This window comes from Streptomyces sp. PA03-6a (assembly GCF_033792765.1).
Classification (GTDB): Bacteria; Actinomycetota; Actinomycetes; order Streptomycetales; family Streptomycetaceae; genus Actinacidiphila.
The window spans coordinates 1-55178 of sequence record NZ_JARAVK010000019.1 but is presented as its reverse complement, the minus strand read 5'-3'; the positions used below and the strand labels follow the sequence as shown (position 1 = coordinate 55178).

The 55178-nt window shown below is 72.0% G+C and carries 61 protein-coding genes (1 of these 61 running past the window's edge); 21 read left to right on the top strand and 40 right to left on the bottom strand.

Annotation, left to right across the window (positions count from 1 at the left end):
• The 10 genes from PV350_RS07550 to hisI all read right to left on the bottom strand — a co-directional run.
• Window positions 1-344 carry the beginning of a DsbA family protein gene (locus tag PV350_RS07550; RefSeq protein ID WP_500333199.1) on the bottom strand. 553 nt of this gene lie to the left of the window's left edge, so 344 of the gene's 897 nt are visible here — the first part of the coding sequence; it begins with the start codon at window positions 342-344; its stop codon lies off the left edge, out of view.
• 75 nt (window positions 345-419) lie between these two features.
• Window positions 420-1229, bottom strand: a complete 810-nt coding sequence (trpA, locus tag PV350_RS07545; RefSeq protein ID WP_499511306.1) for a tryptophan synthase subunit alpha — start codon at window positions 1227-1229, stop codon at window positions 420-422.
• Window positions 1226-2470, bottom strand: coding sequence for a tryptophan synthase subunit beta (gene trpB, locus PV350_RS07540; RefSeq protein ID WP_499511307.1), 1245 nt, complete (start codon window positions 2468-2470; stop codon window positions 1226-1228). The genes trpA and trpB overlap by 4 nt, the downstream gene beginning before the upstream one ends.
• 192 nt (window positions 2471-2662) lie before the next feature.
• Window positions 2663-2800 (bottom strand): tryptophan biosynthesis modulator TrpM, encoded by a 138-nt coding sequence (gene trpM / locus PV350_RS07535; protein ID WP_431959897.1) that lies wholly within the window; start codon window positions 2798-2800, stop codon window positions 2663-2665.
• Between the two features lie 8 nt (window positions 2801-2808).
• Window positions 2809-3618 carry an indole-3-glycerol phosphate synthase TrpC gene (trpC, locus tag PV350_RS07530; protein ID WP_499511308.1) on the bottom strand — a complete coding sequence of 270 codons (810 nt, stop codon included), beginning with the start codon at window positions 3616-3618 and terminating at the stop codon, window positions 2809-2811.
• 148 nt (window positions 3619-3766) lie between these two features.
• Complete coding sequence (locus PV350_RS07525; protein ID WP_499511309.1) at window positions 3767-4183, bottom strand: DUF2752 domain-containing protein; 417 nt, start codon at window positions 4181-4183, stop codon at window positions 3767-3769.
• Between the two features lie 108 nt (window positions 4184-4291).
• Window positions 4292-4504, bottom strand: coding sequence for an HGxxPAAW family protein (locus PV350_RS07520; protein WP_499511310.1), 213 nt, complete (start codon window positions 4502-4504; stop codon window positions 4292-4294).
• A gap of 121 nt (window positions 4505-4625) precedes the next feature.
• Entirely contained in the window at window positions 4626-5303 is a 678-nt protein-coding gene (locus PV350_RS07515) for a TIGR02234 family membrane protein (RefSeq protein WP_499511311.1), read from the bottom strand.
• Between the two features lie 57 nt (window positions 5304-5360).
• Window positions 5361-6881 (bottom strand): anthranilate synthase component I, encoded by a 1521-nt coding sequence (locus tag PV350_RS07510; RefSeq protein WP_499511312.1) that lies wholly within the window; start codon window positions 6879-6881, stop codon window positions 5361-5363.
• 32 nt (window positions 6882-6913) lie between these two features.
• A complete protein-coding gene (gene hisI / locus PV350_RS07505) occupies window positions 6914-7261 on the bottom strand; it encodes a phosphoribosyl-AMP cyclohydrolase (protein ID WP_499511313.1) in 348 nt (115 codons plus the stop codon).
• Window positions 7262-7342: 81 nt separating this feature from the next.
• Between hisI and PV350_RS07500 the strand changes: the two genes are divergently transcribed.
• Both PV350_RS07500 and PV350_RS07495 read left to right on the top strand, forming a co-directional pair.
• The gene (locus tag PV350_RS07500; protein WP_500333198.1) at window positions 7343-8125 is read left to right on the top strand and encodes a hypothetical protein; all 783 of its coding nucleotides are present in this window, start codon (window positions 7343-7345) and stop codon (window positions 8123-8125) included.
• A 39-nt stretch (window positions 8126-8164) separates the two neighbouring features.
• Window positions 8165-8803 carry a TIGR03085 family protein gene (locus tag PV350_RS07495; RefSeq protein WP_499511315.1) on the top strand — a complete coding sequence of 213 codons (639 nt, stop codon included), beginning with the start codon at window positions 8165-8167 and terminating at the stop codon, window positions 8801-8803.
• 6 nt (window positions 8804-8809) lie between these two features.
• Here PV350_RS07495 and PV350_RS07490 read toward each other — a convergent pair whose 3' ends face one another.
• Both PV350_RS07490 and PV350_RS07485 read right to left on the bottom strand, forming a co-directional pair.
• A complete protein-coding gene (locus PV350_RS07490) occupies window positions 8810-10075 on the bottom strand; it encodes an MFS transporter (protein ID WP_500333197.1) in 1266 nt (421 codons plus the stop codon).
• Between the two features lie 20 nt (window positions 10076-10095).
• Entirely contained in the window at window positions 10096-10707 is a 612-nt protein-coding gene (locus PV350_RS07485; RefSeq protein WP_500333196.1) for a winged helix-turn-helix domain-containing protein, read from the bottom strand.
• Between the two features lie 81 nt (window positions 10708-10788).
• On the opposite strand from PV350_RS07485, the gene PV350_RS07480 reads away from it, so the two are divergent.
• Both PV350_RS07480 and PV350_RS07475 read left to right on the top strand, forming a co-directional pair.
• Entirely contained in the window at window positions 10789-10947 is a 159-nt protein-coding gene (locus PV350_RS07480; protein WP_499511318.1) for a hypothetical protein, read from the top strand.
• A gap of 3 nt (window positions 10948-10950) precedes the next feature.
• Window positions 10951-12189, top strand: coding sequence for an MFS transporter (locus PV350_RS07475; RefSeq protein WP_499511319.1), 1239 nt, complete (start codon window positions 10951-10953; stop codon window positions 12187-12189).
• Here the strand turns inward: PV350_RS07475 and hisF are convergent.
• Genes hisF through hisD form a run of 8 tightly spaced genes read right to left on the bottom strand, consistent with a single transcriptional unit; the run spans window position 12149 to window position 17895 of the window.
• Window positions 12149-12913, bottom strand: a complete 765-nt coding sequence (gene hisF / locus PV350_RS07470; RefSeq protein ID WP_500333195.1) for an imidazole glycerol phosphate synthase subunit HisF — start codon at window positions 12911-12913, stop codon at window positions 12149-12151. The genes PV350_RS07475 and hisF overlap by 41 nt on opposite strands.
• A 5-nt stretch (window positions 12914-12918) precedes the next feature.
• Window positions 12919-13317 (bottom strand): RidA family protein, encoded by a 399-nt coding sequence (locus PV350_RS07465; protein ID WP_499511321.1) that lies wholly within the window; start codon window positions 13315-13317, stop codon window positions 12919-12921.
• Window positions 13314-14048 (bottom strand): bifunctional 1-(5-phosphoribosyl)-5-((5-phosphoribosylamino)methylideneamino)imidazole-4-carboxamide isomerase/phosphoribosylanthranilate isomerase PriA, encoded by a 735-nt coding sequence (gene priA / locus PV350_RS07460; RefSeq protein WP_499511322.1) that lies wholly within the window; start codon window positions 14046-14048, stop codon window positions 13314-13316. The genes PV350_RS07465 and priA overlap by 4 nt, the downstream gene beginning before the upstream one ends.
• 13 nt (window positions 14049-14061) lie before the next feature.
• A complete protein-coding gene (hisH, locus tag PV350_RS07455) occupies window positions 14062-14712 on the bottom strand; it encodes an imidazole glycerol phosphate synthase subunit HisH (protein ID WP_499511323.1) in 651 nt (216 codons plus the stop codon).
• Between the two features lie 13 nt (window positions 14713-14725).
• Window positions 14726-14878 (bottom strand): CG2302 family histidine operon protein, encoded by a 153-nt coding sequence (locus tag PV350_RS07450; RefSeq protein WP_499511324.1) that lies wholly within the window; start codon window positions 14876-14878, stop codon window positions 14726-14728.
• A complete protein-coding gene (gene hisB, locus PV350_RS07445) occupies window positions 14878-15471 on the bottom strand; it encodes an imidazoleglycerol-phosphate dehydratase HisB (RefSeq protein ID WP_319661088.1) in 594 nt (197 codons plus the stop codon). The genes PV350_RS07450 and hisB overlap by 1 nt, the downstream gene beginning before the upstream one ends.
• A 4-nt stretch (window positions 15472-15475) precedes the next feature.
• Window positions 15476-16576: a histidinol-phosphate transaminase gene (locus PV350_RS07440; RefSeq protein WP_499511325.1), complete on the bottom strand. Its 1101-nt coding sequence runs from the start codon at window positions 16574-16576 to the stop codon at window positions 15476-15478.
• Entirely contained in the window at window positions 16573-17895 is a 1323-nt protein-coding gene (gene hisD, locus PV350_RS07435; protein ID WP_499511326.1) for a histidinol dehydrogenase, read from the bottom strand. The genes PV350_RS07440 and hisD overlap by 4 nt, the downstream gene beginning before the upstream one ends.
• 130 nt (window positions 17896-18025) lie before the next feature.
• Between hisD and PV350_RS07430 the strand changes: the two genes are divergently transcribed.
• The 4 genes from PV350_RS07430 (at window position 18026) to PV350_RS07415 (ending at window position 21111) form a co-directional block, all read left to right on the top strand.
• Entirely contained in the window at window positions 18026-19597 is a 1572-nt protein-coding gene (locus tag PV350_RS07430; RefSeq protein ID WP_499511327.1) for an oxidoreductase, read from the top strand.
• A 144-nt stretch (window positions 19598-19741) separates the two neighbouring features.
• Window positions 19742-20449, top strand: a complete 708-nt coding sequence (locus PV350_RS07425; protein ID WP_500333194.1) for an LON peptidase substrate-binding domain-containing protein — start codon at window positions 19742-19744, stop codon at window positions 20447-20449.
• 17 nt (window positions 20450-20466) lie between these two features.
• Window positions 20467-20967, top strand: coding sequence for a Cys-tRNA(Pro) deacylase (gene ybaK, locus PV350_RS07420; protein ID WP_500333193.1), 501 nt, complete (start codon window positions 20467-20469; stop codon window positions 20965-20967).
• A 69-nt stretch (window positions 20968-21036) separates the two neighbouring features.
• Window positions 21037-21111, top strand: a complete 75-nt coding sequence (locus PV350_RS07415; protein ID WP_488180945.1) for a 50S ribosomal protein bL37 — start codon at window positions 21037-21039, stop codon at window positions 21109-21111.
• A 15-nt stretch (window positions 21112-21126) separates the two neighbouring features.
• Here PV350_RS07415 and PV350_RS07410 read toward each other — a convergent pair whose 3' ends face one another.
• From PV350_RS07410 to PV350_RS07395, 4 genes are all read right to left on the bottom strand, one after another.
• Entirely contained in the window at window positions 21127-21735 is a 609-nt protein-coding gene (locus PV350_RS07410; RefSeq protein ID WP_499511330.1) for an ABC transporter permease, read from the bottom strand.
• 67 nt (window positions 21736-21802) lie between these two features.
• On the bottom strand, window positions 21803-22519 hold the full coding sequence (locus PV350_RS07405) for an ABC transporter permease (RefSeq protein ID WP_499516799.1): 717 nt from the start codon (window positions 22517-22519) through the stop codon (window positions 21803-21805).
• A 202-nt stretch (window positions 22520-22721) separates the two neighbouring features.
• Window positions 22722-23693: an ABC transporter ATP-binding protein gene (locus tag PV350_RS07400; protein ID WP_500333202.1), complete on the bottom strand. Its 972-nt coding sequence runs from the start codon at window positions 23691-23693 to the stop codon at window positions 22722-22724.
• 103 nt (window positions 23694-23796) lie between these two features.
• The gene (locus PV350_RS07395) at window positions 23797-25044 is read right to left on the bottom strand and encodes an NYN domain-containing protein (protein ID WP_499511331.1); all 1248 of its coding nucleotides are present in this window, start codon (window positions 25042-25044) and stop codon (window positions 23797-23799) included.
• A 204-nt stretch (window positions 25045-25248) separates the two neighbouring features.
• Here PV350_RS07395 and PV350_RS07390 point away from each other — a divergent pair, with 204 nt between their 5' ends.
• Entirely contained in the window at window positions 25249-25422 is a 174-nt protein-coding gene (locus PV350_RS07390; RefSeq protein WP_499511332.1) for a hypothetical protein, read from the top strand.
• Between the two features lie 92 nt (window positions 25423-25514).
• Here the strand turns inward: PV350_RS07390 and dnaE are convergent, their stop codons facing one another.
• From dnaE to PV350_RS07360, 6 genes are all read right to left on the bottom strand, one after another.
• On the bottom strand, window positions 25515-29093 hold the full coding sequence (dnaE, locus tag PV350_RS07385; protein ID WP_499511333.1) for a DNA polymerase III subunit alpha: 3579 nt from the start codon (window positions 29091-29093) through the stop codon (window positions 25515-25517).
• 125 nt (window positions 29094-29218) lie between these two features.
• Window positions 29219-30193, bottom strand: a complete 975-nt coding sequence (locus tag PV350_RS07380; protein WP_500333192.1) for a zinc metalloprotease — start codon at window positions 30191-30193, stop codon at window positions 29219-29221.
• 289 nt (window positions 30194-30482) lie between these two features.
• Complete coding sequence (locus PV350_RS07375; protein ID WP_500333191.1) at window positions 30483-32147, bottom strand: alkaline phosphatase D family protein; 1665 nt, start codon at window positions 32145-32147, stop codon at window positions 30483-30485.
• 127 nt (window positions 32148-32274) lie between these two features.
• Entirely contained in the window at window positions 32275-33081 is an 807-nt protein-coding gene (locus PV350_RS07370) for a thioredoxin domain-containing protein (protein WP_499511336.1), read from the bottom strand.
• Between the two features lie 53 nt (window positions 33082-33134).
• Window positions 33135-33782 carry a hypothetical protein gene (locus PV350_RS07365; RefSeq protein WP_499511337.1) on the bottom strand — a complete coding sequence of 216 codons (648 nt, stop codon included), beginning with the start codon at window positions 33780-33782 and terminating at the stop codon, window positions 33135-33137.
• A 63-nt stretch (window positions 33783-33845) separates the two neighbouring features.
• Window positions 33846-35162, bottom strand: coding sequence for a DUF2252 domain-containing protein (locus PV350_RS07360; RefSeq protein WP_499511338.1), 1317 nt, complete (start codon window positions 35160-35162; stop codon window positions 33846-33848).
• Window positions 35163-35321: 159 nt separating this feature from the next.
• On the opposite strand from PV350_RS07360, the gene PV350_RS07355 reads away from it, so the two are divergent.
• From PV350_RS07355 to kilB, 5 genes are all read left to right on the top strand, one after another.
• The gene (locus PV350_RS07355; RefSeq protein ID WP_499511339.1) at window positions 35322-35858 is read left to right on the top strand and encodes a VldE C-terminal domain-containing protein; all 537 of its coding nucleotides are present in this window, start codon (window positions 35322-35324) and stop codon (window positions 35856-35858) included.
• A 231-nt stretch (window positions 35859-36089) separates the two neighbouring features.
• Complete coding sequence (locus tag PV350_RS07350; RefSeq protein WP_500333201.1) at window positions 36090-36605, top strand: DUF2716 domain-containing protein; 516 nt, start codon at window positions 36090-36092, stop codon at window positions 36603-36605.
• A 355-nt stretch (window positions 36606-36960) separates the two neighbouring features.
• A complete protein-coding gene (locus PV350_RS07345) occupies window positions 36961-37353 on the top strand; it encodes a hypothetical protein (protein ID WP_500333190.1) in 393 nt (130 codons plus the stop codon).
• 239 nt (window positions 37354-37592) lie between these two features.
• A complete protein-coding gene (locus PV350_RS07340) occupies window positions 37593-38111 on the top strand; it encodes a YfbM family protein (RefSeq protein ID WP_500333189.1) in 519 nt (172 codons plus the stop codon).
• 375 nt (window positions 38112-38486) lie between these two features.
• Window positions 38487-39002 (top strand): plasmid transfer protein KilB, encoded by a 516-nt coding sequence (gene kilB / locus PV350_RS07335; RefSeq protein ID WP_500333188.1) that lies wholly within the window; start codon window positions 38487-38489, stop codon window positions 39000-39002.
• A gap of 446 nt (window positions 39003-39448) precedes the next feature.
• Here the strand turns inward: kilB and PV350_RS07330 are convergent, their stop codons facing one another.
• Both PV350_RS07330 and PV350_RS07325 read right to left on the bottom strand, forming a co-directional pair.
• Window positions 39449-39934, bottom strand: coding sequence for an aldo/keto reductase (locus PV350_RS07330; RefSeq protein WP_500333187.1), 486 nt, complete (start codon window positions 39932-39934; stop codon window positions 39449-39451).
• 262 nt (window positions 39935-40196) lie between these two features.
• Window positions 40197-40604 (bottom strand): hypothetical protein, encoded by a 408-nt coding sequence (locus tag PV350_RS07325; protein WP_500333186.1) that lies wholly within the window; start codon window positions 40602-40604, stop codon window positions 40197-40199.
• Here PV350_RS07325 and PV350_RS07320 point away from each other — a divergent pair.
• Both PV350_RS07320 and PV350_RS07315 read left to right on the top strand, forming a co-directional pair.
• Window positions 40588-41574, top strand: coding sequence for a GNAT family N-acetyltransferase (locus PV350_RS07320; RefSeq protein WP_500333185.1), 987 nt, complete (start codon window positions 40588-40590; stop codon window positions 41572-41574). The two genes, PV350_RS07325 and PV350_RS07320, sit on opposite strands and share 17 nt — an antisense overlap.
• A 71-nt stretch (window positions 41575-41645) precedes the next feature.
• On the top strand, window positions 41646-42077 hold the full coding sequence (locus tag PV350_RS07315) for an SMI1/KNR4 family protein (protein WP_499511342.1): 432 nt from the start codon (window positions 41646-41648) through the stop codon (window positions 42075-42077).
• 160 nt (window positions 42078-42237) lie between these two features.
• Here the strand turns inward: PV350_RS07315 and PV350_RS07310 are convergent, their stop codons facing one another.
• Window positions 42238-42843, bottom strand: coding sequence for a helix-turn-helix domain-containing protein (locus PV350_RS07310; protein WP_499511343.1), 606 nt, complete (start codon window positions 42841-42843; stop codon window positions 42238-42240).
• 203 nt (window positions 42844-43046) lie between these two features.
• Between PV350_RS07310 and PV350_RS07305 the strand changes: the two genes are divergently transcribed.
• Both PV350_RS07305 and PV350_RS07300 read left to right on the top strand, forming a co-directional pair.
• Window positions 43047-43697, top strand: a complete 651-nt coding sequence (locus PV350_RS07305) for a hypothetical protein (RefSeq protein ID WP_499511344.1) — start codon at window positions 43047-43049, stop codon at window positions 43695-43697.
• Window positions 43698-43762: 65 nt separating this feature from the next.
• Window positions 43763-44119 (top strand): hypothetical protein, encoded by a 357-nt coding sequence (locus tag PV350_RS07300; RefSeq protein ID WP_500333184.1) that lies wholly within the window; start codon window positions 43763-43765, stop codon window positions 44117-44119.
• Here PV350_RS07300 and PV350_RS07295 read toward each other — a convergent pair.
• Entirely contained in the window at window positions 44098-44586 is a 489-nt protein-coding gene (locus PV350_RS07295; RefSeq protein WP_499511346.1) for a hypothetical protein, read from the bottom strand. The genes PV350_RS07300 and PV350_RS07295 overlap by 22 nt on opposite strands.
• A 51-nt stretch (window positions 44587-44637) precedes the next feature.
• A complete protein-coding gene (locus tag PV350_RS07290; RefSeq protein WP_499511347.1) occupies window positions 44638-45234 on the bottom strand; it encodes a dienelactone hydrolase family protein in 597 nt (198 codons plus the stop codon).
• Between the two features lie 79 nt (window positions 45235-45313).
• On the opposite strand from PV350_RS07290, the gene PV350_RS07285 reads away from it, so the two are divergent.
• Window positions 45314-46417 carry a mechanosensitive ion channel family protein gene (locus PV350_RS07285; RefSeq protein WP_499511348.1) on the top strand — a complete coding sequence of 368 codons (1104 nt, stop codon included), beginning with the start codon at window positions 45314-45316 and terminating at the stop codon, window positions 46415-46417.
• Window positions 46418-46434: 17 nt separating this feature from the next.
• On the opposite strand, the gene PV350_RS07280 is transcribed toward PV350_RS07285, so the two are convergent.
• From PV350_RS07280 to PV350_RS07260, 5 genes are all read right to left on the bottom strand, one after another.
• A complete protein-coding gene (locus tag PV350_RS07280) occupies window positions 46435-48030 on the bottom strand; it encodes a cation:proton antiporter (RefSeq protein ID WP_499511349.1) in 1596 nt (531 codons plus the stop codon).
• 36 nt (window positions 48031-48066) lie between these two features.
• Entirely contained in the window at window positions 48067-48504 is a 438-nt protein-coding gene (locus tag PV350_RS07275) for a GNAT family N-acetyltransferase (protein WP_499511350.1), read from the bottom strand.
• Window positions 48497-49432 (bottom strand): RluA family pseudouridine synthase, encoded by a 936-nt coding sequence (locus PV350_RS07270; RefSeq protein ID WP_499516802.1) that lies wholly within the window; start codon window positions 49430-49432, stop codon window positions 48497-48499. Before PV350_RS07270 ends, PV350_RS07275 begins: the two co-directional genes overlap by 8 nt.
• 58 nt (window positions 49433-49490) lie before the next feature.
• Window positions 49491-50051 (bottom strand): signal peptidase II, encoded by a 561-nt coding sequence (gene lspA, locus PV350_RS07265; RefSeq protein WP_499511351.1) that lies wholly within the window; start codon window positions 50049-50051, stop codon window positions 49491-49493.
• A gap of 119 nt (window positions 50052-50170) precedes the next feature.
• Entirely contained in the window at window positions 50171-50665 is a 495-nt protein-coding gene (locus PV350_RS07260; RefSeq protein WP_499511352.1) for a TraR/DksA family transcriptional regulator, read from the bottom strand.
• A 4-nt stretch (window positions 50666-50669) separates the two neighbouring features.
• On the opposite strand from PV350_RS07260, the gene PV350_RS07255 reads away from it, so the two are divergent.
• A complete protein-coding gene (locus tag PV350_RS07255) occupies window positions 50670-51410 on the top strand; it encodes a hypothetical protein (protein ID WP_500333183.1) in 741 nt (246 codons plus the stop codon).
• A 527-nt stretch (window positions 51411-51937) separates the two neighbouring features.
• Window positions 51938-55099, top strand: coding sequence for an isoleucine--tRNA ligase (gene ileS, locus PV350_RS07250; RefSeq protein ID WP_500333182.1), 3162 nt, complete (start codon window positions 51938-51940; stop codon window positions 55097-55099).
• Window positions 55100-55178 lie beyond the last annotated feature (79 nt).

Below are 55178 nucleotides of genomic sequence, written 5' to 3'. Positions count from 1 at the left end.
TGGAGGCCGTGGATGGTGTCGCGGAGCTCGTTCTCGTAGGCCGCGCAGGCCGGGCACCGGAAGTCCTCGTACACGGTCAGGGTGGACGGGGCGTCGCTCGCGCCGTTGGGGAGGGCCAGCCTGTCCTTGCCGGTCGCGCCCGCCGGGGTGACGGCCGGGGCGCCGGAACCGCCGCCGCTGCCCGCCACCACGACCCCGATGACGGCGCCGACGGCCAGGACCCCCACCACGGAGCCCGCGACGATCAGCGTCCTCTTGCGCTTGTGCCGGCGCTCGTCCTCCGCGCGCTGCTCCTGCAGCCGGTCCCGGGCACTGCGCTTTCCTTCACGGTTCTTCTCGCTCACACCCAGGCACAACGAACCGGGGGCACGCTCGCGCGTACCCCCGGCCCATGTTTCGCCCGGAAGAGTGAGGCGCCGCTACCGGCGGACGCCCTGGGCGAGGTCCGCCGCCAGCTCGCGCACCCCGGTCAGGCCCTGCTCCAGGTCCGGCGCGTCGAGCAGCCGCTTGACGAACGCCGAGCCGACGATCACCCCGTCCGCGAAGGCCGCCACCTCGGCCGCCTGGGCGGCGTTGGAGACGCCCAGGCCCACGCAGACCGGCAGCTCGGTCTGGGCCCGGGTGCGCCGCACCAGGTCGGCCGCCTCGGCGCCGACGCTCTCGCGGGTGCCGGTGACGCCCATCAGCGAGGCCGCGTAGACGAAGCCGGAGCCCACCGCCGTGATCTTCGCCAGCCGCTCGTCCCGGCTGCTCGGGGCGACCACGAAGACGGTGGCCAGTCCGTGCTGCTCGGCGGCCTTCCGCCACACCTCGGACTCCTCCACCGGCAGGTCCGGCAGGATGCAGCCCGCGCCGCCCGCCTCGGCCAGCTCGGCCGCGAAGCGCTCGGTGCCGTAGCGGTCCACCGGATTCCAGTACGTCATGACCAGGATCGGCTTCCCGGTCGCGGCGTGCGCCTCCCGCACCGTGCGCAGCACGTCCTTGATCCGCACGCCGCCGCGCAGCGCGATGTCGTCCGCGGTCTGGATGACCGGGCCGTCCAGCACGGGGTCGCTGTGCGGCAGGCCGATCTCGACGACGTCGGCACCGCCGTCCAGGGCCGCCTTCGCCGCCTCGATGCCGCCCTCCACGGTCGGGAAACCGGCCGGGAGGTAGGCCACCAGGGCGGCGCGCCCCTCGGCCCTGGCGCCGGCCAGGGTCCGGTCCAGCAGCTCGATCTGCCCGCTCACCGCTGTGCTCCTTCAGCCTCGTCGTACAGCCCGAAGTAGCGGGCGGCCGTGTCCATGTCCTTGTCGCCGCGGCCGGAGAGGTTGACCAGGACCAGGCCCTCCTCGCCCAGCTCCCGGCCGACCCCCAGCGCGCCGGCGAGGGCGTGCGCGCTCTCGATGGCCGGGATGATGCCCTCGGTGCGGGACAGCAGGCGCAGCGCCTGCATCGCCTCGTCGTCGGTGACCGGGCGGTACTCGGCGCGGCCGGTCTCCTTGAGGTAGGCGTGCTCGGGGCCGATGCCGGGGTAGTCCAGGCCGGCCGAGATCGAGTACGGCTCGGTGATCTGGCCCTCGTCGTCCTGCAGGACGTAGGAGCGGGAGCCGTGCAGGATGCCGGGCTCGCCGACGGTGAGCGTCGCCGCGTGCTCGCCGGAGTCCACGCCGTGTCCCGCCGCCTCCAGGCCGACCAGGCGTACGCCCTCGTCCGGGATGAAGGCGTGGAACAGGCCGATCGCGTTGGACCCGCCGCCCACGCAGGCGGCGACCACGTCCGGCAGCCGGCCCGCGCGCTCCAGGATCTGGCGGCGGGCCTCGACGCCGATGACGCGGTGGAAGTCGCGCACCATCGCCGGGAAGGGGTGCGGGCCCGCGACCGTGCCGAAGAGGTAGTGGGTGCGGTCCACGTTGGCGACCCAGTCGCGGAACGCCTCGTTGATCGCGTCCTTCAGCGTGCGGCTGCCCGACTTCACGGGGATCACCTCGGCGCCGAGGATGCGCATGCGGGCGACGTTGAGCGCCTGGCGCTCGGTGTCGACCTCGCCCATGTAGATGGTGCACTCCAGGCCGAACAGGGCGCAGGCGGTGGCCGTCGCCACACCGTGCTGGCCCGCGCCGGTCTCGGCGATGACCCGGGTCTTGCCCATGCGCTTGGTGAGCAGCGCCTGGCCCAGCACGTTGTTGATCTTGTGCGAGCCGGTGTGGTTGAGGTCCTCCCGCTTGAGGAAGACCCGTGCCCCGCCGGCGTGCTCCGCGAACCGCGGCACCTCGGTGAGCGGGCTCGGGCGGCCGGTGTAGTGCACCAGCAGGTCGTTCAGTTCCGCGGCGAAGGCCGGATCGGACTTCGCCTTGTCGTACTCCACGGCGACCTCGTCCACGGCGGCGACCAGCGCCTCCGGGATGAACTTGCCGCCGAACCTGCCGAAGTAGCCCTCGGCACTGGGCACCCGGCCCTCGGGGTCGGGGATGAAGAAGTCTTCGGACATGACGTTCTCGGCTCCTTCGGGGGCGCGCGTCGGCAGCCCCCAGGGTTTCGCGTACCAATGGTCACGTTACGGCGCGTTCGGCGCCGTCGGCGGCATGCGCACGCCCGCGGCCGGGGAGCACGGCGGGACGCTCACCGGCGGGACGCCGGTGGGCACACCCGTGCCCCGGTCATCAGGAGGACGGCGCTGCCGTCAGCGCCATCGGCGCCCGTTGATCTGACCCGGCTCGCAGCCGATGTGGTAGCGCACGCGGCGGCCGAGGACGCGCCGCGCGGGCGCGCGGCAGCCACGGGGACGGCAGCCCCGGGCCAGTCGCGCGTAGGTCGTCATGGGGCCGGTCAGCCCCGTCCGTGGCGCAGCGCGGGGTGCGCGCCGGCGGCCACGAGGTCGGCCACGGCGGACTTGGGGTCGCGGCCGGTCACCAGCGACTCGCCGACGAGGACGGCGTCGGCGCCGTCGTTGGCGTAGGCGATGAGGTCGTGCGGGCCGCGGACGCCGGACTCGGCCACCTTGACGATGTGGTCCGGGATCTCCGGGGCGACGCGGGCGAAGGTGCCGCGGTCGACCTCGAGGGTCTTGAGGTTGCGCGCGTTGACGCCGATGATGCGGGCGCCCGCGTCGACGGCGCGCTCGACCTCCTCCTCGTCGTGCACCTCGACCAGCGGGGTGAGCCCGATGGACCCGGCCCGCTCGATCAGGGAGACCAGCGCGTCCTGCTCCAGCGCCGCGACGATCAGCAGCGCCAGGTCGGCACCGTAGGCGCGGGCCTCCCAGAGCTGGTAGGCGGTGACGATGAAGTCCTTGCGGAGCACGGGGATGTCGACCTTGGCCCGGACGGCCTCGAGGTCGGCCAGCGAGCCGCCGAAGCGGCGCTGCTCGGTGAGGACCGAGATGACGGCGGCGCCGCCCGCCTCGTAGTCCGCGGCCAGGCCCGCGGGGTCGGCGATGGCGGCCAGAGCGCCCTTGGAGGGGCTGGACCGCTTGACCTCGCAGATGACCTTGACGCTGTCCCCGCGCAGGGCCGCCACGCCGTCCTTGGCGTCGCGCGCCTTCGCCGCCCGCTCCTTGAGCTCGTCGAGGGAGACCCGGGCCTGCCGCTCGGCGAGGTCCTCGCGGACTCCGTCGATGATCTCGTCGAGCACACTCACGCGAGAGGACCCCTTCCGAAAGCGAAACGATCAAGCCAGTGAGATGTTCCACCAGCACTGCGATGGTAACCGCCGGTGGGCGGAGGACCCGCATCCGGCGGGGCGGGGGCCCACCGGACGGACGGTCCGGGCGCCCCTTCGTCGCTGGTCAGGGCGCCAGCGCGGTGCCGAACGGAAGGTTCCGGACGACGGTGAAGAGCAGCACGACACCCGTGATCGCCCACCAGTGGACGGCCCGCAGCGCGAGCGAGAAGGGGCGGCCGCGCAGCGTCCGGGTGAGCCAGACCGTCCACACCACGGCGAAGAGCAGGTAGCCCGCCACGGCCAGCGCGTTGAGGCCGAACGCCGCGCCGAAGTCGCCGTGCACGACCGCGTACGCGCTGCGCAGCCCGCCGCAGCCGGGGCAGTACAGGCCCGTGTAGTGCAGCAGGGGGCAGACCGGGTAGTGCCCGGCCTCGTTCGGGTCGAAGGTGCCGACGTACGCGAAGGCGGCGGCGACACCGCCGAGCACGCCCAGCGGGGCGGCGAGGGCAATCGGCTTCGGCCTGGCGGCGGTCTCGGTCACGCGGTGATTGTCCCGCGCCGCGCCCGCCGGGGACACCCGGGGTGGCCGGAAAGGACGCAACCGCCGCCGGCGGATGCGCCGGCGGCGGCTGCGGGGTCCGTGCCCGGGTCAGCCGTGCTGCTTCTCCGGCACCGGCTTGCCGAGGCCCGCGGCGCGCATACCGAGACCGATCAGACCGCCCAGGGCGGCGACCGCCAGGCCGGCGAACATACCGATCGGCTCCGCCAGGACGACGAAGGCAGCCGCGACGCAGAAGCCGATGAAGGCGATGGTCACGCCGGTCCAGGCGGCAGGGGTGTGTCCGTGGCTGTTGCCCGCCATGAGTGCTCCCAAGTCGTTCTACAAAAGGGTCGTCAGTTGCTCCGCCCGCGCGATGGCGCGCGTCACGCGCCATTGTCCCCCGTTGCGCTCACGCTCCGCGCGCGGGGGGTGGCCCGGCGCGTCAGGGCGCCTCGGTGGGGTCCTCGCCGCGGTCCAGCGCCTTCCACAGGTCCTCGGGGCGCTCCTCGCCGGCGGCGGGTGCGGCGGTACGTGCGGGCTGCGACGCCTTCGGGGTGTCGCGGTCGTACCGGTTCGACATCCCCGGCCAGGTCCGGGCGCGGAGCAGGGCGACGACGCCTGCGGACAGCAGCAGCACGCCACCGGCCGCGGACAAGCCCGGCCAGGCACTGGTGGTGGCCCCGGTGACGGTCGTACGGCTGAGGCCGCTGGCGGTCGCCGCGGCGGCGTCCAGGGCCGCGGTGTCGCCGAGCGCGAGCAGCGCCGCCGCGAGGGCCCCGGCCCCGCACAGCGCGAGCAGCCCGCCGACGAGCAGCCGGGCCGCTCCCCGTACGGCGAAGACCGCCACGAGGGCGGCGAGTCCCACCAGCGCGAGCGCGCCCGGCACCCCGGTGACCTGGTGGCCGGAGACGCTGACCGGCATCCCGCCGCCGGCGAACGGGGCGCTGCCCTTCTGCCAGGTCTTGCCCGAGGCCAGGAGCACGACCGCGGCGCCGGCCACGCCGCTCGCCAGGGCGAGGACGAGGCTGCCGCGGCCGGCCGCCCGGCGGGGTGCGGGCCCGGCGGCCGGATCTGCGACGGTGCGGGGCTGGGGTACGGACTGGGGTACGGAACTGCTCACCGGACCACTATCCCCCGTCGTTCCCGCGCCCCGGCACGCGGGTCCCGCCGGTGGCGGTCACGCCCCGCCGCGCATCCGGCCCGCCGTGGCGACGGCGCGCAGCACCGCGGCGGCCTTGTTCCGGCACTCGGTGTCCTCGCTGACCGGGTCGGAGTCGGCGACGATGCCGGCGCCGGCCTGGACGTAGGCGGTCCCGCCGCGCAGCACCGCGGTGCGGATGGCGATGGCGGTGTCGGAGTCCCCGGCGAAGTCGAGGTAGCCCACGGCGCCGCCGTACAGCCCGCGCCGGGTGGGCTCCAGCTCGTCGATGATCTGCATCGCGCGCGGCTTGGGCGCCCCCGACAGGGTGCCCGCGGGGAAGCAGGCGGTGAGGACGTCGAAGGCCGTGCGGCCGGCGCCGAGGCTGCCGGTGACGGTGGAGACGATGTGCATGACGTGGCTGTACCGCTCGATCGACATGAAGTCGACGACCTCGACGCTGCCGGGCTCGCAGACCCTCCCCAGGTCGTTGCGGCCCAGGTCGACCAGCATCAGGTGCTCGGCGCGCTCCTTGGGGTCGGCGAGCAGTTCGTCGGCGAGCGCCTGGTCCTCCCGGGGCGTCGCGCCGCGCGGGCGGGTGCCCGCGATGGGGTGCACCATGGCCCGGCCGTCCTCGACCTTCACCAGCGCCTCGGGGCTGGACCCGACGACGTCGAAGCCGTCGAAGCGCAGCAGGTACATGTAGGGGGAGGGGTTGGTCGCCCGCAGCACGCGGTAGACGTCGAGCGCGCTCGCCGGACAGGGTGTCTCGAACCGCTGCGAGGGCACGACCTGGAAGGCGTCGCCGGCCCGGATGTACTCCTTGGCCGTCTCCACCGCGGCCTGGTACGCGGCCCCGCCGAAGCGCGAGGTGACCTCCTCCGGCAGCCGGGACGGCGGCAGCTCTACGGGCGCGGAGTCCACGGGACGGGCCAGGTCGGCGGTCATGGCGTCGAGCCGCCGCACGGCCTCGGCGTACGCCTCGTCGACGCCGGTGTCGAGGTCGTTGTGGTTGATCGCGTTGGCGATCAGCAGCACCGAGCCGTCCCAGTGGTCGAGCACCGCCAGGTCGGAGGTGAGCAGCATCGTGAGCTCGGGCAGGCCCAGGTCGTCTCGGGCATGGTCGCCGATGCGCTCCAGGCGGCGCACGACGTCGTAGCCGAGGTAGCCGACCATGCCCCCGGTGAACGGCGGCAGGCCCGCGTCGTCGTGCAGGTCGCGCGGGGTGTGCAGGGCCTCGATCGTGGCCCGCAGCGCCTCCAGCGGGTCACCGCCGTCCGGCACGCCGACCGGCGGCGTGCCGAGCCAGTGGGCCCGGCCGTCGCGCTCGGTCAAGGTGGCGGCGCTGCGGACGCCGACGAACGAGTAGCGGGACCACGAGCGGCCGTTCTCCGCGGACTCCAGCAGGAAGGTGCCGGGGCGCTCGGCGGCGAGCTTCCGGTACAGGCCGACCGGGGTGTCCCCGTCGGCCAGCAGCTTCCTGCTGACCGGGATGACACGGCGGTCCTGCGCCAGCTTGCGGAAGGTGTCGAGGTCGGGGGTGACGGTGCCCGTGGTCATGGTCCGCAGCCTAGTGCCCGGGCGCGGCCGCTTCAGGCCAGCGGCAGTTCGCCCGCGTCGAAGCAGGTGCGGTCGCCGGTGTGGCAGGCCGCGCCGACCTGGTCGACCTTGACGAGGATGGTGTCGCCGTCGCAGTCCAGGGCAACGGACTTCACGTGCTGGACGTGCCCGGAGGTGTCGCCCTTGACCCAGTACTCCTGGCGGCTGCGGCTCCAGTAGGTGCAGCGGCCGGTGGTGAGGGTGCGGTGCAGCGCCTCGTCGTCCATCCATCCGAGCATGAGGACTTCGCCGGTGTCGTACTGCTGCGCGACGGCGGGGACGAGGCCGTCGGCGGTGCGCTTGAGACGGGCGGCGACGGCTGGGTCGAGCGGGGATTCCATACCCCCATTCTGCCCGCTGCGGGCGGCGTGACTTCGGCTCCTGCCCTCACCCCGCTCACCCGTATGGGGCATGCTTCGTCCATGAGTTTTCCTCCGCCGTCGCCGCCCGACGACCCGCGCTCCGGACAGGGCGGCGGTTTTGGGCCGCCCCCGGGGGGTTTCGGCCCGCCGCAGTACCAGCCCCAGTCGCAGCCGCAGTACCAGCCGCAGCCGTTGCCGCCGTACCAGAACCAGCCGCAGTTCCCCGGGCCTGCTCAGCAGGGCGGCGGTTACGGCTACCCGCCGCAGCCGCCGCGCAGCGGTGGCGGCGCGAAGGTGGCCGCGATCGTCATCGGCGCGGTCGTCCTGATAGCCGTCGTCGTCGGCGGCCTGGCGATCGCGCTGAGCGGCGGCGAGGACGACGACAAGGGCGCCACAGGGTCCACCAGCAGCAGCCCCACGGCCTCGGCCCCCGCCACGCAGGACACGGCGACCGCGTCCACGGAGCCGGACCCCTCCGAGACCTTCCGCAAGTACGTCGTGCTCAGCCCCGGCCAGTGCTTCGACGATCCGGGCCTGGACAGCGGCGTCACCGAGGTCACGACGGTCTCCTGCAACGGCCCGCACGACGCCGAGGTCATCGCCAACGAGACCATCACGGGCACCTTCGGCACGGAGGCCGCGCTCAAGGCCAAGGTCCTGAAGCTGTGCGAGGCGGACGCCGCCAAGCGCCTGAAGGACGTCAAGGACAACCCCGGGTACTACTACTACGCGCTGTACCCGAAGCTCTCGGGCTACCAGGTGCAGGGCAAGGACACCATCTCCTGCTCCCTGACCCTCAGCAACAAGCTGGACGGCAAGAAGCTGACGAAACCGCTGCCGTAGCTGCTGCCCACCGGCGGGGGCCGGACGTAGGCTGACGGCATGTCGACTCATGCCCAGCGTGAACGTCTGCTCCTCGCCGACCTGCTGGAGAGTGCCGGACCCGAGGCGCCAACCCTCTGCGAGGGCTGGACCACCCGCGACCTCGCCGCCCACATCGTGGTGCGGGAGCGCCGCGGTGACGCCTCGGCCGGCCTGGTCATCCCCTTCCTCGCGGACCGGTCGGAGCGTGTGCGCAAGGAGTTCGCGGAACGGCCCTTCCAGGAACTGATCCGGCTGATCCGCACCGGGCCGCCGCGGCTGTCGCCGTTCGCCCTCAAGCAGATCGACGAGGCGGCCAACACCGTCGAGTTCTTCGTCCACGCCGAGGACGTGCGCCGGGCCCAGCCGGACTGGTCGCCGCGCGAACTGGACCCCGTCTTCGCCGAACTGCTCTGGTCCCGGCTGGAGCGCTCCGCCCGGCTGCTGGGCCGCAAGGCCCCGGTCGGCGTGGTGCTGCGCCGGCCGGACGGGCAGACCGCGGTGGCGCACCGCGGCGCCCCGGTCGTCACGGTCACCGGGGAGCCCGGCGAGCTGCTGCTGTTCGCCTTCGGCCGGCAGGACTCCGCCCGGGTGGAGACCGAGGGCGACAAGGACGCGGTGACCCGGCTGTACGACGCCAGGCTCGGGATCACGGCCTGAGTCCGGCTACCCGGGGCGGCGGGCGAGTTCCGCCCGCCGCAGCGCCGGCGCGGCGAGTCCCGCGACGGCCCCTGCGGCCGCGACCGCCGCACTGACGACGAACACCGGCTGCGGACCCCAGGCGCCGATGGCGGCCCCGGTGAGCGGGTAGCTCATCGGGGCGACGCCGAGCGAGAACAGCGCGGCCACCGAACTGACCCGGCCGAGGTAGGCGGGGTCGGTGAGGGTCTGCAGCAGGGCTCCGCACAGTGCGCCGCTCAGTCCTGCCACGAGGCCGATCACGACGGCCACGGCGACCGCCCCCGGCAGCGCGGGGACGAAGACGAAGGCGGCCACCGCGACCGCCCCCAGCCCCAGGCAGCAGGCCTGGGCCAGCCCGGCGCGCGGCAGCCGGCCGCGCACCGTCAGCAGCAGTGAGGCGGCGCCCGCGCCGGCGCCGAAGCCGCTGACGATCCAGCCGAGCCCGGCGGCGCCCCAGCCCCGGTCGGCGGCGACCAGCACGAGGCCGATGTTGAACGGCCCGGCGAAACCGAGCTCGCCGACCGCGATGACGACCATGAGCGCGGTGAGCGCGCGCCGTCCGCGGATGTGGCGCAGGCCGTCCACCAGCTCCCGCCACGGGGTGCCGCCCGCCCGTGCGGCACCGTCGTCGGGCCGCAGCGGGGCCACGCGGACGGCGAGCAGCAGCACGAGCGAGACCGCGAACAGCACGCCCGCGACGGCGAACGCGGTGGGGGCGCCGCCGGTCGCGACGGCCGTGCCGCCGAGCGAGGCGCCGGCCACGTTGCCGACCCGCATCGCGATGCCCTTCATCCCGTGCAGGCGGCCCAGTTGGTCCGGGCCGGTGATGCGCGTCGGCAGGGCGCCGACGGCGGGCAGGAACACCGCGTCCACGGCGCCGAAGAGCACCGCGACCACGGCCAGCGCCCACAGCCCGGGGGTGGTGAGGGCGAGCAGCGCGGCCGCCGCGAACATCACCGCGCACCGGGTCAGATCACTGCCGATGACGATGCGTCGCGGCCCGAACCGGTCGGCCAGCACTCCCCCGCCGAGCATCAGCACCGCGCGCGGCACGGCGCCGGCCGCGAGGACCAGGCCGGCCCGCCCGGGGTCCCCGGCGCGGGTGGCGGCCCAGGACAGGGCGAGGAACCACACGGCGTCGCCGACGAGCGAGGCGGTGAAGGCGGCGAGCCAGCGCAGGACGTTGGCGTCCCGGTGGGCGGGGGCACGGGAAGGGGACAGGGACGGTGCGGCGGTGGCGGGCGCCGTCATGCGGTCGCCTCCTTCGGGGCTCACGGCCGGTGGGGGAATCCGTACATGTGCACCGCGACGTGCTCACGGCCCTCGGTGTCGCCCGCCTCCTCGGCGGCGCGCCCGCGGTCGACCCAGCGCATGACCAGCTCCCCCAGCTCATCGCCGAACCGGCGCATCTCCTGCGCGGTGAGCCGGGGCATGTACTCGGAGCTGAAGGACGCGTCGGTCCACTCCTTGTCCCAGGCGAACTGCTGGTCGAGGTAGGCGGCGTAGCGCGCGTACCGGGTGGCGAGGAGCTGCCGGGCCACCTCGCCCATGACGGCGGCGCCCTCGGGGCGGTCGGCGAAGTCCGAGGTGCGGAAGGCCAATCCGCGTTCGGAGCTGACCTTCCACCACCGCTCGCGGCCGTCCGAGCTCTGCCCGGGGGCCTCGGTGATGAAGCCGTGCGCGGCCAGCTTGCGCAGGTGGTAACTGACCAGCGACACCGCCTCGTCGACCTGGTCGGCCAGCTGGGAGGCGGTGGCGGTGCGGGCGGTGAACAGGGCGCGGTAGAGCTCGATGCGCAGCGGGTGCGTGAAGACCTTGAGCGCGTCGAGGTCGGTGATCCTCTGGGGGTCTGCGGAGGTCTCTTCCGTCTCTTCCTCGGGCATACCCGGGAGGCTAGATAGGAAAGGAAATTTGCGCAATAGAAATTGCGCAACTGATCCTGTACATCGGGGCGACTGATCGGGATGTCCACCCGGGAGGACGACGGCGGTCAAGGCCCGTGCCACGAGGCGGACTTCGCGGCCGATGCCGACGGGGACCTCGGACGGCCGGCGGAGAACCGTGCGCCGGGTGAGACCCTGGTGCACGACGTGATCGCCGCAACGCTCGACCTCCGTGGGTGACGTGTGCCGTACCTGAAGCTGCTCCGCCGGCCCCATGTGGGCCGGTTGCTGTCCGGTTCGCTCGTCGGACGGCTGCCGACCGCGATGGCGGCCCTGGCCATCGCGCTGGCGCTCCGCGCGGCCGGCGCGGACTACCGGCTGGTGGGCGCCGCCGGGGGCATCTACGCGGTGTCCGGAGCGATCGGCGGGCCGCTGCTCGGACGGTGGGCGGACCGGCTGGGCCAGCCGCGCGTGCTGATCGTCTCGGCGCTGGTCTCGGCCGGCGGCTTCGCCGCGCTGGCCGCCGCCCCGGGCAGCACGGCGGTGGCCGTGCTCGGCCCGGCCGTCGCCGGGGCCGCCTCGCCGCCGCTGGAGCCGTGCCTGCGCGCGCTCTGGCCGGACCTCGTCGAGCCGGACGAACTGGAGTCCGCGTACGCGGTGGACGCCGGCGCGCAGGAACTGGTCTTCATCGCCGGCCCGCTCCTGGTCGGCGGGCTGGCGGTGCTCGGCCCGGCCCGGCTGGCGCTACTGGCCGCGGCCGTCCTCGGGGTGGTGGGCGCGCTCTCCGTCGCGACCTCCGCGCCCTCCCGTGCCTGGGCCTCCGCCACCCGTTCCGTCGACTGGCTGGGTCCGCTGCGCAACCGGGCCCTGGTGGTGCTGCTGTGCGCGCTGGCCGGATGCGGCTGGGCGCTGGGCACGTTCAACGTCTTCGCCGTCGCCTACGCCGAGCGCCACCCGCTGCCCGGCGGCGCGGGCACCCTGCTGGCGCTGAACTCCACCGGCGCCCTGATCGGCGCCCTGCTGATCGCCGTCCTGCCCTGGCGGGCGGACCCGGCCACCAAGGCGGCCGTCACCGCCGCCGGGATGGCCGTCACCTTCTGGCCCTTCGCCCTGGTCCCCGGCCCGCTGCCGATGGCGGCTGCCGCCCTGCTGAGCGGGGTGTTCTTCGCGCCGCTGCTCACCGTGGTGTTCGGGCTCACCGGCGAACTCGCCCCGGCGGGCACCGTCACCGAGGCCTTCGCCTGGCTGGTCACCCTGGTCACCACCGGCATCGCGGGCGGCTCCGCCGTCAGCGGCCTGATCCTCGCCGACGGCTCCCTCCCCGCGGCCGCCGTCAGCGCCGCGAGCGGCGTCACCCTCACCGCCCTCACCCTCGCCGCCGCGCGGCCCCTCCTGGCCCGCGACCGCGTCGCCGTCCGGGCCGCGGGCCGGAACGGGGCGCCTAGCGCACCGGGTGCCCGGCGTCCCGGAGGGTCCGCTTGACCTCGCCGATGCGCAGGTCGCCGAAGTGGAACACCGAGGCGGCCAGGACGGCGTCGGCGCCGGCGGCGACGGCCGGGGGGAAGTCGGTGAGGCGGCCCGCGCCGCCGGAGGCGATGACGGGGACGGTGACGTGCTTGCGGACGGCGGCGATCATCTCCGTGTCGTAGCCGTCCTTGGTGCCGTCGGCGTCCATCGAGTTGAGCAGGATCTCGCCGGCGCCCAGCTCGGCCGCGCGGTGCGCCCACTCCACGGCGTCGATGCCGGTGCCCTGGCGGCCGCCGTGCGTGGTCACCTCGTAGCCGGACGGTGTCCCGGCGTCGGTGCGGCGGGCGTCAACGGACAGCACCAGCACCTGGCGGCCGAACCGTTCGGCGATCTCGCGCAGCAGCTCGGGCCGGGCGATCGCCGCGGTGTTGACGCCGACCTTGTCGGCCCCGGCGCGCAGCAGCTTGTCGACGTCCTCGGCGGACCGCACGCCGCCGCCGACGGTGAGCGGGATGAAGACCTGCTCGGCGGTGCGCCGCACCACGTCGTAGGTCGTCTCGCGGTTGCCGGAGGAGGCCGTGATGTCGAGGAAGGTCAGCTCGTCGGCGCCCTCGGCGTCGTACAGCTTGGCCATCTCGACGGGGTCGCCGGCGTCCCGCAGGTTCCGGAAGTTGACGCCCTTGACGACCCGGCCGTTGTCCACGTCCAGGCAGGGGATGACTCGGACCGCCAGGGTCATGGTGCTCAAGCTCCTCGGAATGCTTCCAGTTCGACTTCGACCAGGACCCGGGAGTCCACGAAACCGGAGACGACGACCACCGTCGCGGTGGGTCGCACGGCGTCGAAGAACTCCTTGTGGGCCCGGCCCACCGCGTCCACGTCGCGGGTGTGGGTGAGGTACATGCGGGTGCGGACGACCGATTCGGCGCCGAGGCCGAACTCCTCCAGCACGCCGAGCGCGTTGGTGAACGCCGTCTTGGCCTGCTCGTACGGGTCGCCCTCGCCGTACAGCATGGTGCCGACGAACGGCATCGTGCCGCCGACGAGGACCCGGTCCCCCGCCGCGACGCCACGTGCGAAACCGAACTGCTCCTCCCAGGGGCTGTCGCTCTGCACACGCCGTACGGCAGGGGTTTGGGTCATCGCGACACAGCCTCCAGAGCCTCTTCCAAGGTGAACGCCTTGGCGTACAGGGCCTTACCCACGATGGCGCCTTCGACGCCCTCCGGGACCAGAGTCGCCAGGACCCGCAGGTCGTCGAGGGAGGAGACACCGCCGGAGGCGACCACCGGCCGGTCGGTCGCGGCGCACACGTTCCTGAGCAGCTCGACGTTGGGGCCCTGGAGGGTACCGTCCTTGTTGATGTCGGTGACGACGTAGCGGGCGCAGCCCTCGGAGTCCAGGCGCGCCAGCGTCTCGTAGAGGTCGCCGCCGTCGCGGGTCCAGCCGCGGCCGCGCAGGGTGGTGCCGCGGACGTCCAGGCCGACCGCGATCCGGTCGCCGTGCTCGGCGATGACCTTGGCGACCCACTCCGGGGTCTCCAGGGCAGCGGTGCCGAGGTTGACCCGGGTGCAGCCGGTGGCGAGCGCCGCGGTCAGCGTCCCGTCGTCACGGATGCCGCCGGACAGCTCGACCTTGATGTCCATGGAGCGGGCCACCTCGGCGATCTGCTCCCGGTTGTCCCCGGTGCCGAAGGCGGCGTCCAGGTCGACCAGGTGCAGCCATTCGGCACCGGCCTGCTGCCAGGCCAGGGCGGCGGCCATCGGGTCCCCGTAGGACGTCTCGGAGCCGGACTCTCCGTGGACGAGGCGGACGGCCTGGCCGTCGCGGACGTCGACGGCGGGAAGGAGTTCGAGGCGGTGCGTCGTGCTCATGGCGGCGTACGTCCTAGTCCTTGAAGGTGTCGAGCCAGTTGGTCAGCAGCTGGGCGCCGGCGTCGCCGGACTTCTCCGGATGGAACTGGGTGGCCCACAGCGGACCGTTCTCCACCGCCGCGACGAAGGGCTCGCCGTGCGTGGCCCAGGTGACCTTGGGGACCCGGATGCCGGGGTTGGCGGTCTCCAGCTCCCAGCTGCGCACCGCGTAGGAGTGCACGAAGTAGAAGCGGGCGTCGGCGTCCAGGCCGGCGAACAGCCGGGAGTCCTCGGGCGCCTTGACGGTGTTCCAGCCCATGTGCGGCACGACCGGTGCGCGCAGCGGCTCCACGGTGCCGGGCCACTCCTCGCAGCCCTCCGTGGTGACGCCGTGCTCGACGCCCCTCTCGAAGAGGATCTGCATGCCGACGCAGATGCCCATCACGGGCCTGCCGCCCGACAGCCGGCGGCCGATGATCCACTCACCGCGCACCGCCTTCAGCCCGGCCATGCAGGCGGCGAAGGCGCCGACGCCGGGGACGAGCAGCCCGTCGGCGTTCATGGCCCTGTCGAAGTCGGCGGTGATCTCCACGTCCGCGCCCACCCGGGCGAGCGCGCGCTCGGCGGAACGGACGTTGCCGAAGCCGTAGTCGAGGACCACGACCTTCTTGGCGGCCTTGCTCATCTGCCGGAACCCCCTACAGCCGCAGCAGGCCGGCCGCCAGCGACATGGCCGAGCCGACACCGAGCAGCACGACGATGCTCTTGGGCATCTTCTGCTTCCAGAAGGAGTACACCCCGCCGGCCAGGAAGAGGCCGAGCAGGATGAAGAGAACGGCCGGCTTGCTCATCAGAGGGCGCCCTTCGTCGACGGGAGGATGCCCGCGGCGCGCGGGTCGCGCTCGGAGGCGTAGCGCAGGGCCCGGGCCAGCGCCTTGAACTGGCACTCCACGATGTGGTGGGCGTTGCGCCCGTACGGGACGTGGACGTGCAGCGCGATCTGCGCCTGGGCGACGAAGGACTCCAGGATGTGCCGGGTCATCGTCGTGTCGTAGGAGCCGATCATCGGCGCCATGTTCTCGGGTTCGGTGTGCACCAGGTACGGGCGGCCCGACAGGTCGACGGTGACCTGGGCGAGGGACTCGTCCAGCGGCACGGTGCAGTTGCCGAAGCGGTAGATGCCCACCTTGTCGCCGAGCGCCTGCTTGAAGGCGGCGCCCAGCGCGAGGGCGGTGTCCTCGATGGTGTGGTGGGTGTCGATGTGCAGGTCGCCCTCGGTCTTGACCGTGAGGTCGAAGAGGCCGTGGCGGCCGAGCTGGTCGAGCATGTGGTCGTAGAAGCCGACTCCGGTGGAGATCTCGGTCCTGCCGGTGCCGTCGAGGTCGAGCTCGACGACGACGGACGTCTCCTTGGTCGTGCGCTCCACGCGGCCGACGCGGGTCATGTGGTTACTGCTCCTTCTTCAGCTCGCGTACCGCTTCGAGGAACGCGTCGTTCTCGGCCGGGGTGCCCGCGGTGACCCGCAGCCAGCCCGGTACGCCGTTGTCGCGGACGAGCACGCCGCGGTCGAGGATCGCCTGCCAGGCGCGGTGGCTGTCCTCGAAGCGGCCGAACTGGACGAAGTTGGCGTCGGAGTCGGTGACCTCGCAGCCGATCGCCCGCAGCTCCCCGACCAGGCGGTCCCGCTCGGCCTTCAGCTGCTCGACGTACCCCAGCAGCGTATCGGTGTGCTCCAGGGCGGCCAGCGCGGTGGCCTGGGTGACGGCCGACAGGTGGTACGGCAGCCGCACCAGCTGGACGGCGTCCACCACCGCCGGGTCGGCGGCGAGGTAGCCCAGCCGCAGGCCGGCCGCGCCGAAGGCCTTCGACATGGTGCGGCTGACCACCATGTTGGGGCGGCCCTCGATCAGCGGCAGCAGGGACGGGCCGTGGCTGAACTCGCCGTACGCCTCGTCGACCACCACCAGGGCGGGCCGGGCGGCCTGGGCGGCCTCGTACAGCGCCACGACGGTGTCGGCGGCGACGGCGGTGCCGGTGGGGTTGTTGGGCGAGGTGATGAAGACCACGTTCGGCCGCTGCTCGGCGATGACCCGCGCGGCGGCGGTCACGTCGATGGTGAAGTCCTCGCGGCGCGGGCCGGAGATCCAGCCGGTGCCGGTGCCGCGGGAGATCAGCCCGTGCATGGAGTACGAGGGCTCGAAGCCGATCGCGGTGCGCCCGGGGCCGCCGAAGGTCTGCAGCAGTTGCTGGATGACCTCGTTGGAGCCGTTGGCGGCCCACACGTTGGCGAGTCCCACCGCGTGGCCCGCGGTGCGGGTCAGGTACCCGGCCAGTTGGGTGCGGAGCTCCACCGCGTCCCGGTCGGGGTAGCGGTTGAGGTCGCGGGCGGCCTCGCGGACCCGCTCGGCGATCCGCTCGACCAGCGCCTCGGGCAGCGGGTACGGGTTCTCGTTGGTGTTCAGGCGTACGGGGACGTCGAGTTGCGGGGCGCCGTAGGGGGACTTGCCGCGCAGTTCGTCCCGGATGGGCAGGTCGTCGATGCCGGTCACGGACCCGGTACCGTCCAATCGAATCGGGCGCGGACCGCGGCGCCGTGCGCGGGCAGGTCCTCGGCGTCGGCCAGGGTCACCACGTGCGCGGCGATCTCGGCGAGCGCCTCGCGGGTGTAGTCCACGACGTGGATGCCGCGCAGGAAGGACTGCACGGACAGGCCCGAGGAGTGGCAGGCGCAGCCGCCGGTGGGCAGGACGTGGTTGGAGCCCGCCGCGTAGTCGCCGAGCGAGACGGGCGCGTACGCGCCGACGAAGACCGCGCCCGCGTTGCGCACCCGGGCGGCGACGACGGCGGCGTCCGCGGTCTGGATCTCCAGGTGCTCGGCCGCGTAGGCGTCCACCACCTGCAGGCCCTGCTCGATCCCGTCGACCAGGACGATGCCGGACTGGCGGCCGGACAGCGCGGGGGCGATCCGGTCCTCGACGTGCTTGGTCGCCGCGACCTGGGTCTCCAGCTCCTTCTCCACCGCCTCGGCGAGGTCCACGGAGTCGGTGACCAGGACGGCGGCGGCCAGCGGGTCGTGCTCGGCCTGGCTGATCAGGTCGGCGGCGACGTGCACCGGGTCGGCGGTGGCGTCGGCGAGGATGGCGATCTCGGTCGGGCCCGCCTCCGCGTCGATGCCGATGCGGCCCTTGAGCAGGCGCTTGGCGGCGGCGACCCAGATGTTGCCGGGGCCGGTGACCATGTTCACCGGACGGCACTCCTCGGTGCCGTAGGCGAACATCGCGACGGCCTGGGCGCCGCCCGCGGCGTACACCTCGTCCACGCCGAGCAGCGCGCACGCGGCGAGGATCGTCGGGTGCGGGAGCCCGCCGAACTCCTTCTGCGGGGGCGAGGCGACGGCCATCGAGCCGACCTCGGCCTCCTGCGCGGGCACCACGTTCATCACCACGGAGGACGGGTAGACCGAGCGGCCGCCGGGCACGTACAGGCCCACGCGTTCCACCGGCACCCAGCGCTCGGTGACCGTGCCGCCCGGCACGACCTGCGTGGTGTGGTCGGTGCGGCGCTGCTCGCCGTGCACGAGCCGGGCGCGGCGGACCGACTCCTCCAGCGCGGCCCGCACCTTCGGGTCCAGCTCCGCCAGGGCCCGGGTCAGCGCCTCGGCCGGAACCCGCACCCGGTCGATGGTGACGCCGTCGAACTTCTCCGCGTAGTCGATCAGTGCCGCGGTGCCACGATGCTTCACGTCCTCGCAGATCGGGCGCACCTTCTCCAGTGCGGCCTCGACGTCGAGCTCGGCACGGGGCAGCAGGTCGCGGTCGACGCCGTCCGCCGGGAAGGCGTCGCCGCGCAGATCGATTCGGGAGATCACCCTCCCAAGTGTAGAGAACCGCCCTCACGGCCTTCGTCGAGTATCAGTCCGTGATACGCGTACGGGCCCCGTCCCATGATCTCCCCGGCTAGCGTTTCCGTCGTCGTCGCCAGCCACGGGAGGGAGACCGGTGACCGAGCCGTCGGACGTCGCGCCGCCGCACGACTGGAGCGCTGTGGAGCAGGGCCTGTGGGAGGCCTTCCGCCGGGGGGAGCTGTACGACCTGCGCACCGGCATCCCGGAGCGGGACGACCCGGCCGCCGACCGCTTCTGGGGACCGGACCGCACGGTGCGGGCCGAGGTGATCGCCAAACTGCTGCTCGACGGGCCGCAGGCCGCCTCCGGGCGCGTGTCGTGCGTGAAGCTGTCCGGGGCCCAGATCAGCGGTCAGCTCAACCTCTCGGGCGGCACGGTGGTGCCGTACGTGGAGCTGCACGACTGCCGCTTCGAGCAGCAGGTGCTGCTCGCGGAGTGCAGCTTCACGACCCTGCGCATGGTGCGCTGCGCGATACCGCGGCTGGAGGCGGCCCGGCTGCACACCTCGGGCGACCTGCACCTGCCGCAGTGCACGATCGAGGGCGGGATACGGCTCACCGACGCCCACATCGGCACGGACCTGCTGCTCAACCAGATCACCCTGCGCAAGGACCGGCACGGCCGGGCGCTGGCGGCCGACGGGCTCAGCGTCGCCCAGGACGTCGAAGCCGAGCTGATCGAGGCGACCGGCGAGATCAGCCTGCGCAGCGCCCGCATCGGCGGCCGGCTCAGCCTGCGCGGCAGCCGGCTGCACAACCCGTACGGGCGCTACGCGCTCAACGCGGCCCGGGTCACCGTCGAGCACACCCTCTACCTGAGCGCGGGCTACGTCGGCACCGGCGGCTCCGGCGGTGGCACCCCGCCGCTGGGCGTGCGCACCCGGCGCTTCAGCTCGGACGGCGGGGTGCGGCTGGACGACGGCCGGTTCGGCAACGCGGTGATCATCCACCAGGCGCGGTTCCGGCTCACCGGCGGCCAGCAGCTGTCACTGCGCCGGATCCAGACGCCCGAGCTGCGGCTCACCCTCGACCAGCCGCCGACCGGGACGATCTCGCTGGCCGGCGCGCGAGTGGGCAACCTCACGGACAGCCGTACCTGCTGGCCCGACGCCGGCGGTCTCGACCTGACCGGCTTCGCCTACGGCTCCCTCAGCCCCGAGGGCGCCTTCCCGCTGCGCGCCCGGATCGCCTGGCTGGCCGCGGCCACCCCGGAGTACAGCCCCGAGCCGTACGAGCACCTGTCGGCCGCCCTGCGCGCGAGCGGCGAGGACGCCGACGCCCGCGAGGTGCTGCTGGCCAAGCAACGCCGGCGCCGCGAGACCCTCCCCCTCGCGGGCAAGCTGTGGGGCTACCTGCAGGACGTGACCGTCGGCTACGGCTACCGCCCGGGCCGCGCCGCCATATGGATGGCGCTGCTCTGGGCCTTCGGCGCGGTCTTCTTCACCGCGCACGGCCGGCCCGATCCCGTCGACGGCGGCGCCTTCCCCGACTGGAACCCCTCCCTCTTCGCCCTCGACCTGCTCCTGCCGGTCATCAACCTCGGGCAGGACAACGCCTGGCGCCTGACCGGCAACGCCCAATGGGCCGCCGCGGTCCTCAGCATGCTCGGCTGGATCCTCGCCACCACGGTCGCCGCCGGCGCCTCCCGCCTGCTGCGCCGCGGCTGACGCCGCCGCGGGCCGGCGGGCCCGGTGAGCCGGTGCGCCCGGTGGGCGGCGATGGCCGCATACAGGCCGTACGGGGCGAAAACGGGTGGTGCGGGACGAGGACGACGATGGGGGTGAACGCCGCAGGCCCTAGGATTGCTGACCGTGACCGCTCGCCTTCCGCTCTTCCCGCTCGGCTCCGTCCTCTTCCCGGGGCTCGTGCTGCCGCTGAACGTCTTCGAGGAGCGCTACCGCGCGCTCTTCCGCGACCTGCTGGCCCTGCCGGAGGACGCGCCGCGCACCTTCGGCGTCGTGGCGATCCGGGACGGCCACGAGGTCGCCCCCGCCGGCGCGGAGGAGGCCGCCGCCGGGTACGCGCCGGACCTGTCAGGGGCGCTGTACGCGCTGGGCTGCACCGCGGACGCGGCGACGATCGGGGAGCGCGAGGACGGCGGCTTCGACGTCGTGGCGACCGGCACGACGCGCTTCCGGCTGCTGTCGGTGGACTCCTCCGGGCCGTACCTGGTCGGAGAGGTCGAGGAGGTCCAGGAGGAGCCCGGCACCGGGTCGGGGGCGCTGGCGGCCGACGTGGCGCGGGCCTTCCGCACCTACCAGAAGCGGCTGGCCGGGGCGCGGGAGCGGAGCCTGGCGGGGAGCCAGGAGCTGCCGGACGACCCGGCCGTGCTGTCGTACCTGGTGGCGGCCGCGACCGTCGCCGGGACCCCGGAGAAGCAGGCCCTGCTGGAGGCCCCGGACACCGCGTCCCGGCTGGAGCGGGAACTGCGGCTGCTGCGCCGCGAGGCGGCCGTCATCAACAAGCTCGGCACCCTGCCCGCCGTGGACCTGACCCGGCAGGTCCCGAGCCCGAACTGACGTATCCTCACAGCGCCATGGCCAAGAAGAAGCAGTCATCCTCCGGCGGCACGCCCGCCACCGTCGCCCTGGAGAAGGCGGGTGCCGCCTTCACCGTGCACGCGTACGCCCATGACCCCGCCTCGGAGCTCGGCTACGGGGAGGAGGCCGCGCAGGCGCTGGGCACCTCCCCCGGCCGGGTGTTCAAGACCCTCGTCGCCGACGTGGACGGGGCGCTGACCGTCGCCGTCGTCCCCGTCGCGGGCTCACTGGACCTCAAGGCGCTGGCCTCCGCTGCCGGCGGGAAGCGCGCCGGGATGGCGGATCCGGCCGCCGCCGAGCGGACCACCGGATACGTCAGGGGCGGCATCTCCCCGCTGGGGCAGCGCAAGCGGCTGCGCACCGTCATTGACGCCTCCGCGCTGGAGCACCCCACGGTCTTCGTCTCGGCCGGCAAGCGCGGCCTGGAGGTCGAGCTGGCGCCGCAGGACCTGGTGCGGCTCACGGATGCGGTCGTCGCGCCGATCGGTCGCGCCTGACCCCTGGACGGCGGGGCCGTACGGGCGCACTCTGCCGGGAAGCACACCCGGTCCAGGGGAGGAGGCCCGATGTCCAAGCGCACCCGCAAGCGCAAGTGGCGGATCAAGAAGCGCAACGCCAACCACGGCAGGCGCCCGGCGTGACCTGCGGGCCCCGGGTCACGCGCCCGGGGGCGGCGGCGTCCACTGCACGGTGGGGGGCTGCTCGTCGCGCGGCCCGAAACCCGTGGTGAGCAGCAGATGGGTGAGGACGGCCCCTATGGGCCAGGCCAGGAGCGCGCCCTTGGCCTGCAGTGCGAGGGGGCCGTCGAACACCTTCTTCGCGCCGACCGCCCTGGCGTGCGCGATCAGGTCGCTGGTGGGGCCGAGCCAGGTGCCCAGCCGCCAGGCCAGCAGGGAGCCCAGCACCGCGCCCACCGCCATGCCGAGGACGACGCCGACGCCTCCGCGCCGGTTGCGCCAGAAGACGACAACCCCGGTCAGCACCCCGATGCCGAGCCCGAGCAGCACGAAGACGCCGTCGGCGCCGATCGCCTGCTCCCCCTCGGTGTCCTTGAGGTAGACCGCCTTGCCGTCGGAGACCAGCGGGATCCGTGGCGCGAGCCACAGCCACAGCAGGCCGAGGACCACGCCCGCCACGGCCACCAGCACCGCGGTCAGCGCGCCGCTCTTGAGCTCCCGGACGGGATCCATGCGGCTCTCCTGCTGCGGGAACGGCGGCAGCGGCGCGGGCGGCCATTGATCATGGGGGGTCAGGGGTGCGGTCACCCTGCCATCGTGCCAGGTCCGTCCGTGGCACGCGGCACCGGCACCTCACCGGCACCACACCCACGGGTCACCGGCAGGCCGCCCGGCGGTAGGCCCAGGTGGCCACGGCCAGCGACACCAGGCCCACGGCCGCGCACACCGACAGGTCGGTGGTGATCGCCAGCCAGTCGGGGTGGGCGTCGAAGCTGCGGATGAAGGCCTCCACGCCGTAGGTTGAGGGCAGCAGGTCCCGTACGTAGCCGATGGGCTGGGGGAGGTTGCCGGCCGGCAGCACTCCCAGCAGCAGCGCCGCGGACATGCCGAGCTGACCGGCGAGGGTGGCCAGTTCCTGGCGCGGCGCGAACAGCCCCAGCGCCGCGCCCAGCCCGGACAGCGCGGCCCCCGCCAGCGGGATGACCGCGGCGAGGATCCACAGGTGGGCGAACGGCAGCTGGAACAGCGCACAGCCGATGCCCGCCGTCACGAGCGTCCCGGGCACGGTGAAGGACGCGTACGCGCCCGCCACGCCCAGCACCACGGCGGCCGGTGGCACCGGCAGGGTGGCGTAGTGGTCGAGCCCGCCGGAGGCGCGCAGCTGCCCGAAGTACTGGGCCAGCAGGTTCAGCGCCACGAAGGCGACGACCAGCACGCTCGACCCGGCGACCACCGCACGCGCGGCCGGGCCGCCGTCGACCACGCCACGCATCATGATCATGATGCCGACCGACTGGAAGGTCGCCACGAACAGCAGCGGGATCCGGGCGACCTTCGCCCGGGACAGCTGCGCCCGGTACACCGCCGCCATCGCCGGCAGCAGCCGGGCGCGCGGGGCGAGCGTCGCGGCCGCCTCGCCGAGGGGGGCGGCGGGCGCCGCCGGTGCCGCCGTCCGGGTGTCCGCTCCCGCGGAGATGATCGTCACTCCACGCCGCCCCGCTGCGCGGTGCCGCGCACGTCCAGGTCCACGTTCCGGTCCACGTCCAGGGTCACGTCTTTGCCGTTGCCGCCGTTCACGCCTTGACCAGTCCCTTCCGGCGGCCGCCGAGCGCCAGGTAGACATCCTCCAGGCTCGGCGCCGTCAGGGTGAAATCGTCGAGCGCGCCGAAGGCCGGGCCGCCGGTCAGCTCGGCGACCACGGAACGGGCCCGCTGCTGCGGCAGCCGCAGCGTCCAGCGGCGCCCGGTGACGTGGGCGGCGTCGCGCAGGGCCGCCACGGCGGGCACCGACAGCGGGGGCGCGTCCCGCCACACCAGGTCCAGCCGTACCTCGTCGGCGACCAGTGCCTTCAGCCCGGCCGGGGTGTCGCAGGCGATGACCCGGCCCTCGTCGATGACCGCGACCCGGTCCAGTACGGTCTCCGCCTCGATCACGTTGTGGGTGACCAGCAGCACGGTGGTGCCGCGTTCGGCGCGCCGCCGGTCGACCGCCGCCCACACCGCGCGCCGGGCGACCGGGTCCATGGCGGTGGTCGGCTCGTCCAGCACGAGCACCGGCCGCTCGCCCACCAGGGCGGCGGCGAAGCAGGCGAGCCGCCGCTCCCCGCCCGACAGCCTCTTCACCGGCCGTGCGGCCAGGGCCGTCAGGTCCAGTTCCTCCAGGACGGCGTCCCGCTCGGCGCGCGCGGCCCTGGCGTCCAGGCCGCGCAGCCGTCCGGTGGTCTCGGCGGCCAGGGCGACGGTCAGCTCGTCCAGCGCGCTCGACTCCTGGCCGAGGTAGCCGACCAGCCGCGCCGCGCGCTCCGGGTGCCGGACGAGGTCGTGCCCGAGGAGCTGGACGGTGCCCGCGTCGGGGCGCAGCAGCCCCGTCAACTGGCGTACCAGGGTGGTCTTCCCGGCACCGTTGGGGCCGAGCAGCCCGAAGATCTCACCGCCCCGGATGTCCAGGTCGATGCCGTCGTTGGCGCGCACCGGGGGGCTCACGGCGCCGCGCCGCCCCCGCCCGGCCGGATAGCTCTTCACCAGCCCGCGCACGGTCACCACCATCGCCGTCCGCGTGGTGGCGCCCTGTCCCGTGCCCGTACTCACGAGGATCGAGCCTACGCTGCATCCCGGCCGGGACGTGCCGCAGGGTCGGGTCCGGGCGCGCTCACTCCCCCGCAGAGGCCCTCGCGACGACCGCGCGGGCGTCGATCTCGCGCCAGAAGCCCGCCCGGATGGCGTAACGGTCGTGTTCGTCGATCTGGTCGTCCTTGTGGGCCAGCAGCCCGAACCGGGCGGCGTAGCGCAGCAGCTCGCCGTCGATGCGGTGCGGGACGCGCGGGTACTCGGCGGAGAGCACCTGGAGGTGGGACGTGTCGGTGAGCCGGCCGATCCAGCGGCGGGCGAAGACCTGGCCGACCTCGTACGGGTCGCCGCTGACGGCGGTGATGTCCTCCTCGCGGTCCGCCCAGCGCTGTTCGGGGCTGGTGAGCTGGGCCAGCGTGGGCAGGCCCACGTCGGCGGCCTCGGCGCCGCCGACCAGCCCGCGGTCGGAGGACCAGCGCAGGGTGGCCCCGGTGGCGGACGGGGAGGCGGGGTGCGGGGAGGAGTGCCCGCGGTGGACGATGCCGGCGACGTCCTTGGGGGTGGGCACCATGCCCTTGCCGGTCGCGGCGGCGGGCGCCTCGGGGTTCGGGCGGGTGCCGTTGCGCTCGACGGTGACGACCCGGGGCGCGACGGCGGCCGGCTCCGCGGGCTGGTCCGCCGCGGGCTGCGGCTCGGCGCTGCGGGTGGTCTCGGGCAGCGGCGCGGACAGGATCGCGGCGATCTCTGGCCGCGGGGTGAGGGGCGCGCAGACCCCGGCGGGTTCGCGCACGTGGATGGCCCGGGTGATCCACTCCCGGTCCAGGACGCGCCGCTCGTCCGCCTCGGCGACCAGGTCCTCGGACTGGTTGAAGTCGCCGTCCGCGGCCTGCACGGCCCACAGGTGGACGGCGACGCCGTGCTCCTTCGCCGACATCATGCCGGGCAGGAGGTCGCCGTCGCCGGTGACCAGGACGACGTCGGAGCAGGCACGGTTGCGGGCCAGCTCCGACAGCTCGGCGTGCATGGCCGCGTCGACGCCCTTCTGCGCCCAGCGGCCGTCGGTCCGGGTCAGCGCGCCCAGGCGGACCGTCACCCGGGGCATCACACGCAGTCTCCGGTGCTCCGGCTGGGGGACGCGGTCGGGGGCGCCGTCGAACCAGTAGATCCGCAGCAGCGGCTGGCCCGTCTCCTTCTCGGCGCGCTCCCGCAGGCCCGCGACGACCTCGGCGTGGTCGACCGTGATCCTGGACCGGGAGGGCTCTCCGGCCAGGAGGCTCGCGGCAGCCCCGAGCAGGTAGCCGGCATCCACGAGGACGACGCAGCGGTCCATCGGTCTCACCCTCTTCTCCGAAAGTCCTGCCGTCCGTCCCCCCGGTAACACTGTTGCCCCGAGTCTGCCCGAACACCGGGGCGTTGTGACCGGTTACGCGATCACCGGCGCGCCACACTCTGCAACTGCCCGAAATGCGACCTTCGTACTCCCGTGCAAGCCTGAGTGCGGCCCATCATCCGAGATTTCCCCCAAGGAGGAATCGTGGGCAAGAACAAGAACCGGGGCGAACGTACCGGCCAGCACCACGACCGCAGCGCCGCGACCACCGAAGAGCACGCGAAGAGCGCAGGCGGACGCGAGCAGATGGCGATGACGGTCCCGGGCGCCGAACCGCACGTGTCGCAGAAGCGGCAGAAGAAGTTCGGCCACAACTAGCGCGCGAGCGCCGGACACTCACGACCGAGGGTGGCACCCCGTCCGGAAGGGGTGCCACCCTCGGCACGTCCGCCCGCTCGCGCGGGAGGTGATCAGCCCGCCTGCTGCTGGGCGGTGGCGAGACAGGAGGGGCCCAGGAGGGCCTTGAGGTCGCCGAAGAGTGCCGGGTCGGGAGTGACGCGGTGGCGGTCGAGGCGCAGCACCGTCGTCTTGCGGGCGCCCTGCAGCCGCACCCGGACCTCGGTGCTCCCCTTGTGGCTGGCGAGCACCTCGCCGAGGCGGGCGATCAGCGGCGGGGTCACCTTCACCGTCGGGATGGAGATCGTCACCGGCGCGTTGGTCCCGGCGTCGGTGAGGTCGGGGACCATCAGTTCCATCGCGACCAGGCGCGGCACGTCCTCGCGCTTGTCGAGCCGGCCCTTGACGAAGACGACGGCGTCCTCGACGAGCTGGGTCGAGATCAACTGGTAGGTGGCCGGGAAGAACATGCAGTCGATGGAGCCGCCGAGGTCCTCGACGGTGGCGATGGCCCAGGCGTTGCCCTGCTTGGTCATCTTGCGCTGCAGACCGGAGATGATGCCGCCGATGGTGACGATCGCGCCGTCGGCGTAGTCGCCGGCCAGGGCCGAGACGGAAGCGTCCGCCTTGTCGTTGAGGACGTGCTCGATGCCGAAGAGCGGGTGGTCGGAGACGTACAGGCCGAGCATCTCGCGCTCCTGCGCGAGGAGGTACGTCTTGTCCCACTCCACGTCGGAGAAGGTGACGTCGAGCCCGAAGCCCGGTTCGTCGCCCCCGGCGTCGTCGCCCATGCCGCCGAAGAGGTCGAACTGGCCCTCGGCCTCCTTGCGCTTGACCGCGACCACGTTGTCGATCATCGGCTCGTAGTGCTCGGTGAGGCCCTTGCGGGTGTGGCCCATCTCGTCGTACGCGCCGGCCTTGATCAGGGACTCGACGGTGCGCTTGTTGCAGACCACGGCCTCGACCTTGTCGAGGAAGTCGGGGAAGGAGGTGTACTTCCCCTTGGACTTGCGGCAGCGGATGATCGAGTCCACCACGTTCTGGCCGACGTTGCGGACGGCGGTGAGGCCGAACAGGATCACGTCGTCGCCCTGCGCGGTGAAGTTCGCGTCCGACTCGTTCACGTTCGGCGGGAGCACCTTGATGCCCATGCGGCGGCACTCGTTGAGGTAGACCGCCGACTTGTCCTTGTCGTCGCGCACGGAGGTGAGCAGCGCGGCCATGTACTCGGCCGGGTAGTTGGCCTTGAGGTAGGCCGTCCAGTACGAGACCAGGCCGTAGGCGGCGGAGTGCGCCTTGTTGAAGGCGTAGCCGGCGAACGGCACCAGGACGTCCCACAGCGCCTGGATCGACTGGTCGCTGTAGCCGTTCTTCCGGGCGCCCTCCTGGAAGATGGTGAAGTTCTTCGCCAGCTCCTCGGGCTTCTTCTTGCCCATGACGCGACGGAGGATGTCGGCCTCGCCGAGCGAGTACCCGGCGATGATCTGGGCGGCCTTCTGCACCTGCTCCTGGTACACGATCAGGCCGTAGGTGACGTCGAGGACCTCCTTGAGGGGGGCCTCGAGCTCCGGGTGGATCGGGGTGATCTCCTGCTGCTTGTTCTTCCGCAGGGCGTAGTTGATGTGCGAGTTCATGCCCATCGGGCCCGGCCGGTAGAGGGCCGAGACGGCGGAGATGTCCTCGAAGTTGTCGGGCTTCATCATGCGCAGCAGGGAGCGCATGGGGCCGCCGTCGAACTGGAAGACGCCGAGGGTGTCGCCGCGGGCGAGCAGGTCGAAGGTCTTGGGGTCGTCGAAGGGCAGGGCCAGCAGCTCGATGTCGACGCCCTTGTTGCCCTTCACGAGCTTGACGGCGTCGTCCATGATCGTGAGGTTGCGCAGGCCGAGGAAGTCCATCTTCAGCAGGCCGAGCGATTCGCAGCTCGGGTAGTCCCACTGCGTGATCGTGACGCCGTCGGAGTGCCGCACCCAGACCGGGGCGTGGTCGACGATCGGCTCGCTGGACATGATCACGCCGGCGGCGTGCACGCCCATCTGCCGGACGAGGCCCTCGACGCCGCGGGCGAGGTCGATGACCTTCTTGGCGTCGGGCTCGTTCTCGTACATCGAGCGGATCTCGCCGGCCTCGCTGTAGCGCGGGTGCGCGGAGTCGGTGATGCCGGAGAGCGGGATGCCCTTGCCGAGGACGTCGGCGGGCATCGCCTTGGTGAGGCGGTCGCCGACCGCGTACGGGTAGCCCAGGACGCGGGCCGAGTCCTTGATCGCGTTCTTGGCCTTGATCGTGCCGTAGGTGCCGATCATGGCGACCTTGTCGGCGCCGTACTTCTCGGTGACGTACCGGATCACCTCGGCGCGCCGGCGCTCGTCGAAGTCGATGTCGACATCGGGCATGGAGACGCGCTCGGGGTTGAGGAAGCGCTCGAAGATCAGGCCGTGGTCGATCGGGTCGAGGTCGGTGATGCCCATCGCGTACGCGACGATCGAGCCGGCCGCGGAACCGCGGCCGGGGCCCACCGCGATGCCGTTGTTCTTGGCCCACATGATGAAGTCGGCGACGACGAGGAAGTAGCCGGGGAACCCCATCTGGATGATGGTGTCCATCTCGTACTCGACCTGCTTGATCCGGTCGTCCGGGATGCCTCCGGGGTAGCGGCGCTGCATGCCGCGCATGGTCTCCTCGCGGAACCAGGTGATCTCGGTGTACCCCTCGGGGACGTCGAAGCGGGGCATCAGGTTCCGCGCCTCGAACATGCCCTCGGTCTCGACCTGCTGCGCGACCAGCAGCGTGGTGTTGCGGCAGCCCTCCTGCCAGGCGTCGGAGGAGTCGATGGCGAACATCTCGTCCGTCGTCTTCAGGTAGTAGCCCGTGCCGTCGAAGCGGAAGCGGTCCGGGTCGGAGACGTTCTTTCCGGTCTGGATGCACAGCAGCGCGTCGTGGGCGTCGGCCTCGCTCGCGTACGTGTAGTGCGAGTCGTTGGTGACGACCGGCGGGATGCCGAGCTTCTTGCCGATCTCCAGCAGCCCGTCGCGGACCCGGCGCTCGATCTCGATGCCGTGGTCCATCAGCTCCAGGAAGTACCGCTCCTTGCCGAAGATGTCCTGGTACTCGGCGGCGGCCTTCACCGCCTCGTCGAACTGACCGAGGCGGAGCCTGGTCTGCACCTCGCCCGAGGGGCAGCCGGTGGAGGCCATCAGGCCCTGCGACCACTGGGCGATGGTCTCCTTGTCCATGCGCGGGTACTTGGTGAGCCAGCCCTCGGCGTAGGCGTCGGAGGAGAGCCGGAAGAGGTTGTGCAGACCCGTCGCGTTCGCCGCCCAGATCGTCTTGTGCAGGTACGAACCGGAGGCCGAGACGTCGTCCCGCTTCTGGTGCGGCTGGCCCCAGGTGACCTTGCGCTTGTTGCGCCGCGACTCGGGGGCGACGTACGCCTCGATCCCGATGATCGGCGTGATCCCGGCGCCCTTGGCCTGGTGGAAGAAGTCGTACGCCCCGTGCAGGTTGCCGTGGTCGGTCATGGCGATGTGCGTCATGCCCATCTCACCGCAGGCCTTGAACATGTCCTTGAGCCGCGCCGCTCCGTCCAGCAGGGAGTACTGGGTGTGGACGTGAAGGTGGGTGAACGGCGTGGTCACGGGAAGCGACACCTCCGGCATCGGTCGTCATCTGGCGGCGTTGGAATCCTACGCCGGGGGTCCGACAGCCGATGCCATTCCCGCCCTCCCCGCCCTCCCCGCCGCGGCCGGCCGGCCCCGTGTCCGGCCGGTCGCAGACGGTGGCGTCAGCCCGCCCGGTAGGCGGCCCACGAGCTCGTCATGCGGCTCACCTGGCCTGCGGTGAACTGGTACATGCAGGAGTCGTAGGTGTAGTCCATGAAGTTGTGGACGGGGTCCGCCCCACTGGCCGTGCAGGTGTCACGGCCGGTCGGGCAGGCGCTGGCGGCGGTCTTCTCGGCGGGCGTGTCGGAGACGTAGTCGCCGTTGGCGCCGCAGCCGCCCTGGAAGGTGTGGTAGAGGCCCATCCAGTGGCCGACCTCGTGGGTGGCGGTGTCGCCCTGGTTGTAGTTGGTGGCGGAGCCGCCGGGGACGGACGCGTCGAGGATGACCACGCCGTCGTCCTTGGGGTCGCCGGCGTACCAGCTCGGGAAGGTGGCCCAGCCGAGCAGGTCGTCCTGGAGGTTGGCCGAGTAGATGTTGAGCGTGCTCGCGCCGCCCTTGCGGAGGCTGGTCTTCATCGAGGTCTCGGCCGAGGAACCCTCGGTCAGGTTGTACCAGGTGGCCTTGTCGGTGTAGTCCGTCGCGACCAGCGAGAACCGGTAGCCGGAGTCGACGTTGCCGGTGCCCTGGCCGGCGTAGGCCGCGTTGAGCACCGCTATCTGGCCGGCGACGGCGGCGGCGCTGAGCTTGCCGGTGCTGCCGCTGTGGATGACGTGCCAGTAGACCGGGATGGTCGTCGTCGCGGCGGCGGCGACCCGGGAGCCCTTGCCCTCGGCCTTGATCTTCGCGACGCGCTTCCTCAGGTCCGCGTCCATCGCCTTGGCGGTGGCGTCGCTGATGGCGTTGGGCTCGTGGGCCGTGGAGCCCTTCATCTTGCGGGCCGCGGCGTCGCCGCTGTCCGCGCACTGCTCCGCGGGGGTCCTCGCGTGCGCGGAGGCGCTGCTCACGGTGGCCGTCGCGCCGGTGAGGGGGAGCAGGGCCAGGGTTCCGGCCACGGCGGCGAGACCGACGAGACGGCGGGAACGGGGGGTGCGTGACATGTGGGGGCACTCCTCGTGGGACGTACGGGAGGAATTTCCTCCTCGCCGCCCGGAGGTTATGTGTCCATGCCAGAACCGGTGCAGCCCCCTTCCGGCCCATTGGCGGACAGAGGGTAATCCCTAGACAACGAAGGACCTTTGAGGGTCCGCGCCGGCCGGCGTAACACCCCCGGGACACGGGGCGGGCGGTGTGTCCGGATTCGGACCCGGGGGCTCCCCACCGCCCGCCCCGCGCCGGCCGGTCCCCGCACGGCGCGGGGGGTTGGCCGGAAATCGACGTTCGGGAGGCTCAGCGTACCGGCGAGTAGACCCGCTCGACCTTCTGCGTGCCCGACAGGGTGCGGTACGAACGCTCCCAGGTCGACGAGGCGTTCGGGTCGGTGCGGTCGGAGAGCGCGTAGTAGTCCATCTGCGCCCGCTCGCCGGTGATGTCCAGCACGCCGTAGCCGTGGGAGTCCATGTCCAGCCATTTCACATGGCGGTTGGCGGCCTTCACGGCGGCCTCGGCGACCGTGGAGACGGTGTCCGGGGCGACCTTGAGGATGTCGTCCAGGTTGTCGGAGGTGACCGAGGTGACCACGAACTCGGTCGCGGCCGAGGCCGACAGCGGGTAGGTCGCCGCCTTCACCGGGACGTCGTTCGCCCACGCCATGTGGATGTCGCCGGTCAGGAACACCGTGTTGCGGATGCCGTTGTCCCGCAGGTGGGCCAGGATCTCGCGGCGGTCGTCGGTGTAGCCGTCCCACTGGTCGACGTTGACCGCCAGGCCCTCGGCGGGCAGGCCGAGCAGCTTCGCCAGCGGCGCCAGCAGGTAGTCCGGCAGCGCGCCGAAGGCGACCGGCGAGATCATCACCGAGTTGCCGATCAGCCGCCAGGTGGTGTCCGAGGCCTTCAGACCGGCCTTCAGCCAGTCCAGCTGGGCCCGGCCGGTGATCGTCCGGTCCGGGTCGTCCACCGAGCCGCTGCCGATCGAGGCCTGCTGGGAGCGGAAGGAGCGCAGGTCGAGCAGGGACAGGTCGGCGAGCTTGCCGAAGCGCAGCCGCCGGTAGCTGGTGCCGGCCACCGAGGGACGCACCGGCATCCACTCGAAGTAGGCCTGCTTGGCGGCGGCCACCCGGGCCGTCCAGGCACCCTCCGCGCCCTCGGTGTGGTTCTCGGCGCCGCCGGACCAGGCGTCGTTGGCGAACTCGTGGTCGTCCCAGATCGCCACGACCGGGGCCACGGCGTGCAGCGCCTGCAGGTCGGTGTCGGTCTTGTAGCGCCCGTGCCGGGTGCGGTAGTCGGCCAGCGTGACGATCTCGTGGGCGGGCGCGTGCGGGCGGACGACGGTGCCGCGGGCGGCGTAGCCCCCGGTGCCGTACTCGTAGATGTAGTCGCCCAGGTGCAGCCAGGCGTCCAGGTCCCCGCGGGCGGCCAGGTGCCGGTACGAGGAGAAGTACCCGGCCTCCCAGTTGGCACAGGAGACCACCCCGAAGCGCAGCCGGTCGGCGGCGGCGTTCTCGGCGGGCGCGGTACGGGTGCGGCCGGCCGGCGAGGTCACACCGCCGGCCGTGAAGCGGTACCAGTAGTCCGTGGCGGGCTGCAGCCCGCGCACGTCGGCCTTGACGGTGTGGTCGGAGGCGGCGGTGATGGTCGCCGTGCCGGTCGCCACGACGGAGGTGAACGCCTTGTCCGTGGCGACGGTCCAGCTCACCTCGGTCGCGGGGCCGAGCCCGGAGCCGGGGACGGCCTCGGGCAGGGGAGTCACGCGCGTCCACAGCAGCACGCCGTCGGGCAGCGGGTCACCGGAGGCCACGCCGTGCAGGAAGGCGGGGGCCGGGGCGGCGGAGGCGGGAGCGGTGGAGGCCGCCAGCGGTATCAGTGCGGCGCCGGTCACGACGGCGCCGGCCTTGACGACCGAACGGCGGCTCGGTGTTCTCGATGAGGTCTGTGAGGGTGCAGAGGTATCGGTCACGGGGCGTCAGATTACGCGCCGGTAACCCCTTTCCGGGACCGAATGCACAAGAGTTCGGGAGGACTTCGCCCTCCGGTCCCCGGCGTGACGCCGGGGACCGGAGGGCGGAACCGGCCACGGGCCGGTTCTACCCCTTGCCAATGATCTGGTCGACCGCGGCCGTGTACTGGTCGGCGGTCATCGCCTGCACGCTGTCGATGGTCTTGTCGTCGAGCTTCACGGTCGGCGTGCCCGTGATGCCGTCGTCGGTGAACTGCTGGTCCATGGTCAGCGCCCACTTGTCGTAGGTGCCGTTGCGGACCGCGTTCTCGAAGGTCTTGTTGCCCTTGAGCGCGTCGACCTTCTGCGCCAGTTCGATCAGCTTGTCGTCGCTGCCGAAGTCGTCCTTGGTCTCCTCGGGGTGGACGTCCTTGGAGTACAGCAGCGTGTGGTACTGGACGAACGCGTCCTTGCTGACGTTCAGGGCGGCGCCCAGCGCGCTCAGCGCGTTCTTCGAACCCTGGCCCTGGGCGAGGCGGTCGTCGAGGAAGGCACCCATGGTGTAAGAGATCTTGTACTTGCCGTCCTTGGCGTCCTTCTGGACGGTCTCGCCCGAGGTCTGCTCGAACTGCGCGCACACCGGGCAGCGCAGGTCCTCGTACACCTTCAGCGTGTGCTTGGCGTTCTCGTCGCCGATGACGATCGACGTGCCGTTCTTGCCCGAGGAGTTGGCCGGCTTCACCAGCGGCTTGTCCGCGGCCTTCTCCCAGTAGGTGGGCGCGTTCATCTTGACGACGGCCACGGCTATGCCGGCGCCGAGCGCCAGCACGCCCAGGACGCTGCCGCCGACGACGAGCTGCCGCCGCAGCTTGTCCCGCTTCGCCTGCCGCTCGCGCTCGACGCGCAGCCGCTCACGGGCGGCGTTCTTGGCGGCCTGGCTGTTTCGCTTGCTCATGGTGGTGTGATCTCCGACTCGTGCGTACGTGGGTGAGGGGTGGGGCGCCGTGCTCAGCGGAAGCCGAGGCGGGCGGGCGGCCCTCGCCGTACGACGGAGTGCAGGAGCAGGGGCAAGGCCGGGGCGGCGGCCACGGGCCCGGCCGCACCGGGGCGGGCGGTGCCGCGCGGTCCGGCCGTCCGGAAGACGGCCACCGCGACGAGCAGCGGCCGGAAGGCGGCACGCAGCAAACGGTGCAGGGCGTCCTCACCGCACCGCAGCCACCCGGCGGCGACCAGGCCCACGCAGACGTGCGCCAGGAGCAGCAGCCACGGCGAGGTGCCGGCGCCGGACATCCCCTGCCCCGTCGCGAGCGAGCCGCCGACGTCGCCGCCGTGGCAGGCCAGCGCCTCGTTGATCGAGCGCCACGAGCCGGTGACGGGACCGCCCCCGGGGCCGTAACAGGTGTGCTGGCCCGCGGTGAACAACGTGTCGAGGGCCAGTTCCAGCGGGACGAGCAGCCCGGCGATCGGCCAGTAGCCGCGCTCCCGGCGGCCGAGCGCGTACGCGACCGCGAAGACGCCCGCGAAGGCCCCCGCCGTGGTCGTCATCGGCAGGGGCTCCCGCGAGAGCATGATGTGGGCGGTCGCGGACAGCGTCACGCACAGCGCGGCGAAGCATCCCGCGCGCAGTGCCCTCAGCCGGGGTCCGGTCCCTTCCATGGCGCAGAGTGTGCCATGCCGGTGTGTAAGCAATGCCTAAACCCCCGAACAAGGCGCCCGGGATCAGAGCCCCGGGATGCGCCCGTTGCGGAACAGGTCCACGAAGATCTGGTGGTCGGCGCGGGCCCGGGCGCCGTAGGAGTGGGCGAACTCCACCAGGGACTCCGTGAAGCCCTCCTCGTCCCGGGCGATGGCCGCGTCGATCGCGTCCTCCGTGGAGAACGGCACCAGCGAGTGCCCGCTCTCGTCGTCGGCGGCCGCGTGCATGCCGGCGGTGGCCCGGCCGAGGTCCGCGACGACGGCCTCGATCTGCTCCGGGTCGTCGATGTCCGACCAGTCCAGGTCCACCGCGTACGGCGACACCTCGGCGACCAGCTGGCCGACGCCGTCCAGCTCGGTCCAGCCCAGGTACGGGTCGGCGTGCGCCTGCAGCGCGCGCTGCGAGATCACGGTGCGGTGACCCTCGTGGCGGAAGTAGTCACGCACCGCCGGGTCGGTGATGTGCCGGGAGACCGCCGGGGTCTGCCCCTGCTTCATGTAGATCACGACGTCGTTCTCCAGGGCGTCGGTGTGGCCCTCGAGGAGGATGTTGTACGAGGGCAGGCCCGCACTGCCGATGCCCACGCCGCGGCGGCCCACGACGTCCTTGACGCGGTGGCTCTCCGGGTTGATCCGGCTGGTCTCCGGCAGCGTGTCCAGGTACGCCTCGAACGCCCGCAGCACCTTCTCGCGGGTGCCGCCGTCCAGTTCCACCGCGCCGCCCCCCGAGCCGAAGCGGCGGTCCCAGGCGCGGATCTCGGTCATCGAGTCCAGCAGCCCGAACCGGGTCTGCGAGCGGGCGTGGCGCAGCGCCTCCAGCAGCGGGCCCTGCGCCGAGTCCAGCGTCAGCGCGGGGACGGCCTCGCCCTGGGCGAGGGCGCGCACGCGCTCGCGGTAGGCGGTGGCGTAGCTGCGCACCAGGCCGGAGATCACGTCGTCGGCCAGGGCCTTGCTGTAGCCGATCAGCGCTATGGAGGCGGCGAAGCGCTGCAGGTCCCAGGTGAAGGGGCCGACGTAGGCCTCGTCGAAGTCGTTCACGTTGAAGATCAGGCGGCCGTTGGCGTCCAGGTAGGTGCCGAAGTTCTCGGCGTGCAGGTCGCCGTGGATCCACACCCGGGACGTGCGCTCGTCCAGGAACGGGCTGCCGTCCTTGATGTCGGCCAGGTCCGCGTAGTAGAGGCACGCGGTGCCCCGGTAGAAGGCGAACGCCGACGCCGCCATCTTGCGGAACTTGACCCGGAACGCGGCCGGATCGGCGGCCAGCAGCTCCCCGAACGCGGTGCCGAAGACCTCGAGGATCCGCTCGCCGCGCTCTTCGTCCGTCGTCATGCCTGTGGCCATCGGTGCTGTGCCTCCTGGGCTGGTCCGTGTCTGCCGCGTCCAACGCAGGAGCGTACGCTCGCGTGCCCGGGGACGACCCCGGGCGGGGCGTTATTCGCGTCACCGTCGCACCGCGTTCAACCGGGCACTTCCGGCCACGGTCGCGCGTTCTGGCTTGCGATGAACACCACCAGGGGGCGGGACACCGCGCGCCGCGGCCGGCGGCGCACCATATTCGGGCTGCTGCTGATCGGCGGCCTCGTACTGGCCGCCGTGGCGTGGCCCACACTCTCCGCACAGGTCCGCGCGGCCAACTGGCCGAAGGAGCAACCCCGCGGGCCGCGGCACATCACCGCCCGCATGGAGGCCGTCCGCGAGGCCGTCGTCAAGGAGTTCGGCCCCCGCGGCCTCGAGGGCGCCCCCGGCTGCTACCGCGAGGAAGGCGGCATCGCCGGCGGCGGCGAACACCCCCTGGGCCGCGCCTGCGACTTCATGCTCATGCCCGCCGGCAAGAAGGCCACCGGCAAGTCCGACGCCCTGGGCGAGGCCATCGTGGCCTGGGTGCGGGAGCACGCGGACGAATACGGCATATGGTACGTCATCTACGAGCAGCACATCTGGTCCAGCCGACTCCCGCAACAGGGGTGGAAGTTGATGGAGGACCGCGGTTCCATCACGCAGAACCACTTCGACCACGTGCACATATCGGTCTACTGAGCGGCCGTCCGGCTGAGCTGGGTCTCCAAACGGAACAGCCCGCTGACCAGCGTTGATACCGTCACTGGTTGTCAACGTTGGTCAGCTCTGGTCCACCTTCCACGGCCCAGGGACGGCCCCGCCACGGCGCTCAACTTGCAGGGTGACACCCGCATTAGGATTCTTGCCCGCCCTCTCGTGACCGATCCAGCAGCCGTCCCCTCACAGGCAAGTCGCTAGGATCGATCGGTGATGGATGAACCCGTGGCCGCGCTGCCAGAAGCTGAGTACCGACACATCTGGGACCGCTTCTACCAGGAGTTCAGCTTCCAGCCGAGTATGAGTTCACTCGAATGGCCAGCCATCAAAGAGCCCGCGGCATCGATCACCTGGAGCCTGGCGACGCTCCCCGACGAACCTGACTACGAGCGCCTGGACCGACTGGTCGAGGTGGTCCAGCGGGGGCTGGCCTCGTGCGTTGGCCCGCAGGGCACACTGCTCGCGCTCGACTGGCAGCACACCTCGTACCGCTTTACCCCGCGGGAGGTCGGCGGCCCTGGGCAACCGGCTTGGCCGCTCAGCCCGTATCCCGACGGGGACTATTTCATCTACCTTTCGGAAGACTTCAGCACGGGCAGCTTTGGACACCCTTGGGAAGAGTCCCTCTGCCTGTTCGGTGAGGCACTCCTCGACGCCGTATCAACGGAGGTCGATAAGGTTCTTGGGCCGTCGATCCGCCAGGCCGGCACCGCAGCAGATCTCACCTGAGCTTGGGAATCATCGGGCCTTGAAGCCCGGATCGTGCTCTGACCAGCGTCAACGGCACCCGGGGCGAACCGTTGAGCTCGGCCCAGCAACCGCCGTTGACCGTGGTTTACCGCCCCATCGGGCACGGAACGGGCACAGAGACCTTCTGATCCGTAGCTATAGCCAGATCGGCCAGTAGCGGTCATACCGGCTGTGTAGCAGCCGTGGGCGGGTGTCTATCGCCGAGGACGGTTGCTGTGGTTGCGGTACTTCGCTGCTGTACCGCACAGTCCCACTTCTTCCGGATGATCACCGGGACCGCCCCGATCTTGCGTACAGCTCATGCTCCCGATACAACCGCCTGGAAGGGGGAGCGATGCTGAGCCTGTTGGGAGATCTACTCGGTGGGCTGCTAGGAGGTCTGGCCGGAGACCGCGTCATCAAGAGGCGAGGCGAGCGGCTGGCCAAGGACGGAAAAGTCGAATGCGGCCTCCGCGTCCTGTCCGGCACCCACTACCGGGCGTCAAGCCGTTGGATGCACAGCACCGCGCAGCTGTCACCTGGGCTTATCACTATGGGCGGGGTTGTCGTCCGGATCACAGAACTCGACGCGACGTACCCAAGGCGGCCCACCGGCAAGGAAGTCTGGTCAGTGAGTCCCCAGTCGGCCATCGTGCGTGTGGTCGCTTCGACGGGGGCGGTCCTTGAGTGGGCTGTACTGGCCGAACGACTGCCGTGGGCTCTGGAACAGGTGCGCGTCAAGATCTGAACACAAGCGCCTCCAGCGGGTCAGGATTCGAGCGACGCCGAGACAACACGCTTTCCAACTGTGCTGGTGGGGCCATGGGGTGTGTGCAGAAGCGTTCACCTGGGTTCGTGGGTGGCTCGCGACCAGGTTGGAACCGGAACGGCGGCTGAGATGAACGTTGCTGAACGGGGCTGAATGAGACGGAAACTGAGACGGTCTGCCCGCCTACCGCTGTCAGAGGCCTCGTTTAGTCTCTGGCCATGATCATGATCGGTGAGTACCTGCGCGTTACGGCTGCTGAGCTCGACCGGGCAATTCAGGACCCTGACTGGGCGCTGGATTTCGCCGAAAAGGTTCAGGACGCCGAGGAGGAGTCGGAACCTGCGCCGACCGAGGCGCGCCATTTCAGCACGTCCAAGACCTGGGACATGCTGGGCTTCCTCTTGACGCGTGCCGACTTCCCGGTGGACGTCATCCATGGTGAGGAGCCGTTTGCCGAGGATGAGGACTGGGGTTACGGGCCGCCGAGGTACCTGCCCTCGGCGCGGGTCCGTCTTGCAGCGCGGGCGCTGCGGGCCACCACGTATGACCAGCTCGTTAACAGCGTCACTCCGGCCGACCTGACCAAGGCTGATGTGTATCCCTTGGCCGGGGCGTATCCCCTCGGATGGGATGAGCCCGGAGCGCTTAGTTGGGGGCGTCACTGGTACGACGGCCTGACGCAGTTCTTCGAGGCTGCCGCTGTGGCGGATGATGCAATGCTCGTGTGGCTCGACTGAAGGACACGCTCATTCGGGACGCTGAGCTTGGGAATCACCGGGCCCAGCGGCCCGGATCGTGCTCTGACCAGCGTCAATGACAATCGGGGCGTACCAATGAGCACGTCTCAGCATCCGCCGTTGACCGTGGGTTACCGCCCTCTCGGGTACGGAACGGGCACGGCGGCCTTCTGATCCGTAGCACTAGAAAGGTCGGCCATCGGAGGTCATAGAGGCCGCCGTTGGGTCCCTCAGAGCGGCTGGTGGTCTCGGTCGGTTTATGGAGTTGCTGTACTTCGTTGCTGGACAGCAACTGCTCTCGCTTGCTCTCGGTGCCCTGCGAGCCGCCAGTTGCGACAAGGGGCCGCACTTCGTCATCGATCACAGCCCGTCCGCATGGGGACGTTCGATGAAGAACGGGGCGAGGTCTCGGATACTGGGGTGCGCCTGTGCTCCTCTGTGACCATGGAGCCGATATGGACCAGTGTTGTGGCAGTGGCTGGCACGTTGCTGGGCGCCGTAGTCACCTACCCCTTTCAGCGGCTCGCAGCCAAGCAGCAGAGGCTGCGCGATGAGCGGATCGCCGCGTACACCGCGTTTGCCTCTGCCGTGGAGGACTTCCGGTGGGGGCAGGCTGAGCGCTACTTCAGCAAGCAACGGGATCCTGACGGGGAGGCCACTCGCTTGGCGTACCAGGAGGGTCACCGCCTGCGCACGAACGCGTGGCAGGCGTTCTACCGCATCAAGCTGGTCACGAATGACGCCGACCTGGTGGCCCACGCCGAGGCGGCTCTAGAACAGACACGCTCAGTTTCTGGCGCTACGAACGACTACGAGCGGGACCAATTGGATGACGTCGCCAAGGCAGCTATCAGAGACTTCGTCGACTACGCGTCGAAGCGTGTCCAGTAGCCGAACTCGACCTACAGCTCGGCGGGATCTGCTTGCAGGATCAGGCACGGCCCACCCCCAACACGCTTTCCAAGTCTGTTGGCGCTGATCGGGGAACCGTCCCAGCTCGTTCACCGGCGTCTGCCCAGGGTCGATGGTGCAGGTTGGCCACTGCTGCTGGACGGGGGAGAACGGCCCCGACCCATGGCGAATGAGACGGAAACTGAGACGGGGCCTGAGGCAGCTGTCAGTCCTGGAGCTAGCCTGCCTAGTGCTGGTGCCGCCTAGATGTCTCGCTTGCTGAGCATGGCGGTCAAGGGGGGCGGCTCAGAAGAGGCCCCCGAACCTGATGGCTCCGGGGCCTCGTGCAGCTCCGACCCCGCCCCCCTTCCCAGCGGTTGGCGTTCGATCGGCCTTCTGATCCGTAGCTATTACGGGATCGGCTGATGACGGCCATACCAGCCGCATCACGGCCGCAGAAGGGCAGGTCGAGGCGGCGATGGCCGCCAGCGTTGCTGTACGGTCTCCTCGATCGGGACGTCGGGGTCGACGCGGTGGAGCTGGTAGAGCTCGACGTGGTCGGTGCCCAGGCGGCGCAGGCTGGCGTCGATGGAGGCGCGGATGTGCTGGGGCCGGGCGTTGGGCTTGACCAGGGGGGAGCCGCCGGGGCCGCCGGTGGGGTCGATGGACTCCAGTCCGACCTTGGTGGCGAGGACCGCGCGGTCGCGGTGGCCGGCCAGGGCCCGGCCGAGGAGTTCCTCGTTGGTGTAGGGGCCGTAGACGTCGGCGGTGTCGATCAGGGTCACGCCCAGGTCGAGGGCCTGGTGGACGACGGAGACGGAGGTGGCCTCGTCACGCGGGGTGGCCATGTCATAGGCAAAGCTCATGCCCATGGCGCCCAGGCCGATGACGCCGACCTCAGGTCCGTGGGCGCCCAGGGTGGTAGTACGCATGCCGGTGTTCTGCCTTCGTGTCGGATCGGAGCGATGCTACGACCGGTGCTAACTCGCCGACCGGTCGACTACTCCGAACGTAGGGGGCCGGGCAGGGGGAATCAAAGGCCAACAGGCCTTGGATCGGAACCTGCTTCCTCCCACCTGATAGGCCTGGACTCCCAGTACACGTCGGCGCTGAACCCGGCAGCGATCGATTCGTCCCAGACCGCGGATCCGGCCAGTGGAACCGATGCATGCGGATGAGAACGAGGAGCGGGGTCTAGCCACCCGCCGTGGGCCGCCGGGCGGCGGTGACGGCCGCATAGGCACGCTCCACCTCGCCCAGGTACTGCTCAAGGCGGAAGCGCACCTCTTCGACGGGTCTGCCATCGATGCCGGGGTACATCAGGCCGGACCAGATGACCGTCCCGCCCCGGAGCCGGAGCCGGAGCCGGATGCCCAGCCTGCCCGGCCCGGACTCGGGCTGCTCCTGGGCTGCCACCTCCACCTCACGCGGCATGTCCGTCGGATGGAGCGGCCCGCCCGGCCGGAGCAGCCGCCTCGGATCGAGGCCGGCCATCCTGCTGTCGCTGCGCGCGACCACGTCGAGACCGTCGACGAAGAGGTACGTGTGAACGGCGGCGCACACGGGCTGCCCAGGACACGTGCCGATGAGCAACGAGCTCACCGCATCACTGCCTCGTTCATCGGACCCCGCGGCCCTCACCTCGCGCGGCGCTTTACGCGGCATCCGCTTGATGGGACGTCATGGGGTGATCGTAGCGGCCGCGTCGGACCGACCCCCGCCAACGTCGCGCCGGAGGTCGCAAGAGACCTGGGCCTGTACACCGGCTGCTGATCGGGCCGGCTCCCGTGCTCGCGCCGCCTCGCACCGGGCACTCGGATGGCAGGATCCACGCATGCCTGACGACCTGACGGCTCGTGCTCAAGCCCTGTGGCGGGGACTGGCCCGCGCACCTGTCGAATTCGGTCGCCCCGCGGCCCAGGTGGTCGTCTCACCGGGGTCGGGGTTGTGTCCCCCTTCGTGGTGTGGGGTCGTGGTGCTGGGCGGAGCAGGGATCGCCACCGTTCCGACAGCCGAGGTCGCCGGCCTGCTCCGCAGAGCCACCGCTGGGATTCCTCCGGACGCCCTCGTCCGGACGGACGCGCTCCGGACGGTACTGCCCGTCGCCGAGGTACTCGGCCCGGCCACCCTCGCTTACGTGTCCGACGCGGAGTTCCGTCCTGCGCCCACGGACCGGGCTGTGGCGCGCCTGCCCGCGGAACACCCTGGCCTGCTGGCTTTGCTCGCGACAGCGGGGCACGAAGACGCCGGCGAAAGCGGCCTGGATGAGATCTCTTCGCCTGCGTTCGTCATCCTCGACGGCGGCGAGGTCGTGGCCGCAGCGGGATACCGGGTTTGGCCCGGGAGTGCGGCTCATGCGTCGGTACTGACGGCACCGCGGCGCCGCGGTCGTGGGTTGGCGAAGACCGTGGCCTCCGCAGCGGTGGCTCTTGCTCTCGATACGGGTCTCCTACCTCAGTGGAGAGCTCGGCCCGAGCCGTCCCGAAGGGTTGCAGGCGCGCTCGGTTTCCGAGAGGTGGGGGCCCAGTTGAGCTTTCGTCTCGAGGCCGGCGCCGGCGTATCCGGAACCTGAACGGTCGCGAGCCTGGCGCCCATGTCCCCAGGTACTGACCGGTTGACCAGCCCGCCGCATATGCTGCACCGATGTGGAAAGAAACCGCTGCCGAGGTCCTGCCCGACGTCACATTTCGACCACCGGTTGACCGGGCGGCCCTCGCCGAGGCCGAGCAGCGTCTGGGGCGGGCCCTGCCCGCGCAGTTGACCGCCCTGCTGCTGGAGGCCGACGGGATGGTCGGCACCTACGGCAAGGACGTCGTCTGGTCCCTGCATCGGATCGTGGAACAGAATCTGCTGTTCTGGTCCCCCGATGCGTTCCCTGGCCTGTACATGCCCTTCGACGCCCTGCTGTTCTTCGGTGACAACGGCGGGGGTGACCAGTTCGCCTTCGTGCAGACGCCCAAGCGTCCGGACATCTTCGTGTGGGACCACGAGGACGACAGTCGGCTGTGGGCTGCGCGGGAGCTGGACGATTATCTGCGGCGGGCCCTCGCCGATGGCGGCGACTGGTACCGGTAGCCGGTCAGGCGAAGGGGCCTTGTGGCCGACCGGCAAGTGCGGGCGGCTGCGCGACGGCCGCGCGCAGGCGGCGTCGGCACCGTCCCCACCCGTCTCCCCCGTTCCGGACGGAGGTTACTGCGTTACTGCGACGGGAAAAGCGCGATCAACCAGGTCGTCCTCAACCGGCACCGCCGCTCCCCTTCCCCCGGCTGGACCTGGCGCGGACGTGCATGCGCTCGCCCTGGCGGCCGAAGAGGCTGAGGATCTCGACGGGTTGGTCGCCGGCGCTGCCGAACCAGTGCGGCATCCGGGTGTCGAACTCGGCGGCCTCGCCGACGCCGAGGACGACCTCGCGGTCGCCCAGCAGGAGGCGGAGGCGTCCGGAGAGCACGTACAGCCACTCGTAGCCCTCGTGGACGCGGAGGTCGGGCTCGCACTGGCCCGCCGGGATGACGACCTTCCATGCCTGCGGCGAACCCGGCTGCCGGGTCAGCGGCAGCACGGTGCGGCCGTTCACGCGGCGGGGCTTGAGGCGTACCCGGGGGTCGCCGGCCTCGGGGGCGCCGACCAGTTCGTCCAGCGGCACGCGGTGCGCCCGGGCGATCGGGAGGAGGAGTTCGAGGCTGGGGCGGCGCCCGCCGGTCTCCAGGCGGGACAGGGTGCTCGTGGAGATGCCCGTGGACTCGGACAGCGCGGCCAGCGTGACGCCCCGCTGCGTGCGCAGGCGTTTGAGGCGGGGGCCGACCTCCGCCAGGGCGGCGGCGATCGAGGACAGGTCTTCCATCCGCCCATTCCACCCCGGCCGTCCCCGGAACGGCAACGGACGTTGCCGTCGCGCGGAACGAGCACGCGCACGCCGTCGCGGCGATCGGCGGTGGCGCCGCCGGGCCGAGGCGCCGTGCCGACCGTCATCCACGATGTGACGCCCCTGCCAAGCCCCCTCCGGGCCCCCGGATTCGGTCGGGATCGAACCGGGAGGTGGGGGCCGTGAGCGTGATGGGCGTCTGGGTGGTCGGGGCCGTCCCCGACGACGAGGCACGGGCGTTGTCCGGGCGCGCGGCCCGGCGCGGCGCCGGGGACGAGGACCTGCCGCCGGAGCACGCGCAGGCGCTCGCCTGGTGGTCGGGCGGCGGTGACGAGGAGCGCTTCTTCGAGGACATCGCGGACGGCTCAGGTGACGTGTGCCCCACCCCGGCCGCGCTGCGGTTCGCCGAACTCGTCCACTGCAACACCGCCCCCGACGACGAGCCCGCGCTGACCCTTCAGGACGAGCTCATGGAGCTCATGCCGACGACCGGAGGCGACGGCCCGTTCGCCGCCGTCGCCCGTAAGGCGAGCCCGGCCGCGGCCCTGCTGCACGGTCTCGGCGCGGAGGCTTCGGCCCTGCTGCCCGGCAGGTTCGGCGAGTTCCTGCTGACCCACGACGAGGTCGCGGCGGCGCTCCCCCGGGTCGTGCGGGCCCTGGACGTGTCCGGCGCCCGGCGGGACGCGGTCCTTTCCCGCGTGGCCGACTGGATGCGCGGTATGGGCGACGTCCCGGAGTTCGACGGGGCCGAGCTGCTCGACGCCCCCTTGCGTGTGCTGCGTCACGCCGCCCGGTCCGGCCTCGGTGCCGCCGCGTTCAGCCGCTGGTACTGAGCCGTGTCTCGATCCGCTAGGTTGAACGCGTTCAAAGTGCTGTTCGCCAGGGGGAAGGGGCGGCCATGAAGGCTGAGGCGGGGCGGCCGCAGGCGCGGGCGGGGATCGGGCGGCGGCAGTGGGTGCTCGCGGTGGGGGCGTTGGCCGCGGCCGTGCCCGGGCTGCTCTTCGGGCTGGACAGCTACTACGGGGGCTTCTTCGTGCTGTCCGTGGTGCCGCTGGCGCTGCCACCGCTCCTGGGGCGGTTCCCCAGGGTGTTCGCCCAGGCCTGCGTCGTCATCGCGCTGGCGCTGGTCACCTGGTCCGTCATCGGCGCGGTGCCGGCGATGTACGTGTTCCTGCCCTCGGCCGCGCTCCTGCTGCTCGCCGCGGCCGCCGGGCCGCGCCGGGCCGCCTTCGCTCAGGGGCGGATCCAGCAGTAGAGGCGCCGTCCGCCCGCCGCCGCACGGCCGGCCAGCCCGGCGAGTTCCTTGAGGAACAGCCCGAGGACGTCCGGGCCGTGGACGCCGTGGAGACCTCCGGAGGTGCGGGACCACCCCATGGCCACATCGTCCAGCAGGTCCGCGTCGAAGGCGGCGAGGGCGTCGCGGAAACTGTCGGTGAGGGAGACGGCGACCACCCTGCCCTCGCCGGCCACGCCCACCAGGGCGCCGCGGCGCGGGTCGGAGCGCACGTCCTCGGGGGCGCGGCCGGTGATGAGCACCTCCGCGGGGAGCAACTCCACGACCGGGTCTATGCCCTGGGTCACGTGCTCGTCGCGACCGTCGCCGTCGGCCTCGCGGAACTCGCGAGGCCCGCGGAACTCGCACAGCTCACGGAACTCCCGGACCACGGCGCGTGCGGCGTCCTTGTCGTCGGCGGCGGAGTAGTACCCGTAGAGAACACCCATGTCCCCGATGATCTCAGCGGGCACTGACAACGGCCCCCGTCCACAACGGCGTTACGCCTCCCCCGCCGTCCCGGTCTCCGCCGCGAGGTCGGCGAGGAAGTCCAGGGCGACCGCCCACGTCTGCTCGGCCGCCTCCGCGTCGTAGTCGTCGAGGTCCGGGTCGGTGAAGAGGTGTCCGGCGCCCCGGTAGCGGTGGATCTCCACGTCGGCGCCCGCCTTGCGCATGCGCAGGTACCAGGCGTTCAGCCAGTCGTCGGGCTCGAAGGGGTCGGGCTCGGCGACGTGCAGTTGGACGGGGATGTCGGTGGCCGCGTCGTCGGCGATGTCGGAGGTGCCGTGCAGCAGCAGGAGGCCGCGGGCCCTGTCGTCGGCGAGGGCGAGGTTCTGCGCGATGGAACCGCCCAGCGAGAACCCGGCGTAGACCAGGCCGCGGCCGGAGAGCGGGCCGGAGACGGTGACGGCGCGCATCAGCAGTTCGTCGCGGCCGATCTCGTCCTTGATGGCCATGCCCTGCTCGACGGTGTCCGCGGTGCGGCCCTCGTAGAGGTCGGGCACGTGCACCTCGTGGCCGGCCGCGCGCAGCCGGTCGGCGGCGGCGTGCACGGCGGGACGGAGTCCGTAGGCCGAGTGGAACAGCACGATGGTCATGCCCGAGCTCACAATTTCACTTCCCATGATCGGCGCACGGTCGGGTACGGGCTCCATCATGCCCGTTACCGTCGAAGACATGGATTCCGTCATACGACCGCTCGGCGTGGTGGGCGGCTCCCTCGTCGTCACGCTCGCCGTGGGCTGGGCCGTGGACCACGCGCTGCGCCGTGCGGACGCCCGGCACCCGGAGACCCCGCTGTGGAACCTGCTGCGCCGCGCCCGGCTGGCGCTCCAGCTGGTGATCTGCAGTTCGCTGCTGCGCGGCTCGTACGAACAGGCGCACCTGGCCCGCGGACACACCCGCGGGATCGGGCAGGTGCTGACGCTGGTGCTGATCGGGGCCTGTGCCTGGCTGGTCGTCAGAGTCGCGGCGGCCGTCGTGGAGGCGTCCTACTCGCGCTACGCCTCCGCCGCCCAGGACGCGGCGCGGGTGCGGCGGGTGCGGACGCAGGTGAGCCTGATCCAGCGGGTGGTCACCGCGGTCGTCGGCGTGGTCGCGGTGGCGGCCATGCTGCTGACCTTCCCGGCGATGCGCGGCTTCGGCGCCTCGATGCTGGCCTCCGCGGGGGTGATCGGCATCGTCGCCGGCATCGCCGCCCAGTCGACGCTGGGCAACCTCTTCGCGGGGCTGCAGATCGCCTTCGGTGACATGGTCCGGATCGGCGACGCGGTGGTCGTGGAGGGCGAGTGGGGGACGGTGGAGGAGATCACCCTCACCTACCTGGTGGTCCGTACCTGGGACGAGCGGCGGATCACCATGCCGGTCTCGTACTTCACCAGCAAGCCCTTCGAGAACTGGTCCCGCGGCAACGCCCGGATGACCGGCACCGTCTACTTCCACCTGGACCACGCCACACCCGTCGACCTGATGCGCGGACACCTCCACGACGTCCTCAAGGAGTGCGAGCAGTGGGACGGCCGGGCCTGGGGCCTGGTAGTGACGGACGCCACCCCGTCCACGATCGAGGTGCGGGCCCTGGCCACGGCGAAGGACGCGGACGACATCTGGACGGTGCGCTGCGTGGTGCGGGAGCAGATGATCGACTGGCTGCGCCGCGAGCACCCGTACGCGCTGCCGCGCATCAACACCGCCACCGCCCCCGGCCTGGCCGAGGCCCCGGACCGGGAGCAGGCCGCGCCCGGGGCCGAGGACATCGGTCCCGGCCCCGGATCCCGCTAGGCAACGCGCCGGGCCGGCTACCGGGACACGCGCAGGCTGCGCACGTCGAGCTGGCGCAGCACCCGGTCGACGATCTCGGGGTCGTAGCCGGGCTCGCTGCGGGCGGCGAGGACCTCGTGCCGGGCGGCGGAGAGCATGTCGCGCTGGACGCGCTCGACGGTCCTGATGCGGCGCACGCGGGCGGTGTGCCGCTCGCGCTTCTCGTCGTCGACAATGTCGGGGCAGATCCGGGCCCCGACGTCGAAGGCGCGGCGGTGCAGGAGTTCGGAGACCTCCTCGGAGAAGTCCTCGGTCGCCTCGACCTCCTTCAGCCGCTGCTTGGCGGCGGCCATGGCGCGCAGTGCGAGCAGCATCTCCATGTCGTGCTCCACCTGAGTGTCGCTGCTGACCCCGAGCCGCTTGACGACCTGCGGAAGGGTGAGGCCCTGCAGCACAAGGGTGGTGAGGACGACGGAGAAGGCGATGAAGAGGATCTCGTCACGCGCCGGGAAGGCCTCGCCGGCCTCCGTGGTGTGCGGGATGGCCAGCGCCAGGGCGACGGACGCCACACCGCGCATGCCGGCCCACCACATGACGACGGTCTCCCGCCAGGACATCGGGATGTCCTCGTCGAGGTCGCGCCGCTTGTGCAGCCGTCTGGTCACCGCGGCGGCCGGCATCAGGTAGGCCAGCCGTACGAGGACGACCGCGCCGACGACGATCGCCGCGTGGCTCAGCATCGTGCCCCAGCGGCCGGCGCCGACGCCGAAGACGTTGTGCAGCTCCAGGCCGATCAGGCCGAAGGCGACGCCGGTGACGAGCGTGTCGACGACCTCCCAGAAGGTGGCGCCGACCAGTCGCCCGGTCACGTCGTCGGCGTCGCGGGCGTGTTCGGCGAGGAACAGCGCGGTGGTGAGCACCGCGAGGACGCCGGACCCGTGCGCCTCGTCGGCGATCGCGTACGAGGCGAACGGGACGAGCAGCGAGAGCCCGATCTGCAGGGTCGGATCCCCCACGACGCCCATCAGTTTGGATGCGGTCCAGCCGAGCACGACGCCGACGCCCACCGCGACCACCGCCGACAGCAGCAGTTCGCCGAGCGCCTCCGGCCAGGAGAAGGAGCCGGTCACGGCCGCGGCGACGGCGACGTTGTAGACGACGATCGCGGTGACGTCGTTGAACAGCCCCTCGCCCTCCAGGGTCGACACCATGCGGCGCGGCAGGCCGAGGCGCCCGGCGACGGCGGTAGCGGCCACCGGGTCGGGTGGGGCGACCAGCGCGCCGAGCGCGAGGGCGGCGGCCAGCGAGATGCCGGGGACGACGGCGTTGGCGATGGCGCCCACCGCCGCGGTGGTGATCAGCACCAGTGCGACGGCCAGCAGGAAGATGGCCTTCTTGTTGACGGCGAACTGCCGCCAGGACGTGCGCTGTACGGAGGCGTAGAGCAGCGGCGGCAGCACGAGCGGCAGGATGAGCTCGGGGTTGATCTCGACGTTCGGCACGAACGGCAGGAGGGCCAGCACGACCCCGAGCAGTGTCATCAGCACGGGCGACGGCAGCCCCATCCGGTCGCCCAGCGGCACCATGACGATGGCCGCCAGCATCAGGGCGAAGAACAGCGCGAGTTGATCCACACCCCTAGCGTGGCATGTCGGCCGCCTCCGGCCCGGTCAGAGCACGCGCCTCATCGACAGGTGCGGGATGCCCGCCTCCTCGTACTCCTCGCCGAAGGACGTGTAGCCCAGGCGCTCGTAGAAGCCGACGGCGTGGGACTGGGCGTGCAGCTCGACGGCGGACAGGCCGTGCCGCCGGGCCTCAACCTCGATGGCGTGCACCAGGGCCACGCCGATGCCCAGCCCGCGGGACGCGCCGGTCACGGCGAGCCGGCCGAGGATGCCGGTGCCGTCCTCGCCGAGGAGCAGCCGGCCCGCGCCGAGGCCGCCCCCGGGGCCGGTGGCCAGGACGTGCACGGCGTCGGCGTCGTGGGCGTCGTACTCCAGCTCGGCGGGGACCTTCTGCTCGACGACGAAGACCTCGTGCCGCACCGCGTAGTACGCCTTCAGGTCGTCCGGTTCGGTGGCGACCCGGACCTCGTAGGTCTCAGGCACTGTCGGCTCGCACGGCGTCGAGGGCGTACTGCAGGTCGTCGGGGTAGGAGCTCTCGAACTCCACCCAGCGGCCGTCCTCGGGGTGGGAGAAGCCCAGGCGGACGGCGTGCAGCCACTGGCGGGTGATCTTCAGCCGTTTGGCGAGGGTGGGGTCCGCCCCGTAGGTCAGGTCGCCGACGCAGGGGTGGCGGTGGGCGGCCATGTGGACCCGGATCTGGTGGGTGCGGCCGGTCTCCAGCTTGATGTCGAGCAGGGAGGCCGCGCGGAACGCCTCGACGAGGTCGTAGTGCGTGACGCTGGGCTTGCCGTCGGCGGTCACGGCCCACTTGTAGTCGTGGTTCGGGTGGCGGCCGATCGGCGCGTCGATGGTGCCGCTGAGCGGGTCCGGATGGCCCTGGACCAGCGCGTGGTAGCGCTTGTCGACGGTGCGCTCCCGGAACTGCTGCTTGAGGTCGCTGTACGCGATCTCCGACTTGGCGACGGCCATCAGCCCCGAGGTGCCGACGTCGAGCCGGTGGACGATGCCCTGGCGCTCGGCGGCGCCGGAGGTGGAGATCCGGTAGCCGGCGGCGGCCAGGCCGCCGATGACCGTGGTACCGGTCCAGCCGGGGCTGGGGTGCGCGGCCACGCCGACGGGCTTGTCGATCACGACCACGTGCTCGTCGTCGTGGACGATCCGCATGCCGGGCACCGGCTCGGCGACGACCTCCACCGGGCGCGGCGGCGCGGGCATCTCGACCTCGAGCCAGGCACCGCCCGACACCCGGTCGGACTTGGCGGCCTCGCTGCCGTCGATCGTCACCTTCCCGGCGGCGGCCAGCTCGGCCGCCTTGGTCCGCGAGAAACCGAACATGCGGGCGATGGCGGCGTCGACGCGCTCGCCCTCGAGACCATCGGGGACGGGGAGGGATCGAACTTCGGCAGGCATACTCACCTGATCGAGTATGCCCGATCCGCGGGCCGTCCTCCGCCGCCCCGGTCCCGGCTCAGTCCTTGTGGACGGTTCCGTCCGGGTCGAGACCGCGGAAGGACAGCAGGACGATCAGGATGCCGCCGCACACGATCGCCGAGTCGGCCAGGTTGAAGACCGCGAAGTGGGTCGGCGCGATGAAGTCGACCACGTGCCCCTGCAGGAAGCCCGGCGCGCGGAACACCCGGTCCGTGAGGTTGCCGAAGGCACCCCCGAGCAGCAGCCCCAGCGCGATCGCCCACGGCACGCTGTGCAGCTTGCGGGCGATCCTGGCGATCACCACGATCACCGTGACCGCGATCACCGTGAAGACGATGGTCATGCCCTGGCCGAAGCCGAAGGCCGCGCCGGCGTTGCGCACCGCCTCCAGGCGCAGGTAGCTGCCGAACACGTCGATGGGCTCGTGCCCCTCGAGGCTGGTCACCACCCAGATCTTGGAGAGCAGGTCGAGGACGTACGCGAGCGCCGCGACGCCGAGCAGCACGGCGATCCGCCGCGGCCCCTTGCCGGTGACCTCGTCCGTACCGCCGGGCGGCTCCTCGGCCGTGTCCGCCGCGGTCTCCTGTGCCTTCGCCATGTGAGTCCTTCAGCCCTGATCTGCGCCAGTCCGGATCCTGACGCAGACGAGGTTACGGCACACACGTCCGAACAGCGGGGCTGCGGGGGTTCGGGCCCCGCGATTCCCCGTGTCCGCGGTCAGTGGCGTTCCTGGCGCTGCTTGCAGTCCACGCACAGCGTCGCACGGGGGAAGGCCTGCATCCGCGCCTTGCCGATCGGCTTGCCGCAGGACTCGCAGAGCCCGTACGTGCCGGAGTCCAGCCGCTCCAGCGCGTGCTCGGTCTGCGCGAGCATCTCGCGGGCGTTGGCGGTCAGCGCCATCTCGTGCTCGCGCGTGATGTTCTTGGTGCCGGTGTCGGCCTGGTCGTCGCCGGCGCCGTCGCCCGAGTCGCGCAGCAGCCCGGTGATGGCGTCCTCGGAGGTGGAGATCTCGGACCGCAGCCGGTCCATCTCGGCCAGCAGCTCGGCGCGCGCCGCGTCCACCTCCTCCTCGGACCACGGCTCCTCGTCGGGCCGTACGGCCAGGTCGCCCGCGGCGACGACACCCGCCGCCTCGGCGATGCGGGCCGTGGGGACCGCGGAGGCGGACGCCCCTGCCGCGGCCGTACCGGCCGCCGTCTTCTTCGCTGCCACCGTCTTGGCTCCCGTCTTCGTGGCCTTCGTGGCCCTCGTGGTCTTCGCCGCCGCTCGGGCGGGGGTCGTGCCGGTCTTCGCGGTCCTCGCGGGTGCGGCCGTCGCGGCCGTACCGGCGGTCTTGGCGGTCTTGGACGTCTTTGCGGCCTTCCCCGCGGGCGCGGCCTTCTTCGCCGGTGCGGACTTCTTCGCCGCGGCCGGCGCCTTCGCGGGCTTCTCGGCCGCCGTGACCGCCTTCTTGGCGGGAGGCGCGGTCTTCCTCGCGGTACGTCCCGCGGTCTTCCGTGTGGACGCCGCCTTGGTCGTCGTCTCCTCCGCCACGGCCGCCTTCTTTCCTGCGGCCTTGGCCGCGGTCTTCCCCGCGGCGGGCGCCGCGGCCTTCTTCGCGGCGGGTGCCGCCTTGCGTACGACAGCCTTCTTCGCGGGCGCCTTCTTCCCGGCCACGGCCTTCTTCGCGGTCGTCCTGGTGGCCGGCGCCGCCTTCTGCGGCGGCGCGGACGTACGAGGGACCACCCGCTTCGCGGGGGTCCGCTTCCCCTCGGCCGCTCCTTCGCCGGCCGTGGCGGTGTCGCTGCGAACGGGGGACGCGGCCCTGGTGGGGCGCTTGGCCGCCGCCTTCCGCGCGGTGGGCGCGGCGCTCCTGCGGGCCGCGGAGGCGGCCGCCGGTGCCGTCTTCTTCGCCGTCGTCTTCTTCGTGACGGTGGTCTTCTTCCCCACCATGGCCGAGCCCCTTCACATATTGTGATCTTGCTCGCGAATCGTGCCGGAACGATAAATCGACTCCGGACCCGCGGCAACGGGGCACGCCGCCTGATCCGCCTGCCGCGCCGGGTCGGGAGGCAGGTCTGCATCCGTTGTGCCCAGCTCTCCACGAGGTATTCCGGTACCAACGGGTAACAGGGTGCGGACCGGGCCATTCGGGTCACACCCGCTCCCCGCGGAAACCCGGCCGACACGGCACCCCGCGGCCCCTTACACTGGGCGGAGCGAAAGGCGTGGAAGGGGACGAGTAGCGCCGTACGCAGCCCATAGCGACCCGGGGACGGTGGAAGCCCGGGGGTGTGCGCGACGTGAAGATCACCCCGGAGCCGCCGGAAGAAAGCCCGCGAGGGCGAGTAGACCCGGTAGCGCGACCCCAATGAGGGGGTTGCGGAGCGAACCCGCGAGGGCCCGTCCGCAGCCAAGGAGGGTGGTACCGCGGGAGCAGTCACAGCACGTGCTCTCGTCCCTCCGACGGAATACGCACGCGACGTGTCCGCCGGAGGCAGTCCGATGACGCAGTACCGCCAGGTCCCCGCCCAGGTCGACCTGCCCGCGCTCGAGCACGAGGTGCTCGCGTTCTGGCAGGAGAACAAGGTCTTCGCCCGCTCCCTCGAACAGACCGAGGGCAAGCCCGAATGGGTCTTCTACGAGGGCCCGCCCACCGCCAACGGCATGCCCGGCGCGCACCACATCGAGGCCCGCGTCTTCAAGGACGTCTTCCCGCGCTTCAAGACGATGCAGGGCCACCACGTGACCCGCAAGGCCGGCTGGGACTGCCACGGCCTGCCGGTCGAGCTCGCCGTCGAGAAGGAGCTGGGTTTCTCCGGCAAGAAGGACATCGAGGCGTACGGCATCGCCGAGTTCAACGCCAAGTGCCGCGAGTCCGTGACCCGGCACACCGACGCCTTCGCCGAGCTGACCACCCGCATGGGGTACTGGGTGGACCTCGACGACGCCTACCGGACGATGGACCCGGAGTACATCGAGTCCGTCTGGTGGTCGCTGAAGCAGATCTTCGACAAGGGCCTGCTGGTCCAGGACCACCGCGTCGCGCCCTGGTGCCCGCGCTGCGGCACGGGCCTGTCCGACCACGAGCTGGCGCAGGGCTACGAGACCGTGGTCGACCCCTCGGTCTACGTGCGCTTCCCGCTCACCTCCGGCCCGCTCGCTGGCGAGGCCGCGCTCCTGGTGTGGACGACCACCCCCTGGACGCTGGTCTCCAACACCGCGGTCGCCGCCCACCCCGACGTCACCTACGTCGTCGCCACCGACGGCCGGGAGAAGCTGCTCGTCGCCGAGCCGCTGCTCGGCAAGGCGCTCGGCGTGGGGGCACCTCCCGGGCCGTCAGGCCCAGGGGGAGGCTGGGAGGCCACCGGGCAGAGCTTCACCGGCCGCGAGATGGAGCGCTGGACGTACGAACGGCCCTTCGACCTGGTGGAGATGGAGGGCGCGCACTTCGTCGTCAACGCCGAGTACGTGACGACCGAGGACGGCACCGGCCTGGTCCACCAGGCGCCCGCCTTCGGTGAGGACGACCTCAAGACCTGCCGCGCCTACGGCCTGCCCGTGGTCAACCCGGTGCGCCCCGACGGCACCTTCGAGGAGGACCTGGGGCTCGTCGGCGGCCAGTTCTTCAAGAAGGCCGACGAGGCCCTCGTCGACGATCTGCAGGCGCGCGGGCTGCTCTTCCGGCACCTGCCGTACGAGCACAGCTACCCGCACTGCTGGCGCTGCCACACCGCGCTGCTCTACTACGCGCAGCCGTCCTGGTACATCCGCACGACCGCGGTCAAGGACGCCCTGCTCCGCGAGAACGAGCGCACCAACTGGTACCCGGAGGCGGTCAAGCACGGCCGCTTCGGCGACTGGCTCAACAACAACATCGACTGGGCGCTGTCCCGCAACCGCTACTGGGGCACGCCGCTGCCCATCTGGCGCTGCGAGGAGGGCCACCTCACCTGCGTCGGCTCGCTGTCCGAGCTGTCGGAGCTGACCGGCACCGACCAGACCGGCCTCGACCCGCACCGGCCCTTCATCGACGACGTCACCTTCGCGTGCCCGCAGTGCTCCGCCGAGGCCGTGCGCGTGCCCGAGGTCATCGACGCCTGGTACGACTCGGGCTCCATGCCGTTCGCGCAGTGGGGCTACCCGTACCGGAACAAGGAGCTCTTCGAGGGCACCTACCCGGCGCAGTTCATCTCCGAGGCGATCGACCAGACCCGCGGCTGGTTCTACACGCTGATGGCGGTCGGCACCCTGGTCTTCGACCGGAACGCCTACGAGAACGTGGTCTGCCTGGGCCACATCCTCGCCGAGGACGGCCGGAAGATGTCCAAGCACCTGGGCAACATCCTCCAGCCCATCCCGCTCATGGACCAGCACGGCGCCGACGCCGTGCGCTGGTTCATGGCGGCCGGCGGCTCGCCCTGGGCGGCCCGCCGGGTCGGCCACGGCACGATCCAGGAGGTCGTCCGCAAGACCCTCCTGACGTACTGGAACACGGTCGCCTTCCAGGCCCTGTACGCCCGCACCTCCGGCTGGGCTCCGGGCGAGGCCGACCCGGCCCCGGCCGACCGCCCGCTGCTGGACCGCTGGCTGCTGGGCGAGCTGGGCGCGCTCGTGCGGGACGTCACCGACGCCCTGGAGTCGTACGACACCCAGCGCGCGGGCAAACTGCTCTCGTCCTTCGTCGACGACCTGTCCAACTGGTACGTGCGCCGCTCGCGGCGCCGCTTCTGGCAGGGCGACAAGGCGGCGCTGCGCACCCTGCACGACGTCGTCGAGACGGTGACCCGGCTGATGGCGCCGCTGATGCCGTTCATCACCGAGCGCGTCTGGCAGGACCTGGTCGTCCCGGTCACCCCGGGCGCCCCCGGGTCGGTGCACCTGGCCGGCTGGCCCACGGTGGACGAGGCCCTGGTCGACCCCGTCCTGTCCGACCAGATGGCCCTCGTACGCCGCCTGGTGGAGCTGGGCCGCGCCACGCGTGCCGAGTCCGGGGTCAAGACCCGCCAGCCCCTCTCGCGTGCCCTGGTGGCCGCCTCGGGCTTCGAGGCACTGGGCGAGGAACTGCGGGCGCAGATCGCCGAGGAGCTCAACGTCGCCTCCCTGGCATCCCTGAGCGAGGTCGGCGGCTCCCTGGTCGACACCACGGCCAAGGCCAACTTCCGCGCGCTGGGCAAGCGCTTCGGCAAGGGCGTCCAGGCCGTCGCCAAGGCCGTCGCCGAGTGCGACGCGGCGGCGCTGTCGCTGGCGCTGCGCGAGGGCAACGCGTCGGTCCTCGTGGACGGCGAGCCGGTCGCCCTGTCGGCGGAGGAAGTGATCATCACGGAGACCCCGCGGGAGGGCTGGTCCGTCGCGTCCGACTCCGGCGCGACCGTGGCCCTCGACCTCGAGATCACCCCGGAGCTGCGCCGCGCGGGCCTGGCCCGTGACGTCATCCGGCTCGTCCAGGAGGCCCGCAAGAACAGCGGCTTGGACGTCGCGGACCGCATCGCGCTGCGCTGGGCCGCGGCGGACGCGGAACTGGAGGAAGCCCTCGCGGAGCACGCGCGGCTCGTCGCGGACGAAGTCCTCGCGACGGACTTCGCCTCCGGCGCCCCGGGGGAGGGCTACGGCCCCGCCTTCACCGACGAGGCCCTCGGCCTCACCTTCCACCTCCGCAAGCGGTAACCCCCGCGGGGCCGCACCCCACGCGCCGCCCTCCCCCCACGTTCCCTGTGGGCGGAGGGCGTCGTCGTCTGCGGGTGCG

Coding starts and splice junctions, on each gene's coding strand:
- PV350_RS07450 (WP_499511324.1), bottom strand. CDS start 14,878: ATGAGCAAGCCGGCCGTTCTCTTCATCCTGCTCGGCCTCTTCCTGGCC.
- PV350_RS07330 (WP_500333187.1), bottom strand. CDS start 39,934: ATGCGTACTACCACCCTGGGCGCCCACGGACCTGAGGTCGGCGTCATC.
- hisH (WP_499511323.1), bottom strand. CDS start 14,712: ATGAGCAAGGCCGCCAAGAAGGTCGTGGTCCTCGACTACGGCTTCGGC.
- PV350_RS07480 (WP_499511318.1), top strand. CDS start 10,789: ATGTCCACCCGGGAGGACGACGGCGGTCAAGGCCCGTGCCACGAGGCG.
- PV350_RS07350 (WP_500333201.1), top strand. CDS start 36,090: ATGGATGAACCCGTGGCCGCGCTGCCAGAAGCTGAGTACCGACACATC.
- PV350_RS07490 (WP_500333197.1), bottom strand. CDS start 10,075: ATGACGGCGCCCGCCACCGCCGCACCGTCCCTGTCCCCTTCCCGTGCC.
- PV350_RS07500 (WP_500333198.1), top strand. CDS start 7,343: ATGAGTTTTCCTCCGCCGTCGCCGCCCGACGACCCGCGCTCCGGACAG.
- hisF (WP_500333195.1), bottom strand. CDS start 12,913: ATGACCCTGGCGGTCCGAGTCATCCCCTGCCTGGACGTGGACAACGGC.
- PV350_RS07495 (WP_499511315.1), top strand. CDS start 8,165: ATGTCGACTCATGCCCAGCGTGAACGTCTGCTCCTCGCCGACCTGCTG.
- PV350_RS07270 (WP_499516802.1), bottom strand. CDS start 49,432: ATGCCTGCCGAAGTTCGATCCCTCCCCGTCCCCGATGGTCTCGAGGGC.
- PV350_RS07365 (WP_499511337.1), bottom strand. CDS start 33,782: ATGGAAGGGACCGGACCCCGGCTGAGGGCACTGCGCGCGGGATGCTTC.
- PV350_RS07300 (WP_500333184.1), top strand. CDS start 43,763: ATGAAGGCTGAGGCGGGGCGGCCGCAGGCGCGGGCGGGGATCGGGCGG.
- PV350_RS07370 (WP_499511336.1), bottom strand. CDS start 33,081: ATGAGCAAGCGAAACAGCCAGGCCGCCAAGAACGCCGCCCGTGAGCGG.
- PV350_RS07310 (WP_499511343.1), bottom strand. CDS start 42,843: ATGGAAGACCTGTCCTCGATCGCCGCCGCCCTGGCGGAGGTCGGCCCC.
- dnaE (WP_499511333.1), bottom strand. CDS start 29,093: ATGCCGGAGGTGTCGCTTCCCGTGACCACGCCGTTCACCCACCTTCAC.
- PV350_RS07485 (WP_500333196.1), bottom strand. CDS start 10,707: ATGCCCGAGGAAGAGACGGAAGAGACCTCCGCAGACCCCCAGAGGATC.
- trpB (WP_499511307.1), bottom strand. CDS start 2,470: ATGTCCGAAGACTTCTTCATCCCCGACCCCGAGGGCCGGGTGCCCAGT.
- PV350_RS07400 (WP_500333202.1), bottom strand. CDS start 23,693: ATGGTGGTGACCGTGCGCGGGCTGGTGAAGAGCTATCCGGCCGGGCGG.
- PV350_RS07510 (WP_499511312.1), bottom strand. CDS start 6,881: ATGACCACGGGCACCGTCACCCCCGACCTCGACACCTTCCGCAAGCTG.
- ileS (WP_500333182.1), top strand. CDS start 51,938: ATGACGCAGTACCGCCAGGTCCCCGCCCAGGTCGACCTGCCCGCGCTC.
- PV350_RS07380 (WP_500333192.1), bottom strand. CDS start 30,193: ATGTCACGCACCCCCCGTTCCCGCCGTCTCGTCGGTCTCGCCGCCGTG.
- PV350_RS07405 (WP_499516799.1), bottom strand. CDS start 22,519: ATGGCGGCGGTGTACCGGGCGCAGCTGTCCCGGGCGAAGGTCGCCCGG.
- PV350_RS07355 (WP_499511339.1), top strand. CDS start 35,322: ATGAACACCACCAGGGGGCGGGACACCGCGCGCCGCGGCCGGCGGCGC.
- PV350_RS07295 (WP_499511346.1), bottom strand. CDS start 44,586: ATGGGTGTTCTCTACGGGTACTACTCCGCCGCCGACGACAAGGACGCC.
- priA (WP_499511322.1), bottom strand. CDS start 14,048: ATGAGCACGACGCACCGCCTCGAACTCCTTCCCGCCGTCGACGTCCGC.
- PV350_RS07395 (WP_499511331.1), bottom strand. CDS start 25,044: ATGGACCGCTGCGTCGTCCTCGTGGATGCCGGCTACCTGCTCGGGGCT.
- PV350_RS07360 (WP_499511338.1), bottom strand. CDS start 35,162: ATGGCCACAGGCATGACGACGGACGAAGAGCGCGGCGAGCGGATCCTC.
- hisB (WP_319661088.1), bottom strand. CDS start 15,471: ATGACCCGCGTCGGCCGCGTGGAGCGCACGACCAAGGAGACGTCCGTC.
- PV350_RS07345 (WP_500333190.1), top strand. CDS start 36,961: ATGCTGAGCCTGTTGGGAGATCTACTCGGTGGGCTGCTAGGAGGTCTG.
- PV350_RS07315 (WP_499511342.1), top strand. CDS start 41,646: ATGTGGAAAGAAACCGCTGCCGAGGTCCTGCCCGACGTCACATTTCGA.
- PV350_RS07290 (WP_499511347.1), bottom strand. CDS start 45,234: ATGACCATCGTGCTGTTCCACTCGGCCTACGGACTCCGTCCCGCCGTG.
- kilB (WP_500333188.1), top strand. CDS start 38,487: ATGGGGACGTTCGATGAAGAACGGGGCGAGGTCTCGGATACTGGGGTG.
- PV350_RS07285 (WP_499511348.1), top strand. CDS start 45,314: ATGGATTCCGTCATACGACCGCTCGGCGTGGTGGGCGGCTCCCTCGTC.
- PV350_RS07340 (WP_500333189.1), top strand. CDS start 37,593: ATGATCATGATCGGTGAGTACCTGCGCGTTACGGCTGCTGAGCTCGAC.
- PV350_RS07465 (WP_499511321.1), bottom strand. CDS start 13,317: ATGACCCAAACCCCTGCCGTACGGCGTGTGCAGAGCGACAGCCCCTGG.
- ybaK (WP_500333193.1), top strand. CDS start 20,467: ATGGCCAAGAAGAAGCAGTCATCCTCCGGCGGCACGCCCGCCACCGTC.
- lspA (WP_499511351.1), bottom strand. CDS start 50,051: ATGGCGAAGGCACAGGAGACCGCGGCGGACACGGCCGAGGAGCCGCCC.
- PV350_RS07320 (WP_500333185.1), top strand. CDS start 40,588: ATGAGCAACGAGCTCACCGCATCACTGCCTCGTTCATCGGACCCCGCG.
- trpM (WP_431959897.1), bottom strand. CDS start 2,800: ATGACGACCTACGCGCGACTGGCCCGGGGCTGCCGTCCCCGTGGCTGC.
- hisI (WP_499511313.1), bottom strand. CDS start 7,261: ATGGAATCCCCGCTCGACCCAGCCGTCGCCGCCCGTCTCAAGCGCACC.
- PV350_RS07520 (WP_499511310.1), bottom strand. CDS start 4,504: ATGGCGGGCAACAGCCACGGACACACCCCTGCCGCCTGGACCGGCGTG.